The organism is Nocardioides sp. NPDC059952, from assembly GCF_042730435.1.
Lineage (GTDB): Bacteria > Actinomycetota > Actinomycetes > Propionibacteriales > Nocardioidaceae > Nocardioides.
In genome coordinates, this window is sequence record NZ_JBHWLY010000032.1 from 1 (window position 1) to 56,242 (window position 56,242).

General features: G+C 69.7%; 55 protein-coding genes. 10 read left to right on the forward strand and 45 right to left on the reverse strand.

All coding sequences use genetic code 11. The features are described 5' to 3' along the window. Positions 1-160: 160 nt before the first annotated feature. The 7 genes from ACFV9G_RS15890 to trpC all read right to left on the reverse strand — a co-directional run bounded on the left by ACFV9G_RS15890 (position 161) and on the right by trpC (position 10,883). On the reverse strand, positions 161-1,627 hold the full coding sequence (locus ACFV9G_RS15890; protein WP_378728449.1) for a glutamate synthase subunit beta: 1,467 nt from the start codon (positions 1,625-1,627) through the stop codon (positions 161-163). After that, positions 1,620-6,176, reverse strand: a complete 4,557-nt coding sequence (gene gltB / locus ACFV9G_RS15895) for a glutamate synthase large subunit (protein ID WP_378728450.1) — start codon at positions 6,174-6,176, stop codon at positions 1,620-1,622. Before gltB ends, ACFV9G_RS15890 begins: the two co-directional genes overlap by 8 nt. 277 nt (positions 6,177-6,453) lie before the next feature. Then, complete coding sequence (gene lgt / locus ACFV9G_RS15900) at positions 6,454-7,416, reverse strand: prolipoprotein diacylglyceryl transferase (RefSeq protein ID WP_378728451.1); 963 nt, start codon at positions 7,414-7,416, stop codon at positions 6,454-6,456. An 8-nt stretch (positions 7,417-7,424) separates the two neighbouring features. Then, positions 7,425-8,042, reverse strand: a complete 618-nt coding sequence (locus ACFV9G_RS15905) for an SCO family protein (RefSeq protein ID WP_378728452.1) — start codon at positions 8,040-8,042, stop codon at positions 7,425-7,427. Continuing rightward, complete coding sequence (gene trpA / locus ACFV9G_RS15910) at positions 8,039-8,836, reverse strand: tryptophan synthase subunit alpha (RefSeq protein ID WP_378728453.1); 798 nt, start codon at positions 8,834-8,836, stop codon at positions 8,039-8,041. The genes ACFV9G_RS15905 and trpA overlap by 4 nt, the downstream gene beginning before the upstream one ends. Next, positions 8,833-10,092, reverse strand: a complete 1,260-nt coding sequence (gene trpB, locus ACFV9G_RS15915) for a tryptophan synthase subunit beta (protein ID WP_378728454.1) — start codon at positions 10,090-10,092, stop codon at positions 8,833-8,835. The genes trpA and trpB overlap by 4 nt, the downstream gene beginning before the upstream one ends. An 8-nt stretch (positions 10,093-10,100) precedes the next feature. Continuing rightward, positions 10,101-10,883 carry an indole-3-glycerol phosphate synthase TrpC gene (gene trpC / locus ACFV9G_RS15920; protein WP_378728455.1) on the reverse strand — a complete coding sequence of 261 codons (783 nt, stop codon included), beginning with the start codon at positions 10,881-10,883 and terminating at the stop codon, positions 10,101-10,103. A 147-nt stretch (positions 10,884-11,030) separates the two neighbouring features. Between trpC and ACFV9G_RS15925 the strand changes: the two genes are divergently transcribed. Then, positions 11,031-11,366, forward strand: a complete 336-nt coding sequence (locus tag ACFV9G_RS15925) for a DUF4190 domain-containing protein (RefSeq protein ID WP_378728456.1) — start codon at positions 11,031-11,033, stop codon at positions 11,364-11,366. A gap of 63 nt (positions 11,367-11,429) precedes the next feature. Here ACFV9G_RS15925 and ACFV9G_RS15930 read toward each other — a convergent pair whose 3' ends face one another. Genes ACFV9G_RS15930 through hisI form a run of 3 tightly spaced genes read right to left on the reverse strand, consistent with a single transcriptional unit; the run spans position 11,430 to position 12,593 of the window. Continuing rightward, positions 11,430-11,630 (reverse strand): HGxxPAAW family protein, encoded by a 201-nt coding sequence (locus ACFV9G_RS15930; RefSeq protein WP_091046498.1) that lies wholly within the window; start codon positions 11,628-11,630, stop codon positions 11,430-11,432. A gap of 43 nt (positions 11,631-11,673) precedes the next feature. Continuing rightward, the gene (locus tag ACFV9G_RS15935) at positions 11,674-12,225 is read right to left on the reverse strand and encodes a Trp biosynthesis-associated membrane protein (RefSeq protein WP_378728457.1); all 552 of its coding nucleotides are present in this window, start codon (positions 12,223-12,225) and stop codon (positions 11,674-11,676) included. Then, positions 12,222-12,593: a phosphoribosyl-AMP cyclohydrolase gene (gene hisI / locus ACFV9G_RS15940; protein ID WP_378728458.1), complete on the reverse strand. Its 372-nt coding sequence runs from the start codon at positions 12,591-12,593 to the stop codon at positions 12,222-12,224. Before hisI ends, ACFV9G_RS15935 begins: the two co-directional genes overlap by 4 nt. Positions 12,594-12,766: 173 nt before the next feature. Between hisI and ACFV9G_RS15945 the strand changes: the two genes are divergently transcribed. Together ACFV9G_RS15945 and ACFV9G_RS15950 are read left to right on the forward strand one after the other, a co-directional pair. Further along, positions 12,767-13,024 carry a CD225/dispanin family protein gene (locus ACFV9G_RS15945; RefSeq protein WP_378728459.1) on the forward strand — a complete coding sequence of 86 codons (258 nt, stop codon included), beginning with the start codon at positions 12,767-12,769 and terminating at the stop codon, positions 13,022-13,024. Next, positions 13,021-13,437, forward strand: coding sequence for a DUF2752 domain-containing protein (locus ACFV9G_RS15950; protein WP_378728460.1), 417 nt, complete (start codon positions 13,021-13,023; stop codon positions 13,435-13,437). Before ACFV9G_RS15945 ends, ACFV9G_RS15950 begins: the two co-directional genes overlap by 4 nt. Before the next feature lie 2 nt (positions 13,438-13,439). Here ACFV9G_RS15950 and ACFV9G_RS15955 read toward each other — a convergent pair whose 3' ends face one another. Further along, positions 13,440-14,207: a helix-turn-helix domain-containing protein gene (locus tag ACFV9G_RS15955; protein WP_378728461.1), complete on the reverse strand. Its 768-nt coding sequence runs from the start codon at positions 14,205-14,207 to the stop codon at positions 13,440-13,442. Positions 14,208-14,293: 86 nt separating this feature from the next. Here ACFV9G_RS15955 and ACFV9G_RS15960 point away from each other — a divergent pair, with 86 nt between their 5' ends. Next, positions 14,294-14,686, forward strand: coding sequence for a nuclear transport factor 2 family protein (locus ACFV9G_RS15960; RefSeq protein ID WP_378728462.1), 393 nt, complete (start codon positions 14,294-14,296; stop codon positions 14,684-14,686). 16 nt (positions 14,687-14,702) lie between these two features. On the opposite strand, the gene ACFV9G_RS15965 is transcribed toward ACFV9G_RS15960, so the two are convergent. Then, complete coding sequence (locus ACFV9G_RS15965) at positions 14,703-16,520, reverse strand: ABC transporter ATP-binding protein (protein ID WP_378728463.1); 1,818 nt, start codon at positions 16,518-16,520, stop codon at positions 14,703-14,705. Beyond that, positions 16,517-18,307 carry an ABC transporter ATP-binding protein gene (locus ACFV9G_RS15970; protein ID WP_378728464.1) on the reverse strand — a complete coding sequence of 597 codons (1,791 nt, stop codon included), beginning with the start codon at positions 18,305-18,307 and terminating at the stop codon, positions 16,517-16,519. The genes ACFV9G_RS15965 and ACFV9G_RS15970 overlap by 4 nt, the downstream gene beginning before the upstream one ends. Before the next feature lie 88 nt (positions 18,308-18,395). On the opposite strand from ACFV9G_RS15970, the gene ACFV9G_RS15975 reads away from it, so the two are divergent. Both ACFV9G_RS15975 and ACFV9G_RS15980 read left to right on the forward strand, forming a co-directional pair. Then, positions 18,396-19,019, forward strand: a complete 624-nt coding sequence (locus tag ACFV9G_RS15975; RefSeq protein ID WP_378728465.1) for a TIGR03085 family metal-binding protein — start codon at positions 18,396-18,398, stop codon at positions 19,017-19,019. 93 nt (positions 19,020-19,112) lie between these two features. After that, positions 19,113-20,540 carry a YncE family protein gene (locus tag ACFV9G_RS15980; RefSeq protein ID WP_378728466.1) on the forward strand — a complete coding sequence of 476 codons (1,428 nt, stop codon included), beginning with the start codon at positions 19,113-19,115 and terminating at the stop codon, positions 20,538-20,540. A gap of 281 nt (positions 20,541-20,821) precedes the next feature. Here the strand turns inward: ACFV9G_RS15980 and hisF are convergent, their stop codons facing one another. The 11 genes from hisF to hisD all read right to left on the reverse strand — a co-directional run bounded on the left by hisF (position 20,822) and on the right by hisD (position 28,716). Next, positions 20,822-21,583 (reverse strand): imidazole glycerol phosphate synthase subunit HisF, encoded by a 762-nt coding sequence (gene hisF / locus ACFV9G_RS15985; protein ID WP_378728467.1) that lies wholly within the window; start codon positions 21,581-21,583, stop codon positions 20,822-20,824. Next, positions 21,580-22,329: a bifunctional 1-(5-phosphoribosyl)-5-((5-phosphoribosylamino)methylideneamino)imidazole-4-carboxamide isomerase/phosphoribosylanthranilate isomerase PriA gene (gene priA, locus ACFV9G_RS15990; protein WP_378728468.1), complete on the reverse strand. Its 750-nt coding sequence runs from the start codon at positions 22,327-22,329 to the stop codon at positions 21,580-21,582. The genes hisF and priA overlap by 4 nt, the downstream gene beginning before the upstream one ends. A 181-nt stretch (positions 22,330-22,510) precedes the next feature. Continuing rightward, positions 22,511-23,230 (reverse strand): VOC family protein, encoded by a 720-nt coding sequence (locus ACFV9G_RS15995; RefSeq protein WP_378728469.1) that lies wholly within the window; start codon positions 23,228-23,230, stop codon positions 22,511-22,513. Between the two features lie 29 nt (positions 23,231-23,259). Further along, the gene (locus ACFV9G_RS16000) at positions 23,260-23,730 is read right to left on the reverse strand and encodes an SRPBCC family protein (RefSeq protein WP_378728470.1); all 471 of its coding nucleotides are present in this window, start codon (positions 23,728-23,730) and stop codon (positions 23,260-23,262) included. Between the two features lie 15 nt (positions 23,731-23,745). After that, on the reverse strand, positions 23,746-24,279 hold the full coding sequence (locus ACFV9G_RS16005) for a DinB family protein (protein ID WP_378728471.1): 534 nt from the start codon (positions 24,277-24,279) through the stop codon (positions 23,746-23,748). Positions 24,280-24,285: 6 nt separating this feature from the next. Next, a complete protein-coding gene (locus ACFV9G_RS16010) occupies positions 24,286-24,720 on the reverse strand; it encodes a DUF1801 domain-containing protein (protein WP_378728472.1) in 435 nt (144 codons plus the stop codon). Positions 24,721-24,729: 9 nt separating this feature from the next. Continuing rightward, positions 24,730-25,062 (reverse strand): hypothetical protein, encoded by a 333-nt coding sequence (locus tag ACFV9G_RS16015; RefSeq protein WP_378728473.1) that lies wholly within the window; start codon positions 25,060-25,062, stop codon positions 24,730-24,732. Continuing rightward, on the reverse strand, positions 25,063-25,722 hold the full coding sequence (gene hisH, locus ACFV9G_RS16020; protein ID WP_378728474.1) for an imidazole glycerol phosphate synthase subunit HisH: 660 nt from the start codon (positions 25,720-25,722) through the stop codon (positions 25,063-25,065). It lies immediately after the preceding gene. After that, the gene (hisB, locus tag ACFV9G_RS16025) at positions 25,719-26,330 is read right to left on the reverse strand and encodes an imidazoleglycerol-phosphate dehydratase HisB (protein WP_378728475.1); all 612 of its coding nucleotides are present in this window, start codon (positions 26,328-26,330) and stop codon (positions 25,719-25,721) included. Before hisB ends, hisH begins: the two co-directional genes overlap by 4 nt. After that, positions 26,327-27,421 carry a histidinol-phosphate transaminase gene (locus tag ACFV9G_RS16030; protein ID WP_378728476.1) on the reverse strand — a complete coding sequence of 365 codons (1,095 nt, stop codon included), beginning with the start codon at positions 27,419-27,421 and terminating at the stop codon, positions 26,327-26,329. Before ACFV9G_RS16030 ends, hisB begins: the two co-directional genes overlap by 4 nt. Continuing rightward, the gene (gene hisD / locus ACFV9G_RS16035) at positions 27,418-28,716 is read right to left on the reverse strand and encodes a histidinol dehydrogenase (protein WP_378728477.1); all 1,299 of its coding nucleotides are present in this window, start codon (positions 28,714-28,716) and stop codon (positions 27,418-27,420) included. The genes ACFV9G_RS16030 and hisD overlap by 4 nt, the downstream gene beginning before the upstream one ends. Before the next feature lie 136 nt (positions 28,717-28,852). On the opposite strand from hisD, the gene ACFV9G_RS16040 reads away from it, so the two are divergent. The 3 genes from ACFV9G_RS16040 (at position 28,853) to ybaK (ending at position 30,852) form a co-directional block, all read left to right on the forward strand. Next, positions 28,853-29,608: a hypothetical protein gene (locus ACFV9G_RS16040; RefSeq protein WP_378728478.1), complete on the forward strand. Its 756-nt coding sequence runs from the start codon at positions 28,853-28,855 to the stop codon at positions 29,606-29,608. Between the two features lie 99 nt (positions 29,609-29,707). Then, positions 29,708-30,352, forward strand: a complete 645-nt coding sequence (locus ACFV9G_RS16045) for an LON peptidase substrate-binding domain-containing protein (protein ID WP_378728479.1) — start codon at positions 29,708-29,710, stop codon at positions 30,350-30,352. Next, positions 30,352-30,852 carry a Cys-tRNA(Pro) deacylase gene (ybaK, locus tag ACFV9G_RS16050; RefSeq protein WP_378728480.1) on the forward strand — a complete coding sequence of 167 codons (501 nt, stop codon included), beginning with the start codon at positions 30,352-30,354 and terminating at the stop codon, positions 30,850-30,852. Before ACFV9G_RS16045 ends, ybaK begins: the two co-directional genes overlap by 1 nt. A 46-nt stretch (positions 30,853-30,898) precedes the next feature. Here the strand turns inward: ybaK and ACFV9G_RS16055 are convergent, their stop codons facing one another. From ACFV9G_RS16055 to dnaE, 3 genes are all read right to left on the reverse strand, one after another. Then, on the reverse strand, positions 30,899-32,419 hold the full coding sequence (locus ACFV9G_RS16055; RefSeq protein ID WP_378728481.1) for a hypothetical protein: 1,521 nt from the start codon (positions 32,417-32,419) through the stop codon (positions 30,899-30,901). Between the two features lie 88 nt (positions 32,420-32,507). Further along, complete coding sequence (locus tag ACFV9G_RS16060) at positions 32,508-33,137, reverse strand: hypothetical protein (protein ID WP_378728482.1); 630 nt, start codon at positions 33,135-33,137, stop codon at positions 32,508-32,510. After that, positions 33,122-36,706 (reverse strand): DNA polymerase III subunit alpha, encoded by a 3,585-nt coding sequence (dnaE, locus tag ACFV9G_RS16065; protein ID WP_378728507.1) that lies wholly within the window; start codon positions 36,704-36,706, stop codon positions 33,122-33,124. Before dnaE ends, ACFV9G_RS16060 begins: the two co-directional genes overlap by 16 nt. Positions 36,707-36,844: 138 nt before the next feature. Here dnaE and mmuM point away from each other — a divergent pair, with 138 nt between their 5' ends. Next, on the forward strand, positions 36,845-37,708 hold the full coding sequence (mmuM, locus tag ACFV9G_RS16070) for a homocysteine S-methyltransferase (RefSeq protein WP_378728483.1): 864 nt from the start codon (positions 36,845-36,847) through the stop codon (positions 37,706-37,708). A gap of 62 nt (positions 37,709-37,770) precedes the next feature. Here the strand turns inward: mmuM and ACFV9G_RS16075 are convergent, their stop codons facing one another. The 18 genes from ACFV9G_RS16075 to ACFV9G_RS16160 all read right to left on the reverse strand — a co-directional run bounded on the left by ACFV9G_RS16075 (position 37,771) and on the right by ACFV9G_RS16160 (position 56,236). After that, positions 37,771-38,211, reverse strand: a complete 441-nt coding sequence (locus ACFV9G_RS16075; RefSeq protein WP_378728484.1) for a GNAT family N-acetyltransferase — start codon at positions 38,209-38,211, stop codon at positions 37,771-37,773. A 4-nt stretch (positions 38,212-38,215) separates the two neighbouring features. Continuing rightward, positions 38,216-39,157, reverse strand: coding sequence for an RluA family pseudouridine synthase (locus tag ACFV9G_RS16080; RefSeq protein ID WP_378728485.1), 942 nt, complete (start codon positions 39,155-39,157; stop codon positions 38,216-38,218). Then, positions 39,154-39,729, reverse strand: a complete 576-nt coding sequence (gene lspA / locus ACFV9G_RS16085; protein ID WP_378728486.1) for a signal peptidase II — start codon at positions 39,727-39,729, stop codon at positions 39,154-39,156. Before lspA ends, ACFV9G_RS16080 begins: the two co-directional genes overlap by 4 nt. Then, positions 39,702-40,130, reverse strand: coding sequence for a TraR/DksA family transcriptional regulator (locus ACFV9G_RS16090; RefSeq protein WP_091047579.1), 429 nt, complete (start codon positions 40,128-40,130; stop codon positions 39,702-39,704). Before ACFV9G_RS16090 ends, lspA begins: the two co-directional genes overlap by 28 nt. A 465-nt stretch (positions 40,131-40,595) precedes the next feature. Then, positions 40,596-41,363, reverse strand: a complete 768-nt coding sequence (locus ACFV9G_RS16095) for a DivIVA domain-containing protein (RefSeq protein ID WP_229788310.1) — start codon at positions 41,361-41,363, stop codon at positions 40,596-40,598. A gap of 152 nt (positions 41,364-41,515) precedes the next feature. Continuing rightward, positions 41,516-42,001: a cell division protein SepF gene (locus ACFV9G_RS16100; RefSeq protein ID WP_165109114.1), complete on the reverse strand. Its 486-nt coding sequence runs from the start codon at positions 41,999-42,001 to the stop codon at positions 41,516-41,518. Between the two features lie 39 nt (positions 42,002-42,040). Continuing rightward, positions 42,041-42,745 carry a YggS family pyridoxal phosphate-dependent enzyme gene (locus ACFV9G_RS16105; protein ID WP_378728487.1) on the reverse strand — a complete coding sequence of 235 codons (705 nt, stop codon included), beginning with the start codon at positions 42,743-42,745 and terminating at the stop codon, positions 42,041-42,043. Next, positions 42,745-43,455 carry a peptidoglycan editing factor PgeF gene (pgeF, locus tag ACFV9G_RS16110; protein WP_378728488.1) on the reverse strand — a complete coding sequence of 237 codons (711 nt, stop codon included), beginning with the start codon at positions 43,453-43,455 and terminating at the stop codon, positions 42,745-42,747. The genes ACFV9G_RS16105 and pgeF overlap by 1 nt, the downstream gene beginning before the upstream one ends. 9 nt (positions 43,456-43,464) lie before the next feature. Continuing rightward, positions 43,465-44,694, reverse strand: a complete 1,230-nt coding sequence (gene ftsZ / locus ACFV9G_RS16115) for a cell division protein FtsZ (RefSeq protein ID WP_378728489.1) — start codon at positions 44,692-44,694, stop codon at positions 43,465-43,467. 210 nt (positions 44,695-44,904) lie between these two features. Next, positions 44,905-45,807 (reverse strand): cell division protein FtsQ/DivIB, encoded by a 903-nt coding sequence (locus tag ACFV9G_RS16120; protein WP_378728490.1) that lies wholly within the window; start codon positions 45,805-45,807, stop codon positions 44,905-44,907. 17 nt (positions 45,808-45,824) lie between these two features. After that, a complete protein-coding gene (gene murC, locus ACFV9G_RS16125; RefSeq protein WP_378728491.1) occupies positions 45,825-47,243 on the reverse strand; it encodes a UDP-N-acetylmuramate--L-alanine ligase in 1,419 nt (472 codons plus the stop codon). Next, positions 47,240-48,316: an undecaprenyldiphospho-muramoylpentapeptide beta-N-acetylglucosaminyltransferase gene (murG, locus tag ACFV9G_RS16130; RefSeq protein ID WP_378728492.1), complete on the reverse strand. Its 1,077-nt coding sequence runs from the start codon at positions 48,314-48,316 to the stop codon at positions 47,240-47,242. Before murG ends, murC begins: the two co-directional genes overlap by 4 nt. A 13-nt stretch (positions 48,317-48,329) precedes the next feature. Then, positions 48,330-49,622 carry a putative lipid II flippase FtsW gene (ftsW, locus tag ACFV9G_RS16135; protein ID WP_378728493.1) on the reverse strand — a complete coding sequence of 431 codons (1,293 nt, stop codon included), beginning with the start codon at positions 49,620-49,622 and terminating at the stop codon, positions 48,330-48,332. Between the two features lie 127 nt (positions 49,623-49,749). Beyond that, complete coding sequence (murD, locus tag ACFV9G_RS16140) at positions 49,750-51,198, reverse strand: UDP-N-acetylmuramoyl-L-alanine--D-glutamate ligase (RefSeq protein ID WP_378728494.1); 1,449 nt, start codon at positions 51,196-51,198, stop codon at positions 49,750-49,752. Next, positions 51,198-52,316 (reverse strand): phospho-N-acetylmuramoyl-pentapeptide-transferase, encoded by a 1,119-nt coding sequence (gene mraY, locus ACFV9G_RS16145; protein WP_378728495.1) that lies wholly within the window; start codon positions 52,314-52,316, stop codon positions 51,198-51,200. Before mraY ends, murD begins: the two co-directional genes overlap by 1 nt. Positions 52,317-52,454: 138 nt before the next feature. Next, positions 52,455-53,915, reverse strand: a complete 1,461-nt coding sequence (locus ACFV9G_RS16150; RefSeq protein WP_378728508.1) for a UDP-N-acetylmuramoyl-L-alanyl-D-glutamate--2,6-diaminopimelate ligase — start codon at positions 53,913-53,915, stop codon at positions 52,455-52,457. Between the two features lie 126 nt (positions 53,916-54,041). Further along, a complete protein-coding gene (locus ACFV9G_RS16155; RefSeq protein WP_378728496.1) occupies positions 54,042-55,757 on the reverse strand; it encodes an MFS transporter in 1,716 nt (571 codons plus the stop codon). 56 nt (positions 55,758-55,813) lie between these two features. Beyond that, positions 55,814-56,236 (reverse strand): MarR family winged helix-turn-helix transcriptional regulator, encoded by a 423-nt coding sequence (locus ACFV9G_RS16160; RefSeq protein ID WP_378728497.1) that lies wholly within the window; start codon positions 56,234-56,236, stop codon positions 55,814-55,816. Between the last annotated feature and the right edge of the window lie 6 nt (positions 56,237-56,242).

The window sequence follows — 56,242 nt, forward strand, 5'->3', positions numbered from 1 at the left end:
GGGGGTAATAGGGCGGGGACCCAAAACCACCCCCCACTATTTTTTTACAACCTTGTTATAACCCCCCTCCGCTGGGGTCCCCCCCCGCGCGCCCCGCCCCGCCGTTGGGGGCGCCCCCGGGCCAGTGGTCGGCACGCCGTTGTGCCTCGGCCTGTGGGCCTCAGACCATCAGCTGCCGGTCCGTCGGGCGGATCGGCGCGGGCAGGTTGGTCGAGCCGGTGAGGAAGGTGTCGACGGCGGCCGCGGCGGCGCGGCCCTCGGCGATCGCCCACACGATCAGCGACTGTCCGCGACCCGCGTCGCCGGCGACGTACACGCCGGGGACGGAGGTGGCGAAGGAGTCGTCGCGGGCGACGTTGCCACGAGCGTCGTACTCCACACCCAGCTGGGTGAGGAGGCCGTCCTTCTCCGGGCCGGTGAAGCCCATCGCCAGGAGCACGAGGTCGGCGGGGATCTCCTTCTCGGTCCCCTCCTTCTCGGTCAGCTTGCCGTCGATGAACTCGACCTCGACGAGCTTCAGAGCGCGTACGCGGCCGTCCTCGGTGCCGAGGAACTCCTTGGTGGAGACGGCGTAGACGCGCTCGCCACCCTCCTCGTGCGCGGAGGCGACCCGGTAGGTCATCGGGTAGGTCGGCCACGGCTGAGCGTCGGGGCGCTCCTCCGGCGGACGCGGCATGATCTCGAGCTGGGTGATCGACTCTGCGCCCTGGCGGATGGCGGTGCCGAGGCAGTCGGCGCCGGTGTCACCGCCACCGATGATGACCACGTGCTTGCCCTCGGCCAGGATCTGGTCCTCCACGGCCTCGCCGATCGAGGACCGGTTGGACTGGGGCAGGTACTCCATCGCCTGGTGGATCCCGGCGAGCTCGCGCCCGGGGACCGGGAGGTCGCGGCCGACGGTCGAGCCGTTGGCCAGCACGATGGCGTCGTAGCGGTCCCGGAGCTGCGCGCCGGTGATGTCGGTGCCGGCGTCGACGCCCGGGCGGAAGACCGTGCCCTCGCGGCGCATCTGCGCCAGGCGCTGGTCGACCTGCGACTTCTCCATCTTGAACTCGGGGATGCCGTAGCGAAGCAGCCCGCCGATCTTGTCAGCCCGCTCGTAGACGGCCACGGTGTGGCCCGAGCGGGTGAGCTGCTGGGCGGCGGCCAGGCCCGCAGGGCCGGAGCCGATGACGGCGACCGCCTTGCCGGAGAGCCACTCGGGCGGCTGCGGCTTGACGTGGCCCGCGTCCCAGGCCTTGTCGATGATCGCGACCTCGATGTTCTTGATGGTCACCGCGGGCTGGTTGATGCCCAGCACGCAGGCGGACTCGCACGGAGCCGGGCAGAGGCGACCGGTGAACTCGGGGAAGTTGTTGGTCGCGTGCAGGCGCTCTGAGGCACCCTCCCAGTCGTTGCGCCAGACCAGGTCGTTCCACTCGGGGATGATGTTGCCGAGCGGACAACCCTGGTGGCAGAACGGGATGCCGCAGTCCATGCAGCGCGAGGCCTGGGTGTTGATGATCGGCAGCAGAGCCTTGCCGATCTTGCCCGGGTAGACCTCGTGCCAGTCCTTGACACGCTCGTCGACAGGACGACGGGTCGCGACCTCGCGCCCGTTCTTCAGGAAACCCTTCGGGTCAGCCATGGAGGACCTCCATAATCCGCGCGGCAGCCTCGTCCTCGTTGAGACCCTCCTCGAGGGCCTCCTCCTGGGCTTCGAGCACGCGCTTGTAGTCACTGGGCATGACCTGCGTGAAGCGGGTCAGTGAGTTCGGCCAGTCGGCCAGGAGCGCCTCGGCGACGGCCGAGCCGGTCTCCTCGAGATGGTCGCGGACGAGCTGCTCGAGCTCGGCGGCGTACTTCTCGTCCACCGGGGTGGCGTCGTCCAGCTCGCTGTTGAGGCGCTGCTCCTCGAAGTCGAGGACCCAGGCGACCCCACCGGACATGCCGGCTGCGAAGTTGCGCCCGGTCGGGCCGAGCACGACGACACGCCCGCCGGTCATGTATTCGCAACCGTGGTCGCCGACACCCTCGGTGACGATGCTGGCACCCGAGTTGCGGACCGCGGCCCGCTCCCCCACGCCACCGCGGATGTGGATCCGCCCGCTGGTGGCGCCGTAGGCGAGCGTGTTGCCGGCGATGATGTGCTCCTCGGCCCGGAACCCGGCCGTACGCTCCGGGCGGATGACCACCCGGCCGCCGGAGAGACCCTTGCCGACGTAGTCGTTGGCGTCGCCCTCCAGGCGCTGCGTCAGGCCGCGCGGGATGAACGCGCCGAAGGACTGGCCCGCCGACCCGGTGAAGGTGATGTCGATCGTGCCCTCGGGCAGACCCTCACCGCGGTAGCGCTTGGTGATCTCGTGACCGAGGATCGTGCCGACGGTGCGGTTGACGTTGCGGATCGGCAGCTGGGCGCGTACGGGCTCGCCGCGCTCGAGCGCCGGGGCCGCGAGCGGCACCAGCTCGTTGATGTCCAGGGACTTCTCCAGACCGTGGTCCTGGCCCTTGGTGTTGAAGAGGGCCTGGTCGGAGAACTGCTGCGGCGACTCCACGCGGGTGAAGATCGGCGACAGGTCGAGCCCGGAGGCCTTCCAGTGGTCGATCGCGTCACGGGCGTCGAGCGCCTCGGCGTGGCCGACGGCCTCGTCGATGCTCCGGAAGCCGAGCTCGGCGAGGAGCTCGCGGACCTCCTCGGCGATGTAGCGCATGAAGTTGACGACGTACTCCGCCTTGCCGGTGAACCGCTCGCGCAGGACCGGGTTCTGGGTGGCGACGCCGACCGGGCAGGTGTCGAGGTGGCAGACCCGCATCATCACGCAGCCGGAGACGACCAGCGGCGCGGTGGCGAAGCCGAACTCCTCCGCACCGAGCAGCGCGGCGATGACCACGTCACGGCCGGTCTTGAGCTGACCGTCGGTCTGCACCACGATCCGGTCGCGCAGGCCGTTGAGGAGCAGCGTCTGCTGCGCCTCGGCGAGGCCGAGCTCCCAGGGACCGCCGGCGTGCTTGAGCGAGGTCAGCGGGGAGGCACCGGTGCCACCGTCGTGACCGGAGATCAGGACCACGTCCGCGTGGGCCTTGGAGACACCCGCGGCGACGGTGCCGACGCCGACCTCGGCCACGAGCTTCACGTGGACACGAGCGCTCGGGTTGGCGTTCTTGAGGTCGTGGATCAGCTGAGCCAGGTCCTCGATGGAGTAGATGTCGTGGTGCGGCGGCGGGGAGATGAGGCCCACGCCCGGCGTCGAGTGACGCGTCTTGGCCACCCACGGGTAGACCTTGTGGCCGGGCAGCTGGCCACCCTCACCGGGCTTGGCGCCCTGAGCCATCTTGATCTGGATGTCGTCGGCGTTGGTCAGATACTCGCTGGTGACACCGAAGCGTCCCGAGGCCACCTGCTTGATCGACGAGCGACGCTTCGGGTCGTAGAGACGATCCGGGTCCTCACCGCCCTCACCGGTGTTGGACTTGCCGCCGAGCATGTTCATCGCGACGGCGAGCGTCTCGTGAGCCTCCTTGGAGATCGAGCCGTACGACATCGCGCCGGTCGAGAAGCGCTTGACGATCGCCTCGACGGGCTCGACCTCGTCGATCGAGATCTTCTGGCGGCCCAGCTCCTCGGCGCCCTTGAGCTTGAAGAGTCCGCGCAGGGTCATCAGTCGCTCGGACTGCTCGTTGACGCGGTCGGTGTACTGCTTGAAGACGTCGTAGCGGCCGCTGCGGGTGGCGTGCTGGAGCCGGAAGACCGTCTCCGGGTCGAACAGGTGCGGCTCACCCTCGCGGCGCCACTGGTACTCGCCACCGATGGGCAGCGCACGGTGGGCGTTGGCGACGCCGTCACGCGGGTACGCCGTGGCGTGCCGCTTCGCGACCTCCTCGGCGATCACGTCGAGGCCGATGCCGCCGAGCTTGGAGGTGGTGCCGGTGAAGTAGCGCTCCACGACCTCCTTCGACAGGCCGACAGCCTCGAAGATCTGCGCGCCGGTGTAGGAGGCGACCGTGGAGACGCCGATCTTCGACATCACCTTGAGGACACCCTTGCCGAGCGCCTTGATCGTGTTGGCCATCGCCTTCTCGGCATCGGCCTTCACGTAGTAGCCCTCGTAGGCGAGGTCCTCGACGGACTCGACCGCCAGGTAGGGGTTGACCGCGGCTGCGCCGTAGCCGATCAGCAGCGCGACGTGGTGGACCTCGCGTACGTCGCCGGCCTCGATCAGCAGGCCGACCTGCGAGCGGGTGCGCTCCCGGACCAGGTGGTGGTGGACGGCGCCGGTCAGGAGCAGCGACGGGATCGGCGCCATCTCCTGGGTGGAGTGACGGTCGGAGAGGACGATGATGCGGGCACCGTCCTCGATCGCCTGGGAGACCTCGGCGGAGATCTCGTCCAGACGCGACTGCAGCGCCTCGGCCCCGCCGTCGACCTCGTAGAGGCCGCGGACGATGTGGACCTGGAAGCCGGGCATGTCGCCGTCACGGTTGATGTGACGGATCTTGGCCAGGTCGTCGTTGGAGATCACCGGGAACGGGAGCACGATCTGGCGACACGAGGCCGGACCCGGGTTGAGCAGGTTGGACTCGGCGCCGATGGTGCCGTTGAGGCTGGTGACGAGCTCCTCGCGGATCGCGTCCAGCGGCGGGTTGGTGACCTGCGCGAAGAGCTGGGCGAAGTAGTCGAACAGCATCCGCGGCTTGTCGCTCAGCGCCGCGATCGGGCTGTCGGTGCCCATCGAGCCGATCGGCTCGGCGCCGGTGTTGGCCATCGGCGCGAGCAGGATCCGGAGCTCCTCCTCGGTGTAGCCGAAGACCTGCTGGCGGCGGGTCACGCTCGCGTGGGTGTGGACGATGTGCTCGCGCTCGGGGATGTCCTCGAGGCGTACGAGACCGGCGTGGAGCCACTCGTCGTAGGGGTGCTCGGCAGCGAGCTCGGACTTGATCTCGTCGTCCTCGATGATGCGGTGCTCGGCGGTGTCGACGAGGAACATCTTGCCCGGCTGGACGCGGCCCTTGCGGACCACGGTGGCGGGGTCGATGTCGTCGAGCACGCCGGCCTCGGAGCCGAGCACGACCAGGCCGTCCTCGGTGACCCAGTAGCGGGAGGGGCGCAGACCGTTGCGGTCGAGGACCGCGCCGATCTGGGTGCCGTCGGTGAACACGACGCTCGCCGGACCGTCCCAGGGCTCCATCAGCGAGGAGTGGAACTCGTAGAACGCCTTGCGGGCGGAGTCCATCTCCTCGTGCTTCTCCCACGCCTCCGGGATCATCATCAACATGGCGTGCGGCAGGCTGCGGCCGGCCAGGTGGAGCAGCTCGAGCACCTCGTCGAAGGAGGCCGAGTCGGAGGCACCCTCGGTGCAGATCGGGTAGAGCCGCTCGAGGTCACCGGGGATCAGCTCGGACTCGAGCAGCGCCTCGCGCGCCTTCATCCAGTTGCGGTTGCCCATGACCGTGTTGATCTCGCCGTTGTGGGCGATGAACCGGAACGGGTGGCTCAGCGGCCAGCTCGGGAACGTGTTGGTCGAGAACCGGCTGTGCACGACGGCGATCGCGGAGGCGACCCGCTCGTCGACCAGGTCGGGGAACACGTCGGCCAGCTGGGGCGTGGTGAGCATGCCCTTGTAGACGATGGTGCGGCTCGACAGCGACGGGAAGTAGACGTCGGTCTCCTTCTCCGCGCGCTTGCGCAGGCAGAAGGCGAGCCGCTCCAGGGCCAGGCCCGTGACGCGCTGCTTGGCGCCGGCGACGAAGAGCTGACGGAAGGTCGGCATGACCGCCTTGGCGGTGGCGCCGAGGGAGTCGGGGTTGACCGGTACGTCACGCCAACCGAGGACGTCGAGGCCCTCCTCGGTCGCGATGTCCTCGACCAGCTTGATGGTGCGCTCGACCTGGTCGACATCGCCCGGGATGAAGGCGGTGCCGACGGCGTAGGCACGCTCCGCCGGGAGGTCGAAGTCGACGACCTCACGCAGGAAGGCGTCGGGGACCTGGAGCAGGATCCCGGCGCCGTCGCCAGAGTTGGTCTCGGCGCCGGCGGCGCCGCGGTGGTCGAGATTCACCAGGGCACGGATGCCCTGCTTCACGATGTCGTGGCTGGCGACGCCGGTCAGTGTTGCAACCATGGCGACGCCGCAGGCGTCCTTCTCGAACCGAGGGTCGTAGAGGCCCTGGGGGGATGGATACGAGTGCTCGTACGGCACCGGGATCTCCCGTCTGTCCGGGCTCAGGCACGCACCGACCGACGCAGCCCAATAGCCCCGGATTTCCGACTCTGCTTCGAGTCGGGTCCGGAGTGAGGGATGTCTGCGACGAGTGCGCGCGCCCTTGCGGGGATGAAACTGGCAATCTGCAGGGGACAGCGTTGGCCCGCGCGAGTGCGGCTAGGTTACCACTGTGTCACGCGTAGGTTGCGAACGAGGGTCGATCGGCGGACACCCTCCCGCCGGGCGCTACGTTGCACCCAATTTCTGCGTCTGATCAGGCCTTTGTCGAGGATTCCTCGTCGTCGGTCCCGTTGTCGGCTGCATCGCCGTCAGTGTCGCTCGCGGGGTCGTTCTCGGTGTCGATCTCAGTGTCGTCGTCGACGTCGTTCGCCGGGGCCTTGGCAGGATCGCTGTAGACCTCCTCCTCGACACTACCCCGGCCGGTGACGGTGGCGTACGTCCACCACGCTGCTGCCAGGACGAACAGGATGATCGACATCCACTCGCTCCAGCGCAGGCCGAGCACGTTGACCAGCTGCACGTTGTCGATGCGCAGGGTCTCGATCATGCCGCGGCCGAGGCAGTAGGCCATCACGTAGAGCGCGACCACTCGGCCGCCACCCAGACGCAGCTTCTTCTGCAGGTAGACGATCACGAAGAAGGCGAGGATGTCCCAGCAGAACTCGTAGAGGAACGTCGGGTGGAACGTGGTGCCGACCGGGAACTGGCTGGGACCGTCGGGGAAGCGCGACGGGTCGATCTCCAGACCCCAGGGCAGGTCGGTGGGCCTGCCGAAGAGCTCCTGGTTGAACCAGTTGCCCCAGCGGCCGATGCCCATCGCGAGCAGGCAGGTCGGGGCGATCGTGTCGAGCAGCGGGATGATCTTGATGCCCTTGGTCTTCGCGCCGATGATCGCACCCACGGCACCGAGCGCGATCGCGCCCCATACACCGAGCCCGCCGCGCCAGATGTAGAGCGCCTCGATCGGGCTGCCCCCGTCGCCGAAGTAGAGCTGCCAGTCGGTCATGACGTGGTAGATCCGGCCGCCGACCAGACCGAACGGCACCGCCCACAGCGCGATGTCCTGGATGTCACCGGCGCGGCCGCCGCGGGCCTGCCAGCGCCGCTCGGAGACCCAGACGGCGACGATGATGCCGAGGATGATCGCGAAGGCGTAGCCGCGCAACGGGACCGGCCCGAGCCAGAGCACGCCTTCGGCCGGGCTGGGGATGGACATCGGGAGCATCATGCGGCGGTTTCTTCCTCAAGAAGGTGATGGATGTCGTCGGCGAACTGCTTCGGCGAGGTGTTCATCGACCACACGACCCTCGCCTCTCCCCCGGTGACTGCGGAGACGTGGGTGTCGTGGACTCCGAGATCGTAGCCCCCACTGGGTAGCCGGTCGGCCTCCCCTATGTAGAGCCGCATGGACTCGGCCAGGGTGACGATGTCCTTCAGGTCACCGGTGAGCCCGATGAAGTCCTTGCCGTAGCGGTCCAGATACTTGCGCAGGACCTGCTGGGAGTCACGCGCGGGGTCGGTGGTGACGAAGACGACCTCGACCTTGTCCCGGTCCGCCTCGTCGAGGCGGGTCAGCGCCGCGGTCAGGCTCGACATCACCAGCGGGCACTCGTCAGGGCAGCTGGTGTAGCCGTAGAACACCAGCGTCAGCGGCCGGTCCACGTCGGTGGCCAACGAGAACGGCTCGCCCTCGGTGTCGGTCAGCGCGGTCTCGGAGAGCTGGTAGGGGGTGTGCTCCTGGCCGGTCATCGCGGAGGCCGGCGCCTGGCCGGTGCCGGCAGCACCGCAGCCGGTGAGCACTCCGACGAGGACGAGCAGGACGGGAAGAGCCAGGAACCTCAACGCGAGCGGACTCCCGCGGCCAGGTCCTCGGTCAGGCTCGCCAGCGCCTTGAGCGCCGCCTGCTCGTCGGAGCGGTTGTCCAGCAGCGTACGCACGAAGGCGGAGCCGACGATGACACCGTCGGCGTACGCGGCCATCTCGGCCGCCTGGGCGCCGTTGCTGACCCCGAGCCCGACGCCGATCGGCAGGTCCGTGGTCGCCTTCGTCCTGGCGACGAGGGGCGCGGCCAGGTCTGAGGTCTTGGCGCGGGCGCCGGTGACGCCCATGACCGCGGTGGCGTAGACGAAGCCGCGGCAGGCGGCCGTGGTCATCGCGATCCGCTCGTCGGTGCTGCTCGGCGCGACCAGGAAGACCTTGTCGAGGTCACGGGCGTCGGCGGCCTCGACCCACTCCTGGGCGAAGTCGGGGGTGATGTCGGGCGTGATCAGCCCTGCGCCGCCCGCGTCGTGCAGCTGCTGGGCGAAACGGTCCACGCCACGGCGCTCGATCGGGTTCCAGCTGGTCATCACCAGGGTCGGCACCCCGGTCGCGGCCACGGCCTCGACGACGCGGAAGACGTCGTCGACACGTACGCCGCCGTCGAGCGCCTGCTGCACGGCGTCCTGGATCGTGGGGCCGTCCATGACCGGGTCGGAGTAGGGCAGCCCGATCTCGATGATGTCGCAGCCGGCCTCGACCATCGTCGTCAGCGCCTCGATCGAGCCCTCGACCGTGGGAAAGCCCGCCGGGAGGTAGCCGATCAGGGCCGCGCGGCCCTCGGCCTTCGCCTTCTCGAACGCTACCGACGTACTCACTGTGCTTCTCCCTGCTTGCTGTCGCCGAGACCGAAGTAGTCGATGGCGGTGCCCATGTCCTTGTCGCCGCGACCGGACAGGTTGATCAGGATCGTGGCGCCCTCGCCGTGACGCTCCTTGACCTCGGGCGCGATCTTGATGGCGCCGGCGATCGCGTGGGCCGACTCGATCGCCGGGATGATGCCCTCGCTGCGCGAGAGGAGCGCGAAGGCGTCCATCGCCTCCTTGTCGGTGATCGAGGTGTAGGAGGCGCGGCCGGACTTGGCCAGCCAGGCGTGCTGCGGTCCGACCCCGGGGTAGTCGAGACCGGCGGAGATCGAGTGGGACTCGATGGTCTGGCCGTCCTCGTCCTGGAGCACATAGGTGCGGGCGCCGTGGAGCACGCCCGGGTCGTTGGCCTGGATGGTGGCGGCGTGGCGACCGGTCTCGAAGCCGTCTCCCCCGGCCTCGAAGCCGTGGATCTCGACGTCCTTGTCGTCCAGGAACGCGGTGAAGAGGCCGATGGCGTTGGAGCCACCGCCGACCGCGGCCATGACCGCGTTCGGGAGACCGCCGAACTGCTCGATCGCCTGCGCCCGGGCCTCGTCGCCGATGCCGCGCACGATGTCCCGGACCAGGGTCGGGAAGGGGTGCGGCCCGGCGGCGGTGCCGAACAGGTAGGCGGTGTGGTCGACGCTGGCGACCCAGTCGCGCAGCGCCTCGTTGATCGCGTCCTTGAGGGTGCCGCTGCCCGACGGCACCGGGACGACCTCGGCACCGAGCAGCCGCATCCGGGCCACGTTGAGCGCCTGGCGGTCGGTGTCGACCTTGCCCATGTAGACGGTGCAGTCGAGACCGAAGTAGGCGGCCGCGGTCGCGGAGGCGACCCCGTGCTGGCCGGCGCCGGTCTCGGCGATCACCCGGGTCTTGCCCATCCGCTTGGTCAGCAGGGCCTGGCCGAGGACGTTGCGGATCTTGTGGGCGCCGGTGTGGTTGAGGTCCTCGCGCTTGAGGAGGACCCGGAGGCCGAGCTGCTCGGAGAGCCTCGTGGCGTGGTAGAGCGGGCTCGGCAGGTTGGCGTAGTCACGCAGGATCGCGTCGAACTCGGCCACGAACTCCGGGTCGGCCTTCGCCTTCTGCCAGGCGTCGTCGAGCTCGATGAGCGCCTTCATCAGCGCCTCGGGCATGAAGCGGCCGCCGAATCCCTCGGCCTCGCCGCCGAACCAGCCGAACTCGTCGGCGTCGTAGCTCGTCGTCTCGTGGATGTGAGTTGTCATGGCTGGTCCTAGCCTTGGATTCCGGTGAACTCGGCGACCGTGCCTTGCGGGTCGCCATGCTTGACCAGCGCCTCGCCGACCAGGACCGCGCGGGCCCCTTCAGAGACGTGGCGCTTGACGTCGGTGGCGGTGAAGATGCCCGACTCGGCGACCTTCACCCGGTCCTCGGGGATGAGCGGCGCGAGCCGTCCGAAGACGTCCTGGTCGATCTCCAGGGTCTTCAGGTTGCGGGCGTTGACGCCGATCAGCTCGGCACCGAGGTCGACCGCCCGGGTGACCTCGGCCTCGTCGTGGGTCTCGACCAGCACCGTCAGCCCGAGCTCACGAGCCTGGTCGTAGAGGCTGCGCAGCGTGTCGTCGTCCAGCGCGGCCACGATCAGCAGCGCCAGGTCGGCGCCGGCTGCCCGGGCCTCCAGCAGCTGGTAGGGCTCGACGATGAAGTCCTTGCGCAGGATCGGGGTGTCGACGGCTGCCCGGACCGCGACCAGGTCGGCGAGCGACCCGCCGAAGCGGCGTTCCTCGGTGAGCACCGAGATCGCGGCGGCACCGCCGGCGGCGTACTTCTGGGCCAGCTCGGCCGGGTCCGGGATGTCGGCCAGAGCACCCTTGGAGGGGCTCTTCCGCTTCACCTCGGCGATCACGCTGCTGCCCGGCGCACGGAAGTGCGGCATCGGGTCGCGAGGCGCGTCGACGTCGGCGAGCCGGGCCCGCAGATCCGCCTCGGACACCGTCGCCTGGCGCTGCGCCAGGTCCAGACGTACGCCGTCGATGATCTTTTCGAGCACCGACATGTTTAAACCTCTCGTTTCCGGGTATGACCCACGTGCAAAGCCTCTCACCCGAACCGTGACACGCCCGATTTGGCGCCACAGTGCGGGCGGGAAACGTTAAGTTTCTCCCATCTCAACCCAACTCGCCTGACTTTGGAGGTCAGACACATGAGCTACGGAACTCCGCCGCCGCCGCCCCCGTACGGTTCGCCGGCACCCGGGCAGCCCGGCCAGCCTGCGGGCAACAACAAGAAGGCGATCTGGGCACTTGTCCTCGGCATTCTCGGTTGTGTCTGCTGTGGTTTCTTCGCCGGTATCCCGGCGATCATCCTCGGCAAGATGGCCCAGAACGAGATCGACGCCTCCGGCGGAGCGCAGAGCGGGCGTGGCATGGCCACCGCCGGTTTCATCCTCGGCATCGTCGCCGTCGTCCTCGGCATCATCGGGGTCATCTTGAACCTCTCCGGTGCTCTCGACTTCAGCACCAGCACCACCACTTACTGAGCCCGGCTCAGGAATCAGCGAGGCCCCCGGCGGATCCGCCGGGGGCCTCGCTGTCTGTCAGGCTCAGTGTGACTCGACGTTGAAGCCGAGCTTGGAGAGCACGATGAAGAGCAGGCCGCCCACGACGGTGACGGCGACGCCGATCCAGAAGACGAACCAGCTGATCGGGTCGAGCATCATGGCGACGCTGCCGATCAGGAAGCCGAGGAGGCCGACCGCGACTGCGATCCAGGCTGCCGGGGTGTTGCCGTGGCTGGCGGACATGCGATGCTCCTCTACGAGTTCACTTTGCTTGGCTGCAGTGTATTCATTGATCGCCCGTTGTCGGGTCCCGACCCTCGTCCAACGACTTCCAGACATCGATCGTGGACTGCTCCTCCAGCGGCTTCTGCTCCGGCTTCGCGGCCGCCGGGGCGTCGTACCTGCGGCCCATCTCGGGCCACGAAGGAGCAAGGCGTACGGCCGCGACAGCCGCCGCGACGGTCAGGACCGCGCCGAGGAGCGCGAGGTAGGGCCAGGGGGTGGTGGCGTGCTCGGTCTCGCCCCACACGACCTCGGAGTCGATCGCCCGGCCGAGCGCGTCGATCCCGGCATGGCCGAAGAAGGTGACGATCACGCCGATCCCGGCCAGGCCCGCGAGGGCGGCCACCAGGCGGCGTACGAGGCCACGGGTGACCAGGACCACGCCCCAGGCGGCGAGGGCGACCAGAGCCAGGCCGGTGGTGGCCGGGGAGTCGTTGAGGTCGGCCGGCATCTGGGCCGGGGCGGTGACCTCGACCCACTCGTTGGATCCTGCCCAGGCGGCCAGGGCCGCGCCGATCAGTCCGGTGGTGACGGTCGGGCCGAAGGACGCCTTCACGAGATCAGGCCGGACGAGATCAGGCCGGCGTCGAAGCAGGTGTGGTCGCCGGTGTGGCAGGCCGGGCCCTCCTGGTCGACCTTGAGCAGGATCGTGTCGCCGTCGCAGTCCAGGCGGACCTCCTTGACGTACTGCCGGTGGCCGGAGGTCTCCCCCTTGACCCAGTACTCCTGCCTGCTGCGGGACCAGTAGGTCGCCCGGCCCGTCGCGAGCGTGCGCGCCAGGGCCTCGTCGTCCATGTAGCCGAGCATCAGCACCTCGCCGGTGTCATGCTGCTGCGCCACCGCGGGCACCAGCCCGTCGGGGTTGCGCTTGAGCCGGTCTGCGATGGCGGGGTCCAGTCCCTCGCTCGTGGGTCCAGTAGTCACGGCTCCAGTATCCCGCTGGGCAACAGTACGGACACAACCGGCATGTCGCGGCGTTATTCCGGGGCCGCGGAAGCACCGGGCTGGCACACTCACCCGGTCATCTGGGCCGGTCTCGGTAAGGCCCTGTCAGCCGACCCTCCGGGTCGACTATTCAAACTGGAGAACACCCCACCATGGCTAACCCCACCCCGCAGCCGGCACCGGCGAAGCAGACCGACACCGGCGCCCTCGTGATCGGCATCCTGGTCACGATCTTCTGCTGCCTGCCCTTCGGCATCGTCTCGATCGTCAAGGCCGTCCAGGGTGACGCCGAGGGCGCCAAGAAGTGGGGCATCATCGGCGCCGTCACCGGCGTCGTCGTGATCGTCCTCTACATCATCGCCTCGGTCGTCCTCGGCCTCGGCATGGCCGCCCAGTCGGGGACCATGTGACCACACCCTCACGGGTGCGCGCGGGGCTCGTCCCACTGGCCGTCGTGGCCGGCGGGGCGGGCCTCGCGGCCGTCTTCGCCACCTCTCCCGGGCTCGTCGCCTACGTTCCGCCCTGCCCGATCCACGCTCTTACCGGGATCGACTGCCCCGGCTGCGGGATGACCCGCGGGACGATGTCGCTCCTGTCGGGCGACCTCGTCGGCGCGGTCGGCCACAACGCCCTGATGTTCCTGCTCGGGCTGCCGCTGCTCGGGCTGCTCTGGTTCTTCTGGCTCCGCGGCCGCGTCGGCGGCCGCCCCGCCCCCGGGTGGGCCCGTTCCCGCACCGCGCTCTACACCTGGCTGACGCTGACCGTGGCCTTCACGATCCTGCGCAACCTGCCCTGGGTGCCGTTCACGGCACTGGCTGCCTAGCGCTACCTGTCGGCGAAGTAGGCCGCACTCGCCTCGTCGGCCGGGTAGTAGGACTCGATCGCGACCTCGTCGAGGGTGATGTCCATCGGGGTGCCGAAGGTGGTGATGGTCGAGAAGAGGTTCAGCTCGCGGCCGTCGACGCGAAGCGTCATCGGGATCACGACATCCGCCTCGAGCGCGAGCGACCCCTCCTCGTCCTGACCGGCCGGAGCCAGCACCTCCTCGTAGAGCCGGGTCAGCTCCGGGTCCGCAACGACGGCGAGCTGGCGCCTGACCCGCGCCCGGAACACGGCGCGTACGTCGGCCAGGTTCACGACCAGGGGTGCCAGTCCCTGAGGGTGGAGGCCGAGGCGTACGAGGTTGACGGGTGGTTCGAGCAGCTCGGCGTCGACGCCGGCGAAGAACTGGTCGACCGCGCGGTTGGTCATCAAGATGTTCCATCCGCGGTCGACCACCAGGGCCGGGTACGGCTCGTGGGCGCGGAGAACCCGGCCGATGGCTTCGCGAGCGGACGCGAGCGCATCGTCCTCGAGGGGCCGCTGGGTGTAGCGCGGCGCGAAACCCGCGGCGAGCAGGAGCCGATTGCGGTCCCGCAGCGGGATGTCGAGCTGGTCGGCGAGCCGGAGGATCATCTCGGTGCTCGGCCGGGACCGGCCGGTCTCGACCAGGCTGACGTGGCGTGCCGAGACGTCTGCGGCGATCGCCAGGTCGAGCTGGCTGAGGCGACGTCGATGCCGCCATTCCCGCAACATCTCGCCGACCGTGTACATGGGCCCCAGGATCGCTCATCTGCCGGTCCGGCGCCATGAACTCCCATGTCATCGACACCGGTCCGGACCCCGAACACACTGGCGACATGACCACACAGAGCACATCCACCGACGCCGTCACGGCCCTCACCGCCGCCTTCGCAGGCCTTGTCGCAACAGGCGACACCGGGCCCGTCGAGCAGCTGCTCGCCCCGGACTTCCGTCACCACCGACCGGACGCGACCTCGTCCACCAAGGAGCAATGGCTCGACGCCGTCCGCGGCTCGCTCGAGCGGATCGACGGGATGCAGGTCGAGGTGAAGCACGTGCTGGCCGCCGACGGCCACGTCATGATGCACACCCGTCGGCGACTGCCGGGCGGACCCGAGATCACCGTCGTCGACATCTGCCGGTTCGAGGACGGCATGATCGCCGAGGTCTGGGAGATCATCGAGCCGGCCGCCGAGGCCGCCGCGCATCTGTCGTGGTGGGACGCCTGAGCCCGACGCCGCCGGCTCAGCTGCCCTGTTGCGCCACCCAGGAGGCGTGCAGACGGGCGTAGGTGGATCCTGCCTGAGCAACCAGCTCGCTGTGCGATCCGCGCTGGGCGAGGTGACCGGCATCGACGACGATCACCTCGTCGGCGGCCTCGGCGGTGGAGAGGCGGTGGGCGATGGTGACCGAGGTGCGTCCGCTCATCAGGCGCTCCAGCGCCCGGTTGATCCGCATCTCCAGGCGCGGGTCGACGGCGGAGGTGGCCTCGTCGAGGACCAGCAGGTCCGGGTCGGCGAGCTGGGCGCGCAGCAGCGCCACGAGCTGGCGCTCCCCCGCCGAGAGCGACTCGCCGCGCTGCCCGACGCTCGTGCGTACGCCGCCGGGGAGGCCGGCGAGCCAGTCCCCCAGGCCGAGCACCCGGGCGGCCTCCTCGATCTCCTCGTCGGTCGCGTCAAGCCGCCCGTAGCGGACGTTGTCGGCCAAGGTGGAGTCGAAGAGGAAACCCTCCTGCGGGACGAGCACGACGCTGGTGCGCAGCGAGGCGTTGCCGATCTCGCGTACGTCGACGCCGTCGAGGCGCACCCTGCCCTCGGTCACGTCCATCACCCGGGTGAGCAGCTTCGCGATCGTCGACTTTCCCGACCCGGTCTCACCGACCACGGCGACCCGGCGGCCAGGGGCGATCTCGAAGGAGATGTCGTGGAGGACCGGACGGCCGCCGGGGTAGGCGAAGGTGACCGCGTCGAACTCGATCGAGAGCGGGCCGCGGGGCAGAACCGTGCCGTCGACGCCCGGGTCGACGAGGTCCGCGGGCGTGTCCAGGATCCCGATCGTGCGCCGCCAGGAGGCGATCGCGTTCTGCGCATCGGTGAGGATCTGCGTACCCATCTGCACGGGACCCACGAAGAGCGTCACCAGGAACGCGAAAGCCAAGATCTCGCCGACGGTCAGTGCACCGCCGGTGCCCTGGTAGGCGAGCGCCAGCAGGACACCGCCGACGATCACACCGGCGTTGGCGAGGCCACCCGAGAGGCCGCCGAGGCTGAAGAAGACCGAGGTGTAGGCCTGCGCCTTGATCTGGGCCGCGCTGGTGGCATCGATCTCGCGGTCGATCCGCTCCTGGGTGCGGTCCTCGACGGCGTACGCCTTCACCACGGCGGCGCCGACGACCGGTTCGGAGACCGCGGAGAGCATCTTGGCGACCTGGCGGCGGGAGAGCGTGTAGGCCGCGGACAGCTTGCGCTGGAAGAACCGCAGGCTCAGGAAGAGCGGACCGAAGCAGAGCCAGACCAGGATCGCGAGCTGCCAGGAGTAGACCACCATCACGACGGTGGCGATCAGCATCTGCCCGATGCTGACGACGAAGAGCAGACCGCCGAAGACGATGAACTGGCTGACCTGGTCGACGTCGCTGGTCACCCGCGAGACCAGCGCCCCGCGGTGTTCGGTCGACTGGGTGAGCATCGGCAGGTCGTGGACGTGCCGGAAGGCTTTCGTACGCAGCGTCGCCAGGCCCCGCTCGGCGGCGGTGAAGAGCCGGCTCGTCATCAGGAACGACGCCACGCCCGTGACCGCGATGGCGACCACCGCGATGAGACCGGCGCGCAGGACGTAGCCGAGGTCGGGGCCGTCCGGACCACTCAAGCCGTTGTCGAGGGTCTGCTGGACCACGATGGGTACGACGACCTGCCCGACGCTCGCGACCACGGCCAGCGCGAAGGTGCCGCGGATGCCCTCGACCAGCTCCGGGGAGTGCTTGATGCCCCGGCGGATGGTCTCGATCGCGCCGAGCTCCTCGCCGCTGCCGACCCGGGTCTCGGGTTCGAGGGTCGCCGTCACTGGGCCACCTCCGGTGTCTCGTAGGCGTTCACCAGGCGGGCGTAGGACTCATCGCGGGCGAGCAGCTCGGTGTGGGTGCCGCGGTCGCGGATGCGGCCGTCCTCGAGGTGCACGACCTCGTCGGCGAGCGCGATCGTGGCCTTGCGGTAGGCGACCACGACGAGGCTGGTGTCGCCGGGGCCGTCGTCGCTCCGCAGCGCGGCGAGGATGCGCTGCTCGACCTCGGGGTCGACCGCCGAGGTGGCGTCGTCGAGGATCAGGAGTCGTGGGCGGCGTACGAGAGCGCGGGCCAGCGCGAGGCGCTGCCGCTGCCCGCCGGAGAGACTCGCACCGCGCTCGCCGAGGGTGGTGTCGAGGCCGTTGGGCAGTGCGGTGACGAAGCCGTCGGCCTGGGCCGCCTTGAGCGCGGACCAGACCTCGTCGTCGGTGAGGTCTGCGCCGAGGGTGACGTTGCCGCGTACGGAGTCGTCGAAGACGAAGGCCGTCTGTGGCACCAGCGCCGCCACCCGGGCCCACTCCCCCGCGTCCAGGTCGCGCAGGTCGGTGCCGTCCAGGGTGATCCGGCCGGACTCCGGGTCGACCAGCCGCGCGAGCAGCATGGTCAGGGTGCTCTTGCCGGCCGCGGTCTCGCCGACGATCGCGACCGTACGCCCCGGCTCGACCTCGAAGTCGACGCCGTCGAGGAGCGGCGGGCCGTCGGCGTAGGCGTAGGAGATGCCCTCGGCCCGGACGCGAGCGCCGGTCGGTTCGCGGCTGGTCCTCGCCGTGCCGTAGGCCAGGCGTCCGGTGGCGTCCAGGACCCGCCGGACCCGCCGGTAGCCGACCACGCTGCGCGGGAACTCCCCCAGCAGCCAGCCGAAGGAACGGATCGGGAAGGCGACGATGGTGAGCAGGAAGGCGATCTGGACGACGTCACCGGGCGCGGCGGCTCCGCTGGAGACGCGGCCGACGCCGACAGCCAGGACGGCGAGGACCCCGATGCTGGGCAGTGCTGCCAGGACCGGGTCGAAGGCGGCGCGGAGTCGGCCGGCGTGGATGTTGACGTCGCGCAGCTCCTGGGCCTTGTCCTGGAAGCGGGTGGTCTCCTCCGCCTCACGGCCCAGCGTCTTGACGACCAGGGCGCCGTCGAAGGACTCGTGAGCGATCCCGGAGAGCTCCGCACGCAGCTGCTGGGCGCGGGTCATCAGCGGCGAGGAGAAGCGCTGGAAGACCAGGTTGGCGACGACGACCGCCGGGAACACGAGGATCGCGACCGAGGCCAGGACGACGTCGGTCCAGAACATCTGCCCGATCGCGATCACCATCATCGCGAGGGTGCCGACGGCCATCGGGAGCGGCGCGATCGGCGCCCAGGACGCCTCGACGTCGGAGTTGGCGTTGGAGAGTAGCTCGCCGGTCGGGTGCCGGTGATGCCAGGCGAGAGGAAGCGCCAGATACTGCCGGGTGACCGCGCGGCGCGAATGGGCCTGCATGCGGTACTGCATCACCCCGGCGCCCAACCGCCGTGCCACCACCCCGACGGCCCGCAGGATCGCGACGCCGACGAAGAGGCCCACCACGGCCCACAGCCAGCCGGCGCCGATCTCGCCGTCGCGCAGCGCCGGCACCAGCACGTGGTCGGTGGACCAGCCCAGCACCCAGGCGTCGGCGACGGTGAGCGCACCGAAGAGCGCGGAGCCGAGGGTCGAGAGCGTGAAGACCGCCCACTCGCGCCGGATGGCGACTCCGAGAACCTTGAACCCGTCGGTCGTCGTGGCCCGCTGGGGTATCAGTTCCTCGTCGCTCATCTCGAGGTAAAGCCTAGGTCAGCACCGTGGCTGCGACGAATTTTTTTGGACGCCCTCGACGTGGCACCGGCTCGATAGAGTGCAGGCCGTGGCTTCCTTCGCGCGCTCCGAGCGCATCGCCCTGTGCGACACCGCCGTCTCTCTCGGGCCGACGGCCCCCACGCTCTGCGAAGGCTGGCAGGTCAAGGACCTGCTGGTGCACCTGCTCGTCCGCGAACGCCGCCCATGGGCGGCGGCGGGCAACCTCTGGACGCCGCTCGCGCCCGTGCTGAGGAAGGCGGAGGCCGCGTACGCCGCCCAGCCGCTCGAGGCTCTCGCCGACCGCCTCCGCGACCCGAAGGGCACCCCGTTCGCGCTCGGGCCGATCGACAAGGCGGTCAACACCGTGGAGTTCTTCGTCCACCACGAGGACCTCCGCCGCGCCCAGCCGGGCTGGGCACCGCGTACGCTCCCCGCCGCTGCCGAACGCGAGCTCTGGCGCACCCTGAAGCTGCTCGGCAAGGGCCTGGTCCGCTCCGCGGGCACCCCGCTCGTGGTCAGCAACGGCACCGACACCGCCACCCTCCGGGCCGGCGAGGAGCCCGTCACCATCACCGGCCCCGTCAGCGAGCTCCTGCTCTTCTGCTTCGGGCGTCACGAGGTGCAGGGGCTGTCCTTCGACGGGCCGGCCGAGCGGATCACGCTGTTGGAGAACGCGAGCCTCGGCTTCTGACGACGCCGACCCACCCCACCACGTACCGCCCGTAACCTCCCACACTCCGAGACGTTGTGTCTCAGATAACCGAATCCCCCAGGAGGTCCCGCGATGCGTCGTGCGGCAGCAGTCACGGTCGCCCTGTTCTTCGTCTTCTCGCTCACCGCAGCCGCTCCAGCGATCAGCGCGAGCGCGACCCCGGAACTGCAGGACGTGATGGTCGTCGGCAACAACTGGGACGGGACGGCCTCGATCGTCGACGCTCGCAGCCTCGAGGTGCTGCGCAAGGACATCGACCTGGTGCCGGACAAGAAGCAGGAGATCGCCGAGATCCACCAGGACCCCGAGCGCCTGGCGATGTACTACCTGGTCCGCTACGGCCCCGGCGAGGGCAACGACCAGCTCGTGGACGACATGTTCACCACCCGGGACGGCAAGCTGCTGGCGGTCTCGCGGCCCAGCCTCGCGGACGTGGTCTGGATCGACATCGCGAAGGCGCTCGCGGGCTCGCCCGACTCCGTCGTGGTCGAGCAGCAGATGGACGGCCATCGCACCGACCACATGGGCCTCTCCCCCGACGGCACCAAGCTGCTGGTCTCGGACTCGACCTCGCGATCGGTGCACGAGTACTGGATGGGCGGGGCGGGCGACCCGCGGACGGGTGAGCGGCTGCGTACGTTCGAGTCGGGCGAGACGCCCGACGAGAACAACTATTCCGAGGACGGCTCGCGCATCTTCCACGCCTCCATCGGCCGCGTCTACCTGCCCGGCGACCAGAAGGAGATCTCCCTCGACTCGCTGCCGCTGCTCAACCTCGACCAGCTCGGCCTCGGCACCATCCCCGGCACCGACCTGCTCCCGCCGATCAAGATCGGCCCGATCCACGACGCGATCAAGGGCGACCGCTGGTTCGAGATCGTCGAGGAGTCCAGCTTCGACGTCTCCCAGCGCTGGGAGATGGGCAAGGAGCTGGAGGAGGCCGGCTACCCCTCGATCTCCTCAGCCGTACGCCCGATGGCGGTCGCGCCCGGCGAGCGGTTCATCTACTTCCAGATGTCGTTCCTGCACGGCATCGTCGAGTTCGACACCCAGGCCGCCGACATCGACGGGAAGGTCGGCTACTCCACCGGCTCTGTCGAGGAGCCCCGCACCGGCGCCGTCACCCGCGTCATCCAGCTCCCCAAGCACACCCAGCTGCCCCGCGAGCTCTACGTCAACGACTCCGCCCACCACGGTCTCTCGATCGATGCCAAGGGCGAGACGCTGTGCGCAGCGGGCACGATGGACGACTATGTCGCGATGGTCGACCGCTCCAGCGGCGAGCACACCATCCTCGACGAGGAGACCACCGGCCACTACTACGGCAAGCCCTACTGGACCACCGAAGGCCTCGGCAACACCTGCTGGGCGTCGCTGTCGGACGCCGACGCGGTCGCCGTGATCGACTTCCGCACCGGCGAGGAGCTCGCCTATCTCGACGTAGGCAACCACCCCCAGCGCGTACGCCACGGGCAGATCCCGGGCTCGCTGCTGGGCTAGGGCGTTCGCGCTGCGGCGCAGATTCCCGCCATGGCGGGGATCTGCGCGGCGGGTCTGCGGCGGGGCGCGCCATTTTCCCGCCATGGCGGGAATGTGCGCCGAGCCGGCGCGTCCCGGCCGACCAGCGGTGCGATGGCGGCGCGGACGACCCAGGTGTGCGATAGCGCGCCGGGATAGCCTCTCGAGGACGAGCAGGTCCCCGCCATGGCGGGATTCTGCGGGACTACCCGCCCAGCGAGCAGGACATTTTCCCGCCATAGCGGGAAAATGCGCCTCCGCCCTCAGCGAACAGCCGCCCCCGCGCCGGAGAGGGCCTGCTTGACCTCGCCGATCCGCACCTTGCCGAAGTGGAAGATGGTGGCCGCCAGGACAGCGTCCGCACCGGCCTCGACCGCGGGTGGGAAGTGCTCGGCCTTGCCGGCGCCACCGGAGGCGATGACCGGGACGGTGACCTCGCTGCGTACGGCCTTGATCAGGTCGATGTCGAAGCCGTCCTCGGTGCCGTCGGCGTCCATGGCGTTGAGCAGGATCTCGCCGGCGCCGAGCTCGACGGCCTTCGCGGCCCATTCGATCGCGTCGATACCAGCGGACTGACGACCGCCATGCGTGGTGACCTCGAAGCCGGAGTCCGTCCCGGGCGCCCGACGGGCATCGACGGAGAGCACCAGCACCTGGTTGCCGAACCGGTCGGCGATCTCGGCGATCAGCTCGGGGCGGACGATGGCCGCGGTGTTGACGGCGATCTTGTCCGCGCCGGCACGGAGCATCCGGTCGACGTCGTCGACGCTGCGGATGCCGCCGCCGACCGTGAGCGGGATGAAGACCTGCTCGGCGGTGCGGGTCACGATCTCCAGCGTCGTCGCCCGCCCCTCGTGGGAGGCGGAGATGTCGAGGAAGGTGAGCTCGTCGGCACCTTCCTTGTCGTACGTCGCGGCCAGCTCCACCGGGTCGCCGGCGTCGCGCAGTTCCTTGAAGTTGATCCCCTTGACGACGCGACCGGCGTCGACGTCGAGGCAGGGGATGACGCGTACGGCCAACGTCATGACTGGTCCCCACGCGGCCGGCCGAGGGTGAGGTCGAGCGCCTCGGCGAGGTCCAGGGAGCCGGTGTAGAGCGCGGTGCCGGCGATCGCACCCTCGACGCCGATCTCCACCAGGCCCATCAGCGCCTCGATGTCGTCGATCGTGGTCACTCCGCCGCTCGCCACGACCGGTCGGTCGGTCGCCTCGCAGACCGTACGCAGCAGGTCGAGGTTGGGGCCTTGGAGCATGCCGTCCTTGTTGACGTCGGTGACGACGTAGCGCGCGCAGCCCTCGGAATCGAGCCGGGTGAGGGTCTCGAAGAGGTCTCCTCCGTCGCGCGTCCAGCCGCGGGCGGCGAGCGTGGTGCCGCGTACGTCCAGACCCACCGCTACCCGGTCGCCGTATTCAGCGATCGCGGCGCGGGTCCACTCCGGGTTCTCCAGCGCGGCGGTGCCGATGTTGACGCGGCGGCAGCCGGTCGCCATCGCAGCCGCGAGGGACTCGTCGTCACGGATTCCGCCACTCATCTCGACCTTGATGTCGAGCTTGCCGACGATCCCGGCGAGGATCTCTCGGTTGTTGCCGTGGCCGAACGCCGCGTCGAGGTCGACCAGATGGATCCACTCGGCGCCGGTCTCCTGCCACCGCAGCGCGGCCTCGAACGGATCTCCGAACCGCTTCTCCGACCCGTCCACGCCCTGGACCAGCTGCACCGCCTGTCCGCCCTTCACGTCGACGGCCGGCAGGAGCTCGAGGTAGTCACCCATGGGGACGATCCTATGTTCTGTACGCCGCCGCCCCTGCCCCGCCGTCGTGCTGCGAGACGGTTCCTCCGTCACGGTATGCAGGCGAAGGAACACATCCCTCGCGGAACTCCGCACGGGAAGCGGCACTTCGGCTGCATACCCTTCGACAAGCTCAGGACACCGCCTTGCTGGAGGAACACCCTCAGCGAGGCGCCAGCACCTCGAACTCGTACGCGTCCGGGTCCAGCATCCGCGCCCAGCGCCCGCCACCGTACGTCTCCTCGACCACCGCCGCACCGAGCTCGCGGAGGCGTCGGATCTCGGCGGCGGGACCGGTGTCCTCGGGCGCGATCAGGTCGAAGCGGAACCGGTCCCGCGGGCCGCGCGGCACCGGCGGCGGCCCGCCCCAGGCGACCTTGGCGCTGCCCGACGGGGTCGCGACCGCGGTCTCGCCGTCCTGGTCCCAGACCAGCGGCCAGCCGAGCGCCGCGCTCCAGAACGCGCCGTTCTCCCGCGACCCGTCCGCGGCGACCTCGCCGAGGAACCCGGTCCCCGCGAGCCAGCTGTTGCCGGCCGGGATCACGCACAGCTCGTTGCCCTCCGGGTCACCGAGCACGATGTGGTCCTCCTCCGGCAGCTGACCGACGTCGAGGTGGGTGGCGCCGAGGCCGATCAGTCGGTCGACGGTCCGCTGCTGGTCCTCCGGCAGCGTGCTGGTCAGGTGGAGATGGTGCGGGTTCTCCAGCGTCTTCGGCGCGTCCGTGGGCAGGAACCGGATCCGGAGGTCGTCGTCCGTCCGTGGCCGCAGCCGCATCTCCTCGCCGACGGTCTCGATCTCCCGGCCGAGCACCGCCGCCCAGAACACCGCGACCCGCTCCGGGTCGTTGGCATCGATGCAGATCCCGAACCGCCGAGGTGTCATGCCCGGCAACCTAGGTCGCGCCGGGCTTCCTAGGCAATCGGATTCGGGCCCGCGGCCACGGTCGCCAGCTTGGCCAGCCCCTTCTCCATATCGGGCCCGATCGCCTTCTCCATCGAGTAGAACTTGGTCATCAGCGCCATGACGCCGCCGACCGAGCCGTTGTGGGTCCAGCGCAGCTGCGTACCGTCGGCGACAGTGGTCAGGTCGAAGCTGATCGTGCTCTGGCTCTTGAACGGTTTGAGAAACGCCAGCGCGACCTCGACGTGGTCGGGACTCGACTCGGTGATCTCCATCGATCCGGCCCCCGCGCGCTTGTTGCCCGACCAGGCATAACGCGCGCCGACGCCGGAGTCCGCGCCCGAGTAGGTGCGCGTCATGTCCGGATCGAGCTCCTCCCACGGCGACCAGGCCGGCCACTCGTGGAAGTCGCTGAGCAGCGCGTGGACGCGCCCGATGTCGCCCGGCAGCACCGCGGACCTGGAGACCTCGTAGTCGGTCATGTCACGACAGTACGCCTACGGCGACGAGTCGGAGGACGACTTCGGTGCTCGAGCACGCTCGGGGTTGACGCCGACCGAGCCGTCGATGCTCTCGCGAAGGATGTCGGCGTGGCCGGCGTGACGGGTGGCGTCGCAGAGGCGGGCGGCCATGACATTGAAGAGCATGACCTCCTCGTCCCACCACGGCACAAAGCCGGGGGCGTCGATCGGGAGCGCCTCGATGGTGGCGTCGACGTGGGACCAGACGCGGTCGGCGAGGTCGAGAACATCGCTCCGGCTCTCGTGCTCGCTCGCCCAGTGGGTGGCGTCCCACCAACCGGCAGCGTCCCACGGCGGGAGGTCGACCGGCGGCGTACGGCCGAAGACCTCGCCGAAGTAGCGGGCATCCGAGAGGGCGTTGTGCTTGACCAGCCCGAGCAGGTTGGTGCCGGTCGGGGTCATCGGACGGCGGACGTCATCGTCCGAGAGCCCCTCGAGCTTCCACACCAGTGCCTCCCGGACGCCGCGGAGCTTGTCGTGCAGGTGAGACTTCGCGAAGTCGTCGATCACCGGCGCTCATCCTTCCGCGGCACGGTTGCCGTAGGTGCCGGCGGTCAGGGTGGCGTACGAGCGTCGGACGATCTCCTCGAGGACACCCAGATCGACCGCAGCGACATCCTTGAGATAGAGGCAGCCGACGCCGTGGGTGTGTGGGCCGAGGCGGGCGAGGAGGTCCTCGTGGGCCGAGATCCCGTCGTTGAGGTAGACCACGGAGGCGGCCTTGCGCGGCGAGAACCCGGCGGCCGGGGCATCGCCCTCGGTGCCGCTGGCGTACTTGTAGTGGTATTCACCAAAGCCCACGATCGCGGTGCCGAACATCCGCGGCTCCGCGCCGGTGACGCGTCGCATCAGCTCCAGCAGCGCAACCGCGTCCAGGCGACGCTTCTCCGGCGAGACGACCTCGATGAAACCCACCGGATCGGCGTCGGTCCAGGTCGTCTTGGCTGCCATCTGGCCACCCTAGCGGCGGAACAGCAGGGTGTAGACCACCGGCGCGACCATCACCGATGCGATGGCCGCGAAGACGACCGTGCCGACGTCCTCGGTGACCAGATAGACGAGCGCGTTGAGGAGAAGGAGGACGACGACCAGGATCCGTACGTTGCGCCGCCGGCGCTCCGCGAGCGCACTGGCCGGCCGGGGCCGGCGAGCCGGAACCCACCTGGCCAACCGCTCACGCCGCGCACGGCGCTCGGCGGACCTGGCATCCCGGGCGGCCCGCTCCTCGGCGGCTACAGCCGCCAGCCGCTCGCGCTCGGCACGGGCCTTCGCCCGGGCTCCGGTCTGGGCCACCTACGCCGCCTTCAAGGAGAGCACCCAGTTGCGCAGGACCGCGGCACCGGCATCGCCGGACTTCTCCGGGTGGAACTGCGTGGCGCTCAGCGGGCCGTTCTCGACGGCGGCCACGAACCGGTCGCCAGCCCCGGAATCAGGCCCAGTCTCGGCCCAGGTGACCAGCGGCGCGACCGTGCGGTCGTTGGTGACCAGGGTCCAGTCGCGCACGCCGTAGGAGTGCACGAAGTAGAACCGCTCCTTCTCCACACCCGCGAACAGCGACGAGCCCGCCGGGACGTCGAGCGTGTTCCAGCCCATGTGCGGCACGATCGGTGCCTGGAGTCGCTCGACGACACCGGGCCACTCACCGCACCCCTCGGTGGTGACACCGTGCTCGATGCCGGTCTCGAAGAGGATCTGCATGCCGACGCAGATCCCCATGACCGGACGACCGCCGGCGAGCCGCCGGGCGATGATCCGCTCGCCGCGGATCGCCCGCAGGCCCTTCATGCAGGCCTCGAACGCGCCCACGCCGGGCACCAGCAGCCCGTCGGCAGCCATCGCCTCGTCGAGATCCCCCGTCAGCGAGACCGAGGCACCGGCGCGCTCGACGGCGCGGACGGCGGAGCGTACGTTCCCGGAGCCGTAGTCGAGGACGACGACGGTTGGAACACTCACAGGGCGCCCTTCGTCGACGGGATCCCGGTCTCGCGCGGGTCGTAGGCGATCGCGTCGCGGAAGGCCCGCGCGAACGCCTTGAACTGGGTCTCCACGATGTGGTGCGGCTCGCGCCCGGCGAGCACGTTGACGTGCATCGTCAGGTGGGCGTGGTGAGCGATGGAGTCGAAGACGTGCTGGGTCAGAGAGCCGAGGTAGGGCACCCCGGAGCCGCCGAGCAGCACGTACTGCTGGCCCTCCGGCTCGCCGGTGTGGACCGAGTAGGGCCGCCCGGAGACGTCCACGACGCACCGCACCAGGGCCTCGTCGAGCGGGACGGTCGCGTCGCCGTAGCGGCGGATCCCCTTCTTGTCCCCCAGCGCCTCGCGCAGCGCCTGGCCGAGCACGATCGCGGTGTCCTCGACGGTGTGGTGGGCGTCGATGTGCACATCGCCCTCGGAGTGCACGGTCAGGTCGACCAGAGAGTGCCGTCCGAACGCGGTCAGCATGTGGTCGTAGAACCCGACGCCGGTCGCGACGTCCACCCGTCCGGTGCCGTCGAGGTCCACCTCGACGACGACCTTCGACTCCGAGGTCTCCCGCTCGATCCGCGCGGTGCGTGCGGTCATGCTCGTTCTCCATTCACATCGGTCAACGCTTGCTTGAAGGCGGCCATCTCCTCGGGGGTCCCGACCGAGACCCGCAGCCATCCGTCTGGCCCGGTCTCGCGGATCAGCACGCCGTGGTCGAGCAGTCCCTGCCAGACGGCGTGCCGGTCGGCGTAACGGCCGAAGAGCACGAAGTTGGCGTCCGAGTCGGCCACCTCGAGGCCCGCTCCGCGCAGCCAGGTGACCAGGGAGTCCCGCTCCCGGCGAAGCGAGGCCACATAGCCGAGCAGCTCCGGCGCGTGCCGCAGGGCCGCGCTCGCCGCCGCCTGGGTCACCGCGGAGAGGTGGTAGGGCAGGCGTACGACGCGGATCGCGTCACAGATCGCCGGGTCGGCGGCCAGGTAGCCGAGCCGCAGCCCGGCTCCGGCGAACGCCTTCGACATCGTGCGGGTGACCACCAGGTTGCGGTGCTCGGAGAGCAGCTCCAGCGCCGAGGGCACCCCGGTCCGCCGGAACTCGCCGTAGGCCTCGTCGACCACGACGATCCCGCCGTCGCCGACCGCCTCGCACAGCACCGCGACCGCCTCCAGCGGCAGCGCGGTGCCGGTCGGGTTGTTGGGGCTCGGCAGGAGTACGACGTGCGGCCGGGTCTCCTCGACCAGCGCCCGCGCCTTGTCGAGGTCGATCGCGAAGTCCTGCTCGCGGTGGCCCACCAGCCACTCGGTGTTGGTGTCGCGGGCGTACTCCGGATACATCGAGTACGTCGGCGCGAAGCTGATCGCGGTGCGCCCCGGGCCACCGAAGGCCTGCAGCAGCTGCAGCATCACCTCGTTGGACCCGTTGGCCGCCCACACCTGCTCCGGCGTGATCTGCGCCTCCACATCCGAGGAGAGGTACGCAGCCAGCCCCTCCCGCAGCGTGACGAACTCGCGGTCGGGATAGCGGTTGAGCGTGCGCGCCGCCTGGCCGACGCTGGCCGCGATGTCGGCGATCGTCTCGGCGGAGGGCTGGTAGGGGTTCTCGTTGACGTTGAGCTGGACCGGGACGTCCAGCTGCGGCGCGCCGTAGGGCTCGATCCCGGCGAGCTCGGCACGGATCGGCGGCCAGCTCATGAGGAGAACCTCACCGACACGGCAGCGCCGTGGCCCGGCAGGTCCTCGGCCTCGGCGAGGGTGACCACGTGGTCCTTGACCGCCGCCAGCCCCTCGCGGGAGTAGTCGACGACGTGGATCGACTTGGTGAAGGCGCGCACCGAGAGACCCGAGGAGTGGCAGGCGCAGCCGCCGGTGGGCAGCACGTGGTTGGACCCGGCGCAGTAGTCACCCAGCGACACCGGAGCGTAGGAGCCGACGAAGATCGCGCCGGCGTTGCGGATCCGGCCGGCGACCCGTGCGGCATCGGCGGTGTGGATCTCGAGGTGCTCGGCCGCGTACGCGTTCACGACCTCGACGCCCTGGTCGATGTCGTCGACGAGCACGATGCCCGACTGCGCACCGGTCAGTGACGTACGGATCCGCTCGACGTGCTTGGTCGCGGCGACCTGCTTGTCGAGCTCGGCCTCCACGTCGGCGGCGAGCGTCTCGGAGTCGGTGACCAGCACCGAGGCCGCGAGCGGGTCGTGCTCGGCCTGGGAGATCAGGTCGGCGGCGACGTAGGCGGCCTCGGCCGTCTCGTCGGCGAGGATCGCGATCTCGGTCGGGCCGGCCTCCGAGTCGATCCCGACCTGGCCCTTGAGCAGGCGCTTGGCGGTGACCACGTAGATGTTGCCGGGACCGGTGACCATGTCGACGCGCTCGCACGGGTCGACCCCGTAGGCGAACATCGCGATCGCCTGGGCACCACCGACGGCATAGACCTCCTCGACGCCGAGCAGCGCGCACGCGGCCAGGATGGTCGGCTGCGGCAGCCCGCCGAACTCTTTCTGCGGCGGCGAGGCCAGCGCGATCGAAGGCACCCCGGCCACCTGGGCCGGGACGACGTTCATCAGCACCGAGGAGACCAGCGGAGCCAGACCACCGGGCACGTAGAGCCCCACGCGCCCCACCGGCACCTTGCGGTGCGTCACCCGCGCGCCGGGCGCCAGGTCGGTGACCGCGTCCTGCTCGAGCTCGGCGGCACAGGTCGTACGCAGCCGCGCGATCGACTCCTCGAGCCCGGCCCGGATCGCCGGGTTCAGCTCGTCGAGGGCCTTGGTCAGCGCCGCTTCCGGGACCCGGATGTCGTCGACACGCACGCCGTCGAACTTCTCGGAGAACTCCGCGATCGCCTCCTGGCCACGCTCGCGGACGGCGTCGATGATCGGCTGCACCGCATGCGTGGCGGCCTCGATGTCGAACTCGGCGCGCGGCACGGCAGCGCGGTAGTCAACAGTGGGGTCGGCGCCCCTGAGGTCGATGCGGCGGATCATGCCTCAAGTCTACGAGTGGGCAGCCTCCGGAGCCGATCTGCCGACGCCACGTGGACGCTGCGCGACACGCGGCGGAGACGCATACGGCGCCCCGATCCGGGTACTCGGACATCTGACCCACCAAAGGAGGATCGTCATGGCACTGACACGACCGTTCCACCGACAACACCAGCAAGCAGACGAGAACCAGCCCGGCGTCGACGAGAACCACGCCACGACCCGCGACTACCACCCGGGTGGTCCGGCGGTCGTCGGCCACGATGACCGCGTCGAGCGCCCGCACAACGCCGAGGGCGAGGCCGGCCACCTGCGCGCAGGAGACGCCGTCGAGCACCACCGCCACGCCCAAGAGGGCCGACGTGCCGCTCTCCACGACACCTACGGAGGCATGAACTGGGGCGCCTGCTTCTTCGGCTGGCTGGTAGCGGTCGGAGTCACGGTCCTTCTCGGAGCGACCATCAGCGCCGTCGCCTCGGCGGTCGGCGCCAACCAGAACTGGACCCAGACGGACCTGCAGGAGATGTCGGGCTCGGTCGGTATCGCGGCGGCCATCACGCTTGCCGTGGTGATGTTCGTCGGTTACTACGCCGGCGGGTACGTCGCCGCTCGGATGTCCCGCTTCGATGCCCGCCGACAGGGTCTGGGCGTGTGGATCGTGGCGATCGTGGTGATGATCATCGCTGCCGTCGCCGGCACGCTGTTCGGCGCCAGCTACGACATCATGCGGCAGGTCGACCTGCCCAGCGTGGGGCTGAGCACCGACCAGCTCAGCTGGGGCGCACTGATCACCGGCATCGCCCTCCTGGTCGTGATGCTCGTCGGGGCAGTCCTCGGCGCCGCCAGCGGTCAGCGCTACCACACCAAGATCGACCGGGCGGTCTATGACGACTGACCGCTCGGGTCGGCAACTGAAACAACACGGGGGTTCGTGGGCGCACACGCCCGCGACCCCCCTAGGTTGGTGCCCGTGAACGAGCGCCAGCGATTACCCATGTTCCCGCTCAACGCGGTCCTGTTTCCCGGCGTGACGCTTCCGCTGCGCGTCTTCGAGGACCGCTACCGCGCGATGGTGCACCACCTGCTCCGCCAGGAAGAGGAGGACCGCCACTTCGGCTCCGTCGCGATCCGCGAGGGCTACGAGGTCGGTGAGACCGGCGCCCAGTCGCTCTACCGCGTCGGGGTGAAGCTGCTGATCACCGAGGTGGAGCGGCACGACGACGGCTCCTTCGACCTCGAGGTGCTCGCGGTCGACCGGATCCGGATGGACAGCCTGGTCAGCTCGGGCGACTTCCCCGTCGCCGATGTCGAGGACCTTCCCGAGGACCACGTCTCGGTCCCGAACGCCATCGTCGACACCGCACGCGCGACCTTCACCGCCTACCGGGCAGCGCTGCTGGAGTTCCGCGACGACCCGTTCTCCGGCTCGCTCCCGAAGGACCCGGAGTTCCTCTCCTGGACCATCTCGGCCACCACGCCCCTGCCCATGCCCGACCGGCAGTCGCTCCTGGAGGCACCCGACGCCGGCGTACGCCTCGGCATGGTCACCGACCTGCTCCGCTCCGAGCTCAAGGCGATGAACGTCATCCCCTCGCTGCCGGCGACCGAGGTCGCCCGCACCAAGTGGTCCCCCAACTGATGGCCAAGAAGCAGGCCGGGAAGCGGGCCGGTGGGGGCACGCCGGCGACCGTCGCGCTCACCCAGGCCGGCATCGACTACACCCTGCACCCCTACGAGCACGACCCGCGCGCCGAGTCCTACGGCCTCGAGGCTGCCGAGGCCCTCGGCGTCGAGCCGAAACGGGTCTTCAAGACGCTGATGGCCTCCCTCGACGGCAAGCTCGTCGTCGGCATCGTCCCCGTCACCGGCCAGCTCGACCTCAAGGCACTCGCCCGCGCGCTGGGTGGCTCGAAGGCGCAGATGGCCGAGGTGAGCGCGGCCGAGCGTGCGACCGGCTACGTCGCCGGCGGGATCTCACCCGTCGGCCAGAAGCGTCCCCACCCGACCGTGGTCGACGAGTCCGCGACGGCGTACGACTCGGTCTACGTCTCCGGCGGGCGACGCGGCTTGGACATCGAGCTCTCCCCCGCCGACCTGATCAAGATCACGTACGCCACCGCCGCCCCCATCGCCAGATGACCCCGCCGAGTCGGCTCGTCATGACGCGCCGACTCGGCTCGGCAGGTCAGTCGACGGTGATGCGAGCCAGGGCTCGCGAGGTGTCGCCATCCACGTAGGCGCTGAAGCCGAGCTGGCCGAGCGCCTCGATGTCGTCGGCGACCTCGGGAGCCTCGGCCGTCACCAGCTCGTCCAGACCGTCGAAGTCGACGTAGACCACCGCGGAGGCGTCCTCGGCGTTGGGGACCGCGTCCTTGAACTTGTCGGTCTCTGCCAGGCCACCGTCGGCGAGCAGGTCCTTGCCGTAATCACCGATCCCGACGGATGTCACCTCGCCCTCGCTGTCGACGCTGACGATGCCCGCGGTGCCGAAGCCCGAGGTGAGGTCGTCGACGAACTTCTCGACATCGGCCGGGTCGGCACCATCGAGCTTGATGCCGATCTCCAAGGAGTCCGGAGCGCTCAGGTCGATCTCGCCGGCCGCGATCGCGAAGCTGTCACCGAGGAGCTTCTCGAGATCACCGGGCGCCATGCCGAGCATCTGGTCGAGCTGGTCGTCCGCGCCGCTTCCGGCCAAGCCGGTCGTCAGCCAGCCGTCGGCCGGGTTGGCCGCGATCACAGCGGTGGTGTCCTTCGGCAGCGTACCGGCGATGGTGCCGGCCTCCACGGACTCGGCCTGCTCGCCCATCGACGAGGCGGCCTCGAGCTCGAAGGCGTTCTCCTCGGCGCGCACGGTGAAGGCCGCACCGCCGAAGTCCTTCATCGCCGACCGGATCGTCTCGGCCAGGGCGGCCGGGTCGGGCAGCGGCGCGATCCCACCCATCGCGTTCCCGGCGAGCTCACCCTCGGCCTTGTCGAACGCGCCGTTCTCCGCGGCCTCGGCGATGGCGTCCGGCAGCTCCTCGGCGGCGTACGCCGTGATGAAACCGGTCCCGCCGATGTCACCGGTCCACTTCTTGAAGCCGGCGTCCTCGGCCAGGGTGCCGGCAGCCACCGCCTTCTCGATCGCGGCGAGGTCGTCATCGGTCTCCGCGATGAGCGCCCACCCGTCACCGACCGACCATGCGGACTCCGAACCGCCACACCCGGCGAGCTTGGGAAGGCCGGCCTCGGCATCGGACTCGTCGGTGACCTGCAGGGCGAACGCGAGCACCGGCTCCGCGTCCGCGGGGACCGCGCCGACGGCGGCCTTGTAGCCGATCCAGGGCTCGACGTCCTTGGCGAAGTCGAGGTCGTCACAGGCGTTGGCGAACAGCGCCTCGCGCGGGTCCTCGCCCTCCTCGAGGCCGAGCTCCTTCTTGATCGACGGCAGCTTGCGCAGCGTCGGCAGGGCGTCCTTGGCCTCGGTCAGGTCGATCTCGGCGTAAGCGAGGGTCGAGGCGGGGAATGCCTCTGCCGGGGACCCACCGGCGTTGCTCAGCGCGACTGCGGTGAGGGTCCCGGCGGTGGCCAGCGCCGCGACACCCAGGACGGCTGCCGCGCCGATGAGCAGCGGCTTCCTGCTCCTTCCGGCAGAGTCCCCGCCGAGGTCGAGGATCTCTGTCGCCTCCGGTCCGGACGGGTTCTGACCGGGAGTGATTTCTGACATCAGTGACTTTCAGGTTCTGTCGGTCAGCACCGTGCCGACCGTCCAACCTGATGAATCTACGCCGACCAGGGGCCGCTGTCCGCCCCAATTACCTTTCGGTCGCGGCCTGCTGCCCGTCGAGCTCGTGGTCCTCGCGAGGGTGCGGTGCCCACATCAAGAAGATCACCATCAGCGCCAGCATCGCCGAGCCCGGGACGAGCAGGACCAGCCACGGCGAGGCCAGCTGGAAGCTGTCCGGCAGGACGGTGCCGTCGGCGGCGCCCTTGGCGAGAGGGTTGGGGTCCTCGGGCGAGAGCAGCGAGGTGACCAGCAGCATCAGACCGCCACCGATCGCACCACCGACCATCAGCGCGCCGAGGGTGACCAGCTCGGAGCGGTTGAGCCAGACCGCGGCGGCGATGCCGACCAGCAGGCCGAGCACGATCGCGCACACCGAGAACCAGGCGGTCGCGGCGAAGACGCCCTGGTCGATGTTCTGCCCGATGGCGGGCGGGTCGATCGAGATGAGCCCCCGGTACCACTTGTCCTCGAGGACCATCCCGGTCGGCGGGGTCCACAGCGTCGCCGCGGCCAGCCCTGCCGCGAGACCTCCGACGATGAAGGCGACCACGATGAAGGCCACCTGGACCAGCACCGGTCGGGACAGGTCGGGGCGGGCGGAGCGGTGGCCGGTCGCGTAGAGGCTGGGCGGCGGCGGCACGATCAGATTGTCAGGCATCCTGGTCCGAGGAGTTGTTTGAGGTCGGCGAACAGCTCGGGAGTCGGTGCCACCCGCAGCCGGTCGTCGAGCTTCATGACCCGGGTCGCGTCCCGTGTCATCAACCGTAGCCTGACCTCGGCTACTCCGGGATAGGTGGTCAGTACGTCACGCAGCGACGCGATCACCTGCGGCGTGCACCGCGTCGACGGCAGCGAGATCACCACCGGCCCGCCGGCGGCACCCGGCCCACCGGTCAGGTCGGGGACGGTGACCTCCTGGCCGCGCAGCTCGGGCTGGTCCTTGTCGCGGGAGAGCTGGCCCTTGACCCTGATGATCGAGTCCTCGACCAGGTGCGGCGCGGCCAGCTGGTAGGACGACGGGAAGAGCAGCACCTCGACCGAGCCCTCGAGGTCCTCCAGGGTCACCGTCGCCCAGGCGTCGCCCTTCTTGGTGATCCGCCGGTTGACGTTCGTGACCAGCCCGGAGACCGTGACGGTGGTGTTGTGGGGCCGCGTCTCGTCGGTCATCAGCTGTCCGATGGTGCAGTCGGTGCCGTTGGCCAAGACGTGCTCCAGGCCCATCAGCGGGTGGTCGGAGACGTAGAGGCCGAGCATCTCCCGCTCGTGGCCGAGCAGGGTCATCTTGTCCCACTCGTCCATGTCGGGGATGGCCACCGAGACGCCGAAGCCGTCTCCGCCGTCCTCGTCGAGGCCGCCGAAGAGCGAGTCCTGGCCGATCGCCTCGTTGCGCTTGATGTCGATGTACTGGTCCACCGCGGTCTCGTGGATCGCCACCAGCGCGCGGCGGCGGTGCTTCATGTCATCGAAGGCACCGGCCTTGATCAGCGACTCGATCACACGCTTGTTGCAGGCCCGCTCAGGCACCTTGGAGAGATAGTCGTTGAAGTCCTCGAACCGGCTCTTGGACGTGCGGGCCTCGACGATGCCGTCGACCACCTGGGCGCCGACGTTGCGCACGGCGGTCAAGCCGAAGCGGATGTCGGTGCCGACGGCGGTGAAGTCGTGGGCGGACTCGTTGACGTCGGGCGGCAGCACCGCGATCTTCATCCGGCGACACTCGTTGAGGTAGATCGCCATCTTGTCCTTGTCGTTCTTGACCGAGGTCAAGAGCGCGGCCATGTATTCCGTCGGGTAGTTGGCCTTCAGGTAGGCGGTCCAGTAGGTGACCACGCCGTAGGCCGCCGAGTGCGACTTGTTGAAGGCGTAGTCGGAGAACGGCAGCAGGATCTCCCAGATCGTGTCGATCGCCTTCTGGGAGTAGCCGCGCTCGAGCATGCCGGCCTGGAACCCGGCGTACTGCTTGTCGAGCTCGGCCTTCTTCTTCTTGCCCATCGCGCGCCGCAGGTTGTCGGCCTGTCCGAGCGAGAACCCCGCCAGGACCTGGGCGATCGACATCACCTGCTCCTGGTAGACGATCAGGCCGTACGTCTCCCCCAGCACCTCCGCGAGCGGCTTCTCGAGCTCGGGGTGGATCGGCACGATCGGCTCGCGGCCGTTCTTGCGGTGGGCGTACTTGTTGTGGGAGTCGGCACCCATCGGGCCCGGACGGTAGAGCGCGGAGACCGCGGTGATGTCGGCGAACCGGTCGGGGAGCATCGAGCGCAGCAGCGCCCGCATGCCACCACCATCGAGCTGGAAGACGCCGAGCGTGTCGCCGCGCTGCATCAGCTCATAGGTCGGCTTGTCGTCGAAGGGGACGTCCTCGAGCACCAGGTCGATGTCGCGGTTGGCGCGGATGTTGCCCAGCGCGTCCTCGAGGGTGTGCAGGTTGGAGAGGCCCAGGAAGTCCATCTTGACCAGGCCGAGCGACTCGCAGGTCGGGTACTCGAACTGGGTGACGACCTGGCCGTCCTGCTTGGGCTCCATCAGCGGGACGACGTCGATGATCGGCTCGGAGGCCATGATCACGCCCGCGGCGTGGATGCCGGTCTGCCGGATCTGGCCCTCGAGACCGAGCGCGGTCTCGTAGATCTTGCGGACGTCGGGGTCGGTGTCGTGCAGGGCACGGAAGTCGCCGCCCTCGCCGTAGCGCTTGTGGTCGGGGTTGAACAGCTCCTTGAGCGGCACCCCCTTGCCCATCACGTCGGGCGGCAGCGCCTTGGTGATCCGGTCGCCGATCGCGAAGCCGTGGTCGAGGATGCGGGCGGCGTCCTTGATCGCCTGCTTGGCCTTGATCCGGCCGAAGGTGGCGATCTGGGCGACCTTCTCCGCGCCGTACTTCTCCGTGACGTACTTGATCGTCTCGCCGCGGCGGTGGTCGTCGAAGTCGATGTCGAAGTCGGGCATCGAGGGACGCTCGGGGTTGAGGAACCGCTCGAAGAAGAGTCCGTGCTCGAGCGGGTCGAGGTCGGTGATCTTCAGCGCGTACGCCACGATCGACCCCGCACCCGAACCACGACCCGGGCCGATCCGGATGCCGTTGTTCTTCGACCACTGGATGAAGTCGGCGACCACGAGGAAGTAGCCCGGGTAGCCCTTCTGCAGGATGACGTCGATCTCGAACTCGACGCGGTCGCGGACCTCCTGGGTGGTCTTCTCCCCGGGGTAGCGGATCTCGATGCCGCGCCAGGTCTCCTTGCGCAGCCAGGACTCCTCGGTCTCCCCCTCGGGGATGTCGGCGAGCGCCATGTAGCCACCGGTCGACTCGGTGAACTGCACGTCGCAGCGCTCGGCGATCAGCAGGGTGTTGTCGCAGGCCTCGATCAGGTCCTGCCGGCCCCACAGCTCGCGCATCTCGGCGGCGGTCTTGATGTAGTAGCCGCTGCCCTCGAACGCGAACCGCTTGCCGCCCTTGGAGTAGGGCGGCTCGTTCATCCGGCTGCCCGACTGCACGCACAGCAGCGCCTCGTGGGCGCCGGCGTCCTCGGGGTTGTTGTAGTGGGAGTCGTTGGTCGCGACGGGTGCGATGTTCATCGCCTTGCCGAGCTTGAGCAGGTCGTCCCGGACCCGCTTCTCGATGGAGATGCCGTGGTCCATCAGCTCGAGGAAGACGTTGTCCTTCCCGAAGATGTCCTGCAGCTCACCGGCCTCCTTGAGCGCCTCGTCCCACTGGCCCAGCCGCAGCCGGGTCTGGATCGCGCCGCTCGGACATCCGGTGGAGACGATGATCCCTTTGGAGTGCTCGGCGAGGATCTCCTTGTCCATCCGGGGCTTGAAGTAGTAGCCCTCCAGGCTGGAACGGCTCGAGAGCCGGAAGAGGTTGTGCATCCCCTCGGTGGACTCGGCCCACATCGTCATGTGGGTGTAGGCGCCACCACCCGAGACGTCGTCGCCGCCCTCCTGCGCCGCATCGCCCTTGCCCCACCGCACCCGCTTGCGCTCGCCGCGCGGGGTGTTCGGCGTGATGTAGGCCTCGATCCCGATGATCGGCTTGACGTCGTGGGCCTTCGCCTTCTTCCAGAAGTCGTAGGCCCCGTGCATGTTGCCGTGGTCGGTCATCGCGATCGCCGGCATCTCGAGCTCGCTGGTCCGCTTGAAGAGACCATCGAGGAGCGAGGCACCATCCAGCATCGAGTATTCGGTGTGGACGTGCAGGTGGACGAAAGAGTCCTTGGAGCCGGCCGCCATTGGCGTGGAGCCCTCCTCGAGGTCGAACGGATGGAGCGGGCGCAGGAGCCCGCGCAAACGGACGACCTGGGGGAAGGACTACAGACTATCTGGCGCCACCGACAGTTTTTCGGGCGGCTGGCCGTACAGTCGTGAGTTGTGGTGACGATCCTCGACGGCGGCCTGTCCAACGCGCTGGAAGCCCGCGGTCACAACGTCTCCGGCGCCCTGTGGACGGCCCGGCTGCTCGACGAGTCGCCGACGGAGATCGCCGCGGTCCACCGCGCCTACTTCGCCGCCGGCGCCGACGTCGCCACCACCGCCAGCTACCAGGCCAGCGTGCCCGGTTTCGTGGAGGCCGGGATGACCGAGACGTACGCCACCGAGCTCCTGCGTCGCAGCGTCCGCGTCGCGCGCGAGGTCGCCGAGGAGGCTCCCGGGCGCCTGGTCGCCGCCTCGGTCGGACCGTACGGCGCCTATCTGGCCGACGGGTCCGAGTACCGCGGCCGATACGGGGTCTCCGCGGCCGCGCTGCGTGACTTCCACGCGCCCCGGCTGGCGCTGCTCGAGACCGAGGACCCCGACCTCATCGCGGTCGAGACCATCCCCGACATCGAGGAGGCCGAGGTGCTCGTCGACCTCCTCGATGACATCGGCCTCCCGGTGTGGTTCTCCTACTCCTGCACCGGCACCCGCACCCGTGCCGACCAGCCCCTGGCCGACGCGCTGGCACTGGCCGCGGGCATCCGCTCCGTGGTCGCGGTCGGCGTCAACTGCTGCGACCCGGCCGACGTCCCTGCCGCCATCCAGCTCGCCACCGCCACCGGCGAGCCCGCCGTCGTCTACCCCAACACCGGGGAGGTCTACGCCGACGGCGCCTGGACCGGCACCCCTCACTTCCGCCCCGGCGAGGCCCTCTCCTGGGTCCGTTCCGGAGCCGCGTACGTCGGTGGCTGCTGCCGCGTCGGCCCCACCGAGATCGCCCTCCTGGCAGCCGAGGCGTCACATGGGTCGGCCGAGTAGGCATCAGCCTGCACACTCGACCGACGCGAGTGACGCCTCGGCCGACCTGGGTGACGCCTCGGCTAGGGCCAGGCCATCCGTACGTCGGGAGTCTTCTCCTGGTTGGCGGAGCCGTCGGTGCGCTCGACCTCGCGCAGCCCGTGGCGAGCGTAGAAGGCCCGCGCGGGGGCGTTCATCTCGAAGACCCAGAGGCCGAAGCCGTCGGGAGTCAGCGACTTCACCAGATCGAGCAGCATCGTGCCGAGGCCGGTGCCCTGGGCTCGGGGGTGGACGAAGAGGTCGTCGAGCCAGGTCGGGGTGAAGGCGACGAAGGCCGAGACGACGCCGGCGACCTCCATGACCCAGACCTGCGACCCCTTCTGAGGCGCCAGGACCTTGACCGCGAGCCACTCCCGGATGTCCGACTCCGGGTAGATCGGCGCCGGCATCGGCGCGGCCGCACGGGCCTCGACGTAGGTGCGGACGATCTCGTCGATGTCCTCGCGCTCCGCGGGCCGGAGCACGGCCTCAGTCGGAGTCGCGGATGACATCGAGCGCGTGCTGGAGGTCGTCGGGGTAGGTCGACTCGAAGGTGACGTACTCACCGGTCTCCGGGTGCTCGAAGCCGAGCTGCACCGCGTGCAGCCACTGCCGCTCGACCCCGACGCGCCGCGCCAGGGCGGGGTCGGCGCCGTAGGTGAGATCGCCGACGCAGGGGTGCTTCAGTGCCGACATGTGGACGCGGATCTGGTGGGTGCGCCCGGTCTCGAGGTGGATCTTGAGCAGCGAGGCGAACCGATGCGCCTCCAGCGTCTCGTAGTGGGTGACCGACTGACGCCCGTCCGCGCGGACCGCGAACTTGTAGTCGTACTTCGGGTTGCGCCCGATCGGGGCGTCGACCGTCCCCTCGAGCGGGTCGGGGTGGCCCTGGACCAGCGCGTGGTAGGTCTTGTCGACCGTGCGCTGCCGGAACGCGTTCTTGAGGACCGAGTAGGCGTGCTCGGACTTGGCGATCACCATCACGCCGGAGGTGCCGACGTCGAGGCGCTGGACGATGCCCTCGCGCTCCTTGGCCCCTGAGGTCGAGATCCGGAAGCCGGCAGCGGCGAGGTGGCCGACGACGGTCTGCCCCTGCCAGCCCGGCGAGGGGTGGACGGCCACGCCGACGGGCTTGTCGATCACCACGAAGGCGTCGTCGTCGTAGATGATCTTGATGCCCTCGACGATCTCGGGCTTGATCTCCAGCGGGTCTGCCTGCGACGGGATCGTCGCGTCGAGCATCGACCCCGCGCTGACCCGGTCGCTCTTGGCCACGGCCGAGCCGTCCACGGTCACCAGGCCCTCGGCGATCAGCTCCGCCGCGCGGGTGCGGGAGAGGCCGAACAGCCGCGCCATGGCGGCGTCGACCCGCTCCCCCTCCAGGCCGTCCGGGACGTGCAGCGTGCGCTGGTCGGCGTGACCGAAGTTCACTTCTTCTCGCCCTCGGACTCGTCCGCGGCGCCGCCGTCGATGGACCCGTCCAGCCCGATCCCCTTGAACGAGAAGATCACGATCAGCACCGCGGCCACGTTGATGCACATGTCGGCGACGTTGAAGATCGGCCAGTTGGGCAGCTGCAGGAAGTCGACCACGTGCCCGACGTAGAAGCCCGGCTCACGCGTCAGCCGGTCGATCAGGTTGCCACTGATGCCCGCGATCAGGATGCCGAGCGCGATGGCCCAGCCCCGGTGACGCACCCGGCGAGCGAACCAGAGCACACCGATCGTGGCCACGATCGAGAGCGTCGTGAAGACCCAGGTGTGGCCGGTTCCCGTCGAGAAGGCCGCTCCCGGGTTGCGGATGATGTTGAGCTGGAGCACCGAGCCAATCAGCTCCTGCGGCTGCCCGGGAACGAGCGTCGCGACCGCCCAGAGCTTCGTGATCTGGTCGATGACCAGCAGAAACACTGCGACGGCCGCGAACTCTGCCCATCGAACAGGGCGCACGTCGGACTCAGGACCGGTATGTGCGTCGCTCAGCGACGCTCCTCGCGCTGCTTGCATGTCATGCACAGTGTGGCACGCGGGAACGCCATGAGCCGCATCTTGCCGATCGGCTCCCCACACGACTCACAGATGCCGTACGAGCCGTCCTCGAGGTATCCCAGGACACGCTCGATCTGAGCCAGCTTGTCCTTCTCGCTGTTGACCACGGTCAGCTCGTGGTCACGCTCGAAGCTGGTCGCTCCCATATCCGCCTGGTCCTGGCCGGCGCCGTCGCCGGAGTCCTTCATCAGGCCGGAGAGCTCGGTCTCGAGAGCGGTGAGCACCTCGAGGCTGTGAGCCCTCATCTCGTGAAGCTCGTCGATGACCTCGTTGAGCTCATCCTTGGTCCACGGGTCCTCGCCGTCCTTCACCTTCAGCTGGTCAGGAGAAACGACGGTCTTGGTTGCTTTCTTAGGCACGGCACTCGCTTTCTGGTGTGTGACACGGCCCCCCGGGCCGCAGGGTGGTCAGGTTTGGCTAGGCGCTCGCCATGGCGCTTCGAACAGCCATGACGTAGGAGCTGGTATTCCCAGAAAGCTCGGGCGTCGTCACCTGGACGCGCCCGACTGCCGCGCTGGCGCGACACCTCATCGGTACAGACATGGAGTCCCCTTTCTCCTGCCGTCACTTCGCGCCGCCGAGTCGGTGCGGAGTGCGTGCCCGGAATGTAGCCCGGGAATCGGCTCTGCTCAACTAACACACCGAAACTGAACAGATATTGGTCCGCAGCGTGGAAAAACTCCGAAATCCTCTTACAGGACCCGCCTCACCTGCTACAACGCGTTTCCGTCCGAGCCGGCAGAACCTGGCAGGAAGCATCGGACGCACGCATCGGCCGGCCCCGCGATGCGGGACCGGCCGACGGAAGCCTGACTACGAGGGCCTCAGCCCTCGTCCTCCCCCAGGATGGAGCGCAGACGCTTGGGCGCAGGGCCCGACTCGTTGACGGCGGCCGCCATCACGGGCGCCTGTGACTCAGCCGAGTTGTTGAGCGCGTCGAGCTGCTGCGTGAAGTAGCTCTTCAGGCGGGAGCGGTACTCACGCTCGAAGTTACGCAGGGTGTCGACCTCGGTGGTCAGGTTGTCCTTCTCACGCTCGAGCTCGCCGAAGAGCTGCTGGCGACGCTCGGCGGTCTCGCTGTCGAGCATCTGCGCACGGGTGCGCGCATCGGCCTCCATGCGGTCGGCCTTCGACTTCGACTCGGCCTCGAGGCGCTCGGCCTTGGTGCGGGCCTCGCCGACGATCTTGTCGGCGTCGTTCTTGGCCGTGTCGATGAGCGCGTCGTGGTTGCGCGTGGCCAGCTCGAGCAGGCGCGCGGCGGCGTTGGACGCCTCCGGCACGGTCTCGACCCGGATCGTCTCGATACCGCCGGTCTGCGGTGCCTCCTGATACATCGGCATCTGGTGCGAGACCGGCTCAGGAGCCGGCATCGGCTCAGGAGCAGGCGGCTCGGGAGCCATCGGGAAGGACGGACCCCCACCCGACTGCGCAGATGCCAACTTCCCGCGAAGGTCGTCGTTCTCCCGGGTGAGACGTGCCAGTTCGGCCTCGACCTCGTCGAGGAACTGGTCCACCTCGCCCATGTCGTAGCCCTCGCGGAGCCGGACGGGAGTAAAGCGCTTGTTGCTCACGTCCTCTGGCGTCAGCGGCATGACCTCACCCATTCATTACTCGGTTGACTCAGACGTACGGACTGCACCGCCGGGGGGCGGCATCAGGTAATGCTGTCGAAACTCTAGCGCCTGTCCGTAGACATGCCAGATGCGGACCGCATCCAGGCACCTACGAGCAGGTGTCGAAGGCCTCAGCTCTGGTTGAAGAAGCCGCCCTCAACGATCCTCTGCTTGGCCTCAGCCGTGACCGAAACGTTCGCAGGTGAGATAAGAAACACCTTGTTGGTGACCCTCTCGATGTTCCCATAGGTAGCAAAGATCAGGCCCGCGGCAAAGTCGACAAGCCGTTTCGCGTCCGCATCGTTCATCTCGGTGAGGTTCATGATCACCGGCGTGCCGTCGCGGTAGTTCTCGCCGACTTGACGCGCTTCGTTGTAGGACGTCGGGGTCAGCGTGATGATCTTGGAAAGCTCTGCCACCGCAGGCACCACCGTTGCTCGTCGCCGCTCGGAAAGGTCGGCCACCGGAGCCGGACGTGACTGCTTGGACCGCACCGGCGCCTTGACGGCCTCGTGGGAGCGGGTCTCGTCGTCGTCACCCTCGTAGACATCGTCGTCGTACCCAGTGTCCTCGAGCAGGCCGAGGTATTCACCGAACCTGCGCATCGCGCCGCTCATGTGTGTCCCACCTTCCCCAAAGTATTGCTGTCCGAGACATTACTTGACAGTTGGCCTCTCTCCGAGGACCGCAGACCCGACACGTACGTGTGTCGCGCCATGGGCAATCGCCTGCTCCAGGTCGCCGCTCATCCCGGCCGACAGCACCGTCGCCTCGGGATATTCGACCAGGAAGTCCTCACGGATCCGCGCCAGCCGGGCGAACGCCTGCTCCGGATCCTCGCCAAGAGGCGCGACCGCCATCAGGCCCCGCAGCCGGAGACCGTCGGTCGCCTCGACCTCAGCAGCCAGGTCGCGTACGTCACCGGGATCCGCCCCGGCACGACCCTCGCGCCCGGGCGGGTCGAGGGAGACCTGCAGGAGCACGTCGAGGATCTGGCCACGCTCCCCCGCGCCGCGGCTGAGCCGGGGCAACAGGGAGGAGCGGTCGACGGACTCGACCACGTCGGCGTATCCGGCCACGGCCGCCGCCTTGTTGGACTGAAGCCCGCCGACGTAGTGCCAGCGCAGCCCGAGGTCGGCGCACTCGGCCGCCTTGGCCGCCGCCTCCTGGTGGCGGTTCTCGCCGACGTCGGTCACGCCGAGACCGGCCAGGATGCGTACGTCGGAGGCGGGGAAGAACTTGGTGACCACGACGAGGTGGACGTCGTCGGCGGGGCGACCGGCGGCCTTGGCGGCCACCGCGATCCGCTCGCGGGTCTCGGCGAGCCCCGCGGCGATCTCATCGGCGCGACCGGTAGCCATCAGGCACCACGCAGCCGGATCAGGGCACCCAGCGACATGCCGGCGCCGTCGCGGCGGTAGGAGTAGAGGTCGTCGGACTCGCGGGTGCAGCGGCTGGCGTCGACCGCCTCGACGCCCTCCCGTGCCAGCTGGGCGAGCACTCCGGCGCCGACGTCGAGGCTCGGGGTGCCCCAGCTCGTGGTGGCACGCGTGGCCGGCTCGACCGCGGCGATCTCCTCCTGCATCTCGGCAGGCACCTCGTAGCACTTGCCGCACACGTGCGGTCCGACCCAGGCGGTGATCCGCGTCGCGCCGAGCGCGCGCATCCGGGCGATGGTCTCGGGCACGACCCCGACCGCCATCCCCTTGCGTCCGGCGTGCGCCGCGCCGATGACCCCGGCCGCCTCGTCGGCGAACAGCACGGGTACGCAGTCGGCGGTGCGGACCAGCAGCACCAGGTCACGCTCGGTGGTGACGATCCCGTCCGCCTCCGGACGGGTGCCGCACGCCGCGTCGACGACCGCGTTGCCGTGGACCTGGTAGAGGTCGGCGTAGGGAGCGCCGTCGGCGAAGTCGGCCAACAGCAGCCGATGGTTCTCGGCCTTCGCCTCCGGCGAGTCCGAGCCGTTGACCGCCAGGTTGAGCTCGGCGTACGGAGCGAGACTGACCCCGCCGTACCTGTCGGTGAACGCCAGGTCGACGAGGCCTGCGGAGGCTCGGAAGGAGAACAAGCGAGGGCCTTACTTCAAGAAATCGGGAACGTCGAGCTCATCATCGCTGTACTGCACGCTCGGAGCGGGCTTCTTGGCGACCGGGGCGGGCTCGGCCGGCGGAGCCGCGGGCGGGGGCGTGGCCGGGGCCGGCTTGGCGGGCGCGGCGGTCGGCGTCTCCTCGGACTCCTCGGCGCGACGGGTCGCGACCGCGGTGGCCACGGCGGCGGTCTCGCCGTTGCCGGCGGACTGGGAGCCGCTGGAGCGGCCCTGCACGCTGCCGAGTGCCGAGGCGCCCTCGCGGCGCTTGGGCATGCCGCCGTCGAAGCCGGCCGCGATCACCGTGACCCGGACCTCGTCACCGAGCGCGTCGTCGATGGTCGCGCCGAAGATGATGTTGGCCTCCTGGTGGACCGCGTCGGCGACCAGCGCGGCGGCCTCGTTGATCTCGAAGAGGCCGAGGTCGGAGCCACCAGCGATCGAGAGCAGGACCCCGTGAGCGCCGTCGATCGACGCCTCCAGCAGCGGCGAGGAGACGGCCATCTCGGCGGCCTCGACGCTGCGGTTGTCACCGCGCGCGGACCCTATTCCCATCAGCGCCGAGCCGGCGTTGGACATGACCGACTTCACGTCGGCGAAGTCGAGGTTGATCAGGCCGGGCGTGGTGATCAGGTCGGTGATGCCGGAGACACCCTGCAGCAGCACCTGGTCGGCCTGGCGGAACGCGTCCATCACCGACACGTTGCGGTCCGAGATCGACAGCAGCCGGTCGTTGGGGATGACGATGAGGGTGTCGACCTCCTCGCGAAGCTTGGAGATGCCGTCCTCGGCGGAGTTGGCGCGCCGGCGGCCCTCGAAGGCGAACGGGCGGGTCACCACACCGATGGTCAGGGCACCGAGGCTGCGGGCGATGCGGGCCACGACCGGAGCCCCACCGGTGCCGGTGCCGCCACCCTCACCCGCGGTCACGAAGACCATGTCGGCGCCCTTGATGACCTCTTCGATCTCGTCGGCGTGGTCCTCGGCGGCGCTCTCTCCCACACTCGGGTTGGCGCCGGCACCGAGACCACGGGTCAGCTCGCGACCGATGTCGAGCTTGACGTCGGCGTCGCTCATCAGCAGCGCCTGGGCGTCGGTGTTGATGGCGATGAACTCGACCCCCTTGAGGCCGACCTCGATCATCCGGTTGACAGCGTTGACGCCGCCGCCACCGATGCCGACGACCTTGATGATCGCCAGATAGTTCTGTGCAGCTCCCACGGTGGTCGCCCCTTCGATCGCTGGTTGGTCCTACGGCGGTTCTTAACCCTTACCCTCAACCTGAGGGTTATAGTTATGTCAACCTCGCCGTTCTCAGAACAGTAGGCAGACGTACGTCCTCAAACTGGCGCGACACGCGGACGCGGATCAGTTGTGCCGATCTCGTGCCTTCCGGTAGGGGCGATGTGGCAGAGCCCGTCCGGAAGAGGATCAGTCGACGCTCTTGCTGGTGACCGGCTGGCCGGGCACGGAGACGTCGTAGCGGGCCACGTCGGGCTCCGCCTTCATCAACGCGACCAGCACCTCGGCCTTGGTGTCGGACTGGGCGCTGCTCCCCCACACCACACGCTTGTCGTTGCGCAGCTCCAGGGAGATCGAGTCGACGGTGGTCACCTCGACGTGGTCGACCCTCTTGGCCAGGTCGGCCGGGAGCGCCGAGGCCACCGCGGCGGCCTCGCGGAGCGCGTCGGAGTTGGTGCCGGTCACGGTGTTCACCATCGGCAGGCCCGAGGGCGCCTTCTCGTAGTCCCAGAAGACGGTGCCGGTCTCGTCGAGCGCGCGGAGCCGGCCGCCGATGGAGACGACGGCCACCGGCGTACGTTCGGTGACGTCGACCCGGATCTTGTCGGGCCACTCGCGCGAGACGTTGACCGAGCGCACCATCGGCAGCCCGTTGAGCACCCGCACCTGCACCGCCTCGAGGTCGGCGGTGGCCAGCGGCTCGCCGACCGGGACGGCCGCGAACTCGACGACCTGCTTGGCGCTGGTCATCTTCATCGAGCCGTGCACCGAGGTGCCCTTGACCTGCAGCCAGGTGGAGAAGTAGACCGCCCAGATCCCGCCGAGCAGGAGGGCGATGACCAGGGTGCCGACGATGAGGTAGCGCCAGGCGAGCCAGCGCCGGCGCCACTGGCGCCGCGCGAAGGCCTTGCGGCTCTTCAGGGTCGCCGGATCGACCGCGGCAGGCTCGTCGTGAGACTCCTCCTGCTCCGGTTCGGTGCTCGACTCCGCGCCGGCCGCGGCCTCCTCCGAGGCGAGGTCGATCTCGCGATCCCCCGTCGCCTCCAGGGCCTCGGCGATCTCGGCGTCCGCGCCCGGCCCCTTGTCAGCCATGCTCGCCTCCCCCAGCGTTACTGCTCTGCCGTACGTAGCCTGGCGAGCACCATCGGGCCCACCTCGGTCACGGTACCCGCCCCGAGGGTGAGAACCAGGTCACCCGGTCGGGCGCGGCGGGCCAGCTCGGCGGCGGCCTCCTCGAGCCCGGCGACGCTGGCGACCCGGTCCGGCGCCAGCGGCACCGCGTCGGCGACCAGCTTGCCGGTGACCTCGGGGTCGTAGTCCTCGCGGGCGAGGTAGACGTCGAGGACGACCACCTCGTCGGCGGCGCCGAGCACGCGGCCCATCTCCTCACCGAAGATCCGGGTGCGGGAGACCATGTGCGGCTGGAAGGCGACGATGAGCCGCCCCTCCCCCGCCACGGACCGGCCGGAGACGAGGTCGCCGGTGATCTCGGAGGGGTGGTGGGCGTAGGAGTCGTAGACGCGTACGCCTGCGGCCTCTCCCTTGCGCTCCATCCGCCGCCGGGTGCCGGTGAACGACTCCAGCCCCGCCTTGAGCAGGTCGAAGGAGTGACCGAGGCGCAGGCCGACCGTCAACGCGGCCAACGCGTCAGCGACGTAGTGACGCCCGGGGATCTGCAGGGTGATCCGGCCCAGCTCGTCGAGCCCGTCGACGACGGTGAAGGAGGAGGTGGTGCCGGCCAGGACGACGTCGACGGCGCGTACGTCGGCCAGCTCCGACTCGCCGACGCCGACGAATCGGCGGCCGAGCGAGTGGGCGACGTGACGCAGGTCGGCGGCGCCCGGGTCGTCGATGACCGCGACCAGGAACCCGTCGGGAGCCAGCCGCCCCACGAACTGGGCGAACCCCTCCCGGTAGGCCTCCTCGGTCCCCCACTGGTCGAGGTGGTCGGCCTCGACGTTGGTGACGACCGCGGCGTAGGGCTTGTAGACCAGGAAGGCGCCGTCGGACTCGTCGGCCTCGGCCACGAACAGGTCGCCCGAACCCTCGGCGGCGTTGGTGCCCGAGGCGGCCAGCTCGCCACCGACGGTGTAGGTCGGTGCGGCGCCCGCGGCCTGCAGGGCGACGGTCAGCAGCGAGGTGGTGGTGGTCTTGCCATGGGTGCCGGCGACGGCGAGGACACGGCGGCCCTCCATCACCGAGGCCAGGCCGGCCGAGCGCGGGTAGATCCGCAGACCCTTCTCGACGGCCGCGACGTACTCGGGGTTGTCGTCGCGGATCGCCGTGGAGACGATCAGCGTGTCGACGCCGTCGACCTGCGAGGCGTCGTGACCGACGTAGACGGTCGCACCCTCCTCGCGGAGCGCGGCGACCATCGAGGAGTCGGCGCCGTCGCTGCCGGAGACCTGGATCCCGCGGGCCAGCATGACCCGGGCGATCGCCGAGAGGCCCGCTCCACCGATGCCGATGAAATGGACCCTGCCCAGCTGCTCAGCGGGAAGGATGTGCTCAGGAACAGGCACCCTCATGACTTACCTCCTTGCACCGTCTCCAGCACGATCCGCGCCAGCCGCTCGTCCGCGTCCCGCGGCACCAGGTCGCTGGCGGCCTTGGACATCGCCTCGAGCCGGGCGCGGTCGGTGACGATCGGGGGCACGTGGCTGCTGACCCATGCGGCGCTCATCTCGGCGTCGGAGACCAGCACGGCGCCGCCGGCGTCGACGACGGCACGCGCGTTGAGCGACTGCTCGCCGTTGCCGATCGGGAGAGGTACGTAGACGGCGGGGATCCCGACGGCGCTGGCCTCGATCACCGAGTTGGCGCCGGAGCGGCAGATCATCAGGTCTGCCGCGGCCAGGGCAAGGTCCATCCGGTCGACGTAGTTGAGCACGTGGTAGCCGGGGCCGGGCGAGGCCAGCTCGTTCTTCGGACCGATCACGTGGAGCACCTGGATCCCGTTGCGGGCCAGGGCCGGGTAGGCACCGGAGACCGACTCGTTGATCGTCCGGGCGCCCTGCGAGCCGCCGGTGACCACGATCGTGGGGCGGTGCTGGTCGAGCCCGAAGAAGCTGCGCGCCTCCGCGCGCAGCGCCCAGCGGTCCAGCGTCGAGATCATCCGGCGGATCGGCAGCCCGATGTATTCGGCCTTGGGCAGCTTGGTGTCCGGGAAGCTCACCGCGACCCGGTCGGCGACCCGGGCTCCCGCCTTGTTGGCGAGACCCGGCATGGCGTTGCCCTCGTGCACGACGATCGGGATGTGGCGCCGCTTCGCGGCGAGGTAGGCCGGCATCGAGACGTACCCGCCGTAGCCGACGACCACGTCGGGCTTGATCCGGTCGAGCACCTCGTAGGTCGCGTCGACCGCGCCCTTCAGGTTCGCCGGCACCTTCAGCAGGTCGCTGCTGAGCTGGCGCGGCATCGGGACCGGCGGGATCAGTTCGAGCGGGTAGCCCGCGGCGGGAACCACCTGGTTCTCCAGGCCGCGAGGCGTGCCGAGGCAGGTCACCTCCACGCTGGGGTCCAGACGGCGCAGGGCATCAGCCGTGGCGAGCAGGGGGGATGTGTGTCCGGCGGTGCCACCACCGGCGAGGAGGGCCTTCATGATGCGTCCGAACTTATCGGTTGCGTTGAGCGGACCGGTAAGCGGCTGCCTGGCGGGCCCGATCCTTTGCCAAGGCTTTACGCTGCTTCAGCGCCGCGGCCGCCGCCGGTTCACGACGGGCGAAGCCGATCACGACGCCGAGCGCCACCATCGACGGGATCAGCGCGGAGCCGCCGTAGGAGACCAGCGGCAGCGGGATGCCGATGACCGGCAGCAGCGCGAGCACCATGCCGACGTTGATGATCATCTGGCCCAGCAGCCAGACCAGCACGCCGAAGCTGAAGTAGCGGACGAACGGCCGGTCGGTCTGGCGGGCGACCTTGACCAGCGCGAAGGCGAGAGTCAGGAAGAGGCCGACGACGAGCAGGGTGCCGACCAGGCCGAGCTCCTCACCCAGCACCGCGAAGATGTAGTCGGTGTGGGCCTCGGGCAGGTCGCCCCACTTCTGCTGCGACGCCCCGATCCCCTGCCCCAGGACACCACCCGAGCTGAGCGCGTAGAGACCGTGGGAGGGCTGCCAGCCCTGTCCGTGGAAGTCCTTGAACGGGTCCACGAAGCTGGTCAGCCGGGCAAGTCGCTCGGTGTCCGTGCTGATCAGGAACAGCACCGAGACGCCGATGATCGAGATCGCCATCCCGAAGAGCCGCCCGGGCGCCCCGACCACCCACAGCATCCCGAGCACGATCGCGAAGAAGACCAGGGCGGTGCCGAGATCGCGGCCGGCGAGGACGAGCCCGGTAGCCAGCGCGATGCCGGGCAGGACCGGCATCAGCACCTCGTGGAGGCTGTCGAGTCGGCGCTCCTTGAGCGCGTAGACGTGGGCCGCCCACAGCACGATCCCCAGCTTGGCGATCTCGCTCGGCTGGATCTTGACCGGGCCGGCCCCGATCCAGTTCTGCTGGCCGTTGACGTCGTGGCCCAAGAAGATGGTCAGGAAGAGCAGCACGCAGGCGATGACGTATCCCGGCCAGGCCAGCCGTCGCAGATGCTTCGGCCGGATCTTGGAGGCGATGAACGCACACGGGATACCGATGATCACCCAGAGCACCTGCCGCCCGACGATCGCGTAGGAGTTGCCCATCTGGGTGTAGGCCCACACGCTCGAGGCGCTCAGCACCATGATCAGCCCGATGGTCAGCAGCAGCGCGGTGCTGGTGAGCAGCAGGTAGTAGGCGGCCAGCGGCCGGTTCAACGCGACCCTGAGCGCGTGGAACCAGGCCTTGAGATAGCCGAGGACCGACTTCGGGTACGCCTTGGCCTGCTCGGCCGGGCCGGTACCGGTCTGGTCGGGGCTGGTGGTCGTCACGGCCTACCTCCCAGTTGCGGTGCGACGTACGTCGATTACATTCTCGCCGCCGCCTCGGCGTTCGCCGCGCATCTCCCCCGCGTGTCGCCCTCACGCCGGCCGAGCCGCGAGCGGCTCGACCAGCGACCTAGAGTCGGCGGCGTACGGCGTCGGCGAAGGCGTCGCCGCGGACCTTGTAGTCGCGGAACTGGTCCTGGCTGGCGCAGCCGGGGGCCAACAGCACGGTGTCGCCGGGCTTGGCCAGCGCGGCGGCGATCTCGACCGCCTCCGCGAGCGCGGCCACGCCGTCGGGGTCGTCGAGCTCGACGACCTCCAGGTCACCTGCGTGGGCGGCGAGGGCGGAGGCGATGACGTCGCGGTCCTGGCCGATCAGGACGACGGCCCGCAGCCGGTCGTGGATGGAGGCGACCAGGTCCTCGAACCGGGCGCCCTTGGCCAGCCCGCCGGCGATCCAGATCACCGGGTCGTAGGCCTGCAGCGAGGCCTGGGCGGCGTGCGGGTTGGTCGCCTTGGAGTCGTCGATCCAGGTCACGCCGTCGGCCTCGGCTACGACCTCGATGCGGTGGCCGTCGGGGCGGAACGACTTCAACCCGTCGCGCACGGCGGCCTGGGAGACCCCGTGGGCACGGGCGAGCGCGGCCGCGGCCAGCGCGTTCTGGACGTAGTGAGGTGCGGCGGAGGCGAGGTCGGAGATCTGGCACAGCTCCGCGGCGGAGGTCTGGCGCTCCTCGATGAAGGCCCGGTCGACCAGGATGTCCTCGACGATCCCGAGCTGACCCACCGCCGGGGTGCCGAGGGTGAAGCCGATGGCGCGGGCGCCCTCGACGACGTCGGCCTCCTCGACCAGGTGCAGCGTGGCCTCGTCGGCGACGTTGAAGATGCAGGCCCGCTCGACGCCCTCGTAGACGCGGCCCTTGTCGGCGGCGTACTCGGTCATCGAGGGGTACCAGTCGAGGTGGTCCTCGGCGATGTTGAGGACGACGGCGGCCTCGGCGCCCATCGAGGAGGTGTAGTGGAGCTGGAAGGAGGAGAGCTCCACGGCCAGGACGTCATAGGGCTCGGGGTCCATCACGGCCTCGACGATCGGCAGGCCGACGTTGCCGACGGCGACGGACCGGAGCCCGGCCGTACGCAGGATGTTGTCGAGCATCTGCACGGTCGTGGTCTTGCCGTTGGTGCCGGTGACCGCCAGCCAGGGGGCGGCGTTGTCGGGGTCGCGCAGCCGCCAGGCGAGCTCGACCTCTCCCCAGATCGGGATCCCGCGCTCGCGCGCCTGGGCGAGCAGCGGCGCGGTCGGCCGCCAGCCGGGAGAGGTGACCACGACGTCGACGTCGTCGGGCAGCACGTGGGTGGCGCCCTCGCCGAGGCGTACGTCGGCACCCAGGATGCCGAGGAGCTTGGCCTTCTCCTGGCGCTCCTCGTCGCCCGGCGACTCGTCGAGCGCGATCACGCTCGCACCGAGGTGGGTCAGGTTGTCGGCGGCGGCGAAACCGGAGACGCCGAAGCCGGCCACGACCGCCTTCACGCCCTCCCAGGAGTCGTTGCGGCCGAGCTGGTCGAGGGATTCAGGGTCCATCAGATCGTCGCCACCCATTCGGCGTAGAAGATTCCGAGGCCGGCCGCGACGCAGAGGCCGGTGATGATCCAGAACCGGATCACCACGGTGACCTGCTCCCAGCCCAGCAGCTCGAAGTGGTGATGGATGGGTGTCATCCGGAAGATGCGTTTCGGGGTGCCGGTCAGGCGTCGAGAGAGCTTGAACCAGCTGACCTGCAGCATCACCGCGGAGGTCTCCATCACGAACAGACCGCCGAGGATGATCAGCAGGAACTCGGTGTGCGACAGGATCGCGAACCCGGCCAGCACGGAGCCGAGCGCGAGCGAGCCGGTGTCGCCCATGAAGATCCGCGCCGGGCTCGCGTTCCACCACAGGAAGCCGATGCACGCGCCGCTGATCGCGGCGCCGAGGATCGCCATGTCGAGCGGGTCGCGCACCTCGTAGCAGGTGCCGATCTCCACGCTCGGGCGGCCGCAGCGCTGGTTGTTCTGCCAGATCGAGATGATCGTGTAGGCGGCGAAGACGATCGCTGCCGAGGCCGCCAGCAGTCCGTCGAGACCGTCGGTGAGGTTGGTGGCGTTGGACGTGCCGGTGACCATGATCCAGAAGACCAAGAGCAGCAGGGCGCCACCGAGCCAGTAGAGGATCCCGTCTCCGCCGAGGAAGTGCGGCCCGAAGTCGCGGATGAAGGAGAGCTGGTCCGCCGCCGGTGTGATGCCGTCGGCGTTGGCGAGGCCGGGATGGATCGCCACCACGCCGAAGCCGACCGCGACCAGCGTCTGCCCGACCATCTTGGACCAGGCACGCAGACCCAGGTTCCGCTGCATGAAGACCTTGATGTAGTCGTCCACGAATCCGACGGCCGCCATGCCGACGAAGAGGAAGAGCAGCAGATAAGCCGTCGCGCTGGGTGCGTCGCCGGTGAGCAGCTTGGCCACGACGTAGCCGACGATGACCGAGATCACGATCGCGACACCACCCATCGTCGGCGTGCCGCGCTTGGTGCGGTGGGTCGTCGGCCCGTCCTCGCGGATCTCCTGGCCGAAGCCCAGCTTCGTGAACTGGAGGATCGCAAATCGAGTGCCGAGCAGCGAGAACAGAAGCGCAATCGCTCCGCTCAGCAAGATCGCTCTCATGTCAGCCGGGTGCCTTCCTTGCCATGCCGTTCCATGTCCTTGCCCCCGGGCCGGTGTGCATAGCGAAGACACCGGCCCCCGGCATTCTTCCCTACGGGTTCGCCGGCTCTGCGGCACCCCGCCGTATCAGCACATCGATCACTGTGACGCCAGCGCCGCACGCACGACCTCGCGGTCGTCGAACGGGTGGGTGACGCCATTGATCTCCTGGCCCGTCTCATGGCCCTTACCTGCGACAACGACGATATCCCCGGGTGCGGCTAGGTCGATGGCGCGCTCGATCGCGGCACGCCTGTCGCCGATCTCCTCGACGCTCGCGCTCCCGCCCTCGGTGCCGTCGAGGACCTGTCGCCGGATGCTCGCCGGGTCCTCGGTGCGGGGGTTGTCGTCGGTGACGATCACGTGGTCGGCCAGGCGCGCGCTGATCTCCCCCATGATCGGCCGCTTCCCGGTGTCGCGGTCGCCCCCGGCCCCGATCACGACGATCAGCCGGGACTCGGTCAGCGGACGGAGCGTGCCGAGCGCGGCCTCGACCGCGTCCGGCTTGTGCGCGTAGTCGACCACGACGGTGAACGGCTGGCCCTCGTCGATCCGCTCGAGGCGCCCGGGGACGCCGGAGCCCTTCGCCAGGGCGGTGGCGACGTCGCGTACGACGCTCTCGTCCCCGTACGCCTGGTGGATGCTCGCCAGCGCGGCGAGGGTGTTGCTGACGTTGTAGTCGCCGGCCAGCGGGCTGGCGGCCGGGAAGACGAGCCCGTCGGGGCCGTGGACGGTGAAGCTGGAGCCGTCGGGGCGCAGCTCGACGTCGGTGGCGCGCCAGTCGGCGGTGTCGTCGTGCAGCGCGTAGGTGAGGATCGGGATGGCCGCCTCCGCGGCGAGGCGGCGGCCGTGCTCGTCGTCGATGTTGACGATGCCCAGCTTCGCCCGCTCCGGGGTGAACAGGTCGGCCTTCGCCGCGTAGTAGTCCTCGACCGTCTCGTGGAAGTCGAGGTGGTCGCGACCCAGGTTGAGGAAGACGGCGACGTCGAAGACGACCCCGTCGACACGGCCCATCACCAGGGCGTGGGAGGAGACCTCCATGGCGCACGCCTCCGTCCCCTCCTCGACCATCCGGGCGAAGAGACCGTGCAGGTCGGGAGCCTCGGGCGTGGTCAGTGGCGTCTTCACGTCCCGCCCGCCGATCCGGGTGCCGACGGTGCCGATGACGCCGGCGCGGTGGCCGGCGTCGAGCAGCGCGCTCTCGGCAAGCCGGGTGGTCGTCGTCTTGCCCTGGGTGCCGGTCACGCCGATCAGCCGCAGCCTGCCCGAGGGGTTGCCGTAGACGCGGGCCGAGAGCGAGCCGAGCACCTTGCGGGGTTTCTCGACGAGCAGCACGGGCACGTCGGCGAGGCCCTGGGCCTCCAGCTCGGCGGCGCCGGCGGCATCGGTGAGCACCGCGACCGCTCCGGCCTCGACGGCACCGGCGGCGTAGCCGGCGCCGTGCGCCCGGCTGCCGGGGAGGGCAGCGTAGAGGTCACCGGGAAGCACCCGTTGGGAGCTCAGCGTGACCCCGGTGACGCGGGCCTCGCCGCGCACCTCCAGACCGAACTCGCCGGCCAGCTCGGCCAGCGTCACCGGCTCGGTCACTCGCGGGCGGGTCGGGCTCTTCGGCTCCGCCGTCTCGTACGCACTGCTCACCTGGCGAAGGTTATCCGCCCGGCGGGACCAGGTCCCGCCGGGCCGACCTCAGGCGTGGCGCAGCTGGGTCAGCGCCGCGGCGCTGAGCTCGTGCGGCTCCTGGCCGGGAACGACGAGCACGACAGGTACGCCGGCGTTCCGCACGACCGCTGAGGTGATCGAGCCGTCGGCAAGCTGCGCGGCCCGGCCCCGGGGCGAGGAGCCGATCGCGATCGTGCGGACCCCGGCCTCGGTGGCGTACCTGGCCAGCTCCACCCCGGCGCTGGCGTGGTCGCCGACGCTGTGCAGCACCAGGCCGGTCGCGGTCACCCCGCGGGCGGCGAGGCGGTCCAGGTGGGCGCGTACGGTCGCGGCAGCCATCTCCGGCTCCTCCGCGTCGATGGCCAGCTCCTCGACGACCTCGGTCTCGCGGACGTGGACCACCTCCAGCGGCGCTCCTTCGGCGGCGGCCATCTCGGCGGCCCGGTCGACGACGGCGTCGGCGTCGAGGGTGGCGCCGACGGCGACCAGCACCGGCCGGCCCTCACCGCGGACCGGCCCGACGGGCTCGAGCGTCGGCGCGACCGGCTCGGCGGTCTGCGCCGACTCGGCGGCCGTGATCAGCCGGTGGCCGCTGGCCAGGACGGGGATCGCGATCAGGAACGCCGCGGCGCCGACGTAGAAGGCCACCGACTGGTCGGTCGCCTCGGCGATCTTGCCCGCGGCGAACGGTGCGAGGCCACCGCCGATGAAGCGTACGAACCCGTAGGCCGAGGATGCGATCGGCCGCTCCACCGGCGAGACCAGCATGACCGCCTGGGTGGTCAGCGTGTTGTTGAGGCCGACGAAGATCCCGGACAGGATCACGGCCACGATGACCACGGTCGGCGAGGAGACGCCCAGGCCGATGATGGCGAGCAGGGCGCCGAGACCGAGCAGGTTGACGTAGAGCGTCGGCGCGGTGCCGAAGCGGCGCTGCGCCCACGGCGCACCCCACACGGCGAAGACGGCGACCAGGATGCCCCAGGCGAAGAAGACCCAGCCGAGCTGCAGCGGGTCGTGCAGGTCCATCGGGTAGGGCGCGAAGCCGAGAAGGGTGAAGAAGCCCCAGTTGTAGAGCAGCGCCATGATGCCCATCGTCAGCAGCCCGCGGTGGCGCAGCGCGGCGAGCGGTGCGAGCAACGAGACCTTCTTCTCCGGCTTGGGCGTCGGTGGCAGGAAGACCAGGGTGGCGACCAGCGCGATCGCCATCAGCGCGGAGACGCCGAAGAACGGTCCGCGCCAGGAGATGCCGCCCAGGACACCACCGAGGAGGGGGCCGACCGCGATGCCGAGACCGAGCGCGGTCTCGTAGAGGATGATCGCCCCGGCGAACCCTCCGGTCGCGGAGCTGACGATGACCGCCAGGCTCGTGGAGATGAACAGGGCGTTGCCCAGGCCCCAGCCGGCGCGGAAGCCGACGATGCCGTCGACGCCGCCGGCCGTCCCGGCCAGCCCGGCGAACACGACGATCAGGACCAGGCCGACGATCAGCGTCCACTTCGCGCCGATCCGGCTGGAGACCCAGCCGACGCCGATCATCGCCACGGCGGTCACCACGAGATAGCTGGTGAACAGCAGCGACACCTGCGCCGGCGTCGCCTCCAGCTCCTCGGCGAGCACCGGCAGGATCGGGTCGACGAGCCCGATCCCCATGAACGACACCACGCATGCGAACGCGACCGCCCACACGGCGCGTGGTTGCTTGAACGGACTTGCGGCAGCTGCCCTGTGCTGGGAGCTCATTCTTCTTGCCTCTTCTCAGACATCTGTTTCGTACGCGTCGCCGACAGGCCGGCGCGTCAGGACTCGAGCACGGCGTCGACGAGCCGGTCGAGGGCGGGCAGGGCCGCCGCGATGGCCGCGCGGTCGTCCGCGGAGACCCGGGCCAGGGCAGCGTCGAGCACACCGGCTCGCTGCCCGCGCCTGGTCTCGAGGACCTCTCGTCCGGCATCGGTGACCTCCACCAGGACCGCCCGCCGGTCGGCGTCGTCGGCGACCCGGGCCAGCAGCCCCTGCTGGGTCAGCCGGTTGACCAGCTGCGTCATCGCCGGCTGGGACACCCCCGCGACCTTGGCCAGGTCGGTGACCCGCTGCGCCCCGGTCCGTGCCAGTCCACCGAGCACCGTCGCCGCGGTCGGCGAGATGTCTCCCGCGGTCGACACCTCGCGCACCAGTCGCACCACCTTCTCGAGGGCGAGCGACAGGTCACGTCCGGAAGCCATACTCAC

Coding starts and splice junctions, on each gene's coding strand:
- ACFV9G_RS15970 (WP_378728464.1), bottom strand. CDS start 18,307: ATGAGCGACGAGGAACTGATACCCCAGCGGGCCACGACGACCGACGGG.
- ACFV9G_RS16010 (WP_378728472.1), bottom strand. CDS start 24,720: ATGGCAGCCAAGACGACCTGGACCGACGCCGATCCGGTGGGTTTCATC.
- ACFV9G_RS15945 (WP_378728459.1), top strand. CDS start 12,767: ATGGCTAACCCCACCCCGCAGCCGGCACCGGCGAAGCAGACCGACACC.
- lgt (WP_378728451.1), bottom strand. CDS start 7,416: ATGTCCATCCCCAGCCCGGCCGAAGGCGTGCTCTGGCTCGGGCCGGTC.
- ACFV9G_RS16120 (WP_378728490.1), bottom strand. CDS start 45,807: ATGGCTGACAAGGGGCCGGGCGCGGACGCCGAGATCGCCGAGGCCCTG.
- ACFV9G_RS16000 (WP_378728470.1), bottom strand. CDS start 23,730: ATGACCGACTACGAGGTCTCCAGGTCCGCGGTGCTGCCGGGCGACATC.
- ACFV9G_RS16040 (WP_378728478.1), top strand. CDS start 28,853: ATGGCACTGACACGACCGTTCCACCGACAACACCAGCAAGCAGACGAG.
- hisF (WP_378728467.1), bottom strand. CDS start 21,583: ATGACGTTGGCCGTACGCGTCATCCCCTGCCTCGACGTCGACGCCGGT.
- lspA (WP_378728486.1), bottom strand. CDS start 39,729: ATGCAAGCAGCGCGAGGAGCGTCGCTGAGCGACGCACATACCGGTCCT.
- ACFV9G_RS16045 (WP_378728479.1), top strand. CDS start 29,708: ATGTTCCCGCTCAACGCGGTCCTGTTTCCCGGCGTGACGCTTCCGCTG.
- ybaK (WP_378728480.1), top strand. CDS start 30,352: ATGGCCAAGAAGCAGGCCGGGAAGCGGGCCGGTGGGGGCACGCCGGCG.
- hisD (WP_378728477.1), bottom strand. CDS start 28,716: ATGATCCGCCGCATCGACCTCAGGGGCGCCGACCCCACTGTTGACTAC.
- ACFV9G_RS16095 (WP_229788310.1), bottom strand. CDS start 41,363: ATGCCGCTGACGCCAGAGGACGTGAGCAACAAGCGCTTTACTCCCGTC.
- ACFV9G_RS16100 (WP_165109114.1), bottom strand. CDS start 42,001: ATGAGCGGCGCGATGCGCAGGTTCGGTGAATACCTCGGCCTGCTCGAG.
- mraY (WP_378728495.1), bottom strand. CDS start 52,316: ATGAGAGCGATCTTGCTGAGCGGAGCGATTGCGCTTCTGTTCTCGCTG.
- ACFV9G_RS16105 (WP_378728487.1), bottom strand. CDS start 42,745: ATGGCTACCGGTCGCGCCGATGAGATCGCCGCGGGGCTCGCCGAGACC.
- ACFV9G_RS15930 (WP_091046498.1), bottom strand. CDS start 11,630: ATGTCCGCCAGCCACGGCAACACCCCGGCAGCCTGGATCGCAGTCGCG.
- ACFV9G_RS15890 (WP_378728449.1), bottom strand. CDS start 1,627: ATGGCTGACCCGAAGGGTTTCCTGAAGAACGGGCGCGAGGTCGCGACC.
- ACFV9G_RS16160 (WP_378728497.1), bottom strand. CDS start 56,236: ATGGCTTCCGGACGTGACCTGTCGCTCGCCCTCGAGAAGGTGGTGCGA.
- trpC (WP_378728455.1), bottom strand. CDS start 10,883: ATGTCGGTGCTCGAAAAGATCATCGACGGCGTACGTCTGGACCTGGCG.
- dnaE (WP_378728507.1), bottom strand. CDS start 36,706: ATGGCGGCCGGCTCCAAGGACTCTTTCGTCCACCTGCACGTCCACACC.
- ACFV9G_RS15980 (WP_378728466.1), top strand. CDS start 19,113: ATGCGTCGTGCGGCAGCAGTCACGGTCGCCCTGTTCTTCGTCTTCTCG.
- ACFV9G_RS15960 (WP_378728462.1), top strand. CDS start 14,294: ATGACCACACAGAGCACATCCACCGACGCCGTCACGGCCCTCACCGCC.
- murG (WP_378728492.1), bottom strand. CDS start 48,316: ATGAAGGCCCTCCTCGCCGGTGGTGGCACCGCCGGACACACATCCCCC.
- hisB (WP_378728475.1), bottom strand. CDS start 26,330: ATGACCGCACGCACCGCGCGGATCGAGCGGGAGACCTCGGAGTCGAAG.
- trpB (WP_378728454.1), bottom strand. CDS start 10,092: ATGACAACTCACATCCACGAGACGACGAGCTACGACGCCGACGAGTTC.
- murC (WP_378728491.1), bottom strand. CDS start 47,243: ATGAGGGTGCCTGTTCCTGAGCACATCCTTCCCGCTGAGCAGCTGGGC.
- ACFV9G_RS16055 (WP_378728481.1), bottom strand. CDS start 32,419: ATGTCAGAAATCACTCCCGGTCAGAACCCGTCCGGACCGGAGGCGACA.
- ACFV9G_RS15925 (WP_378728456.1), top strand. CDS start 11,031: ATGAGCTACGGAACTCCGCCGCCGCCGCCCCCGTACGGTTCGCCGGCA.
- ACFV9G_RS15995 (WP_378728469.1), bottom strand. CDS start 23,230: ATGACACCTCGGCGGTTCGGGATCTGCATCGATGCCAACGACCCGGAG.
- ACFV9G_RS16060 (WP_378728482.1), bottom strand. CDS start 33,137: ATGCCTGACAATCTGATCGTGCCGCCGCCGCCCAGCCTCTACGCGACC.
- ACFV9G_RS16030 (WP_378728476.1), bottom strand. CDS start 27,421: ATGAGCTGGCCGCCGATCCGTGCCGAGCTCGCCGGGATCGAGCCCTAC.
- murD (WP_378728494.1), bottom strand. CDS start 51,198: ATGGACCCTGAATCCCTCGACCAGCTCGGCCGCAACGACTCCTGGGAG.
- ACFV9G_RS16155 (WP_378728496.1), bottom strand. CDS start 55,757: ATGAGCTCCCAGCACAGGGCAGCTGCCGCAAGTCCGTTCAAGCAACCA.
- ACFV9G_RS15955 (WP_378728461.1), bottom strand. CDS start 14,207: ATGTACACGGTCGGCGAGATGTTGCGGGAATGGCGGCATCGACGTCGC.
- priA (WP_378728468.1), bottom strand. CDS start 22,329: ATGGGTGACTACCTCGAGCTCCTGCCGGCCGTCGACGTGAAGGGCGGA.